At 68.4% G+C, this 49,796-nt stretch carries 49 protein-coding genes and 3 tRNA genes (1 of these 52 cut by a window edge); 32 read left to right on the top strand and 20 right to left on the bottom strand.

The genetic code is table 11. The features are described from left to right. Positions 1-111: 111 nt before the first annotated feature. The gene (gene serB, locus ACFOD9_RS11370; protein ID WP_379510235.1) at positions 112-855 is read right to left on the bottom strand and encodes a phosphoserine phosphatase SerB; all 744 of its coding nucleotides are present in this window, start codon (positions 853-855) and stop codon (positions 112-114) included. Positions 856-988: 133 nt separating this feature from the next. Here serB and miaA point away from each other — a divergent pair, with 133 nt between their 5' ends. From miaA to leuA, 6 genes are all read left to right on the top strand, one after another. Further along, complete coding sequence (gene miaA / locus ACFOD9_RS11365) at positions 989-1,948, top strand: tRNA (adenosine(37)-N6)-dimethylallyltransferase MiaA (RefSeq protein ID WP_379510229.1); 960 nt, start codon at positions 989-991, stop codon at positions 1,946-1,948. A 116-nt stretch (positions 1,949-2,064) separates the two neighbouring features. After that, entirely contained in the window at positions 2,065-3,813 is a 1,749-nt protein-coding gene (gene ilvB / locus ACFOD9_RS11360) for a biosynthetic-type acetolactate synthase large subunit (protein ID WP_379510228.1), read from the top strand. Between the two features lie 10 nt (positions 3,814-3,823). Then, a complete protein-coding gene (gene ilvN / locus ACFOD9_RS11355; protein WP_379510234.1) occupies positions 3,824-4,339 on the top strand; it encodes an acetolactate synthase small subunit in 516 nt (171 codons plus the stop codon). 139 nt (positions 4,340-4,478) lie between these two features. After that, complete coding sequence (ilvC, locus tag ACFOD9_RS11350) at positions 4,479-5,498, top strand: ketol-acid reductoisomerase (protein WP_379510227.1); 1,020 nt, start codon at positions 4,479-4,481, stop codon at positions 5,496-5,498. Positions 5,499-5,618: 120 nt separating this feature from the next. After that, a complete protein-coding gene (locus ACFOD9_RS11345; protein WP_379510226.1) occupies positions 5,619-6,728 on the top strand; it encodes a glycosyltransferase in 1,110 nt (369 codons plus the stop codon). 256 nt (positions 6,729-6,984) lie between these two features. Next, the gene (gene leuA, locus ACFOD9_RS11340) at positions 6,985-8,667 is read left to right on the top strand and encodes a 2-isopropylmalate synthase (RefSeq protein ID WP_379510225.1); all 1,683 of its coding nucleotides are present in this window, start codon (positions 6,985-6,987) and stop codon (positions 8,665-8,667) included. Positions 8,668-8,694: 27 nt separating this feature from the next. Here leuA and ACFOD9_RS11335 read toward each other — a convergent pair whose 3' ends face one another. Continuing rightward, entirely contained in the window at positions 8,695-9,135 is a 441-nt protein-coding gene (locus ACFOD9_RS11335) for an AHH domain-containing protein (protein WP_379510224.1), read from the bottom strand. Positions 9,136-9,141: 6 nt separating this feature from the next. On the opposite strand from ACFOD9_RS11335, the gene ACFOD9_RS11330 reads away from it, so the two are divergent. Then, complete coding sequence (locus ACFOD9_RS11330) at positions 9,142-9,288, top strand: hypothetical protein (protein ID WP_379510223.1); 147 nt, start codon at positions 9,142-9,144, stop codon at positions 9,286-9,288. A gap of 283 nt (positions 9,289-9,571) precedes the next feature. Here ACFOD9_RS11330 and ACFOD9_RS11325 read toward each other — a convergent pair whose 3' ends face one another. Together ACFOD9_RS11325 and ACFOD9_RS11320 are read right to left on the bottom strand one after the other, a co-directional pair. Next, positions 9,572-10,384: a hypothetical protein gene (locus ACFOD9_RS11325; protein WP_379510222.1), complete on the bottom strand. Its 813-nt coding sequence runs from the start codon at positions 10,382-10,384 to the stop codon at positions 9,572-9,574. 78 nt (positions 10,385-10,462) lie between these two features. Further along, on the bottom strand, positions 10,463-10,942 hold the full coding sequence (locus tag ACFOD9_RS11320; protein WP_379510221.1) for a flavodoxin family protein: 480 nt from the start codon (positions 10,940-10,942) through the stop codon (positions 10,463-10,465). 156 nt (positions 10,943-11,098) lie between these two features. On the opposite strand from ACFOD9_RS11320, the gene recJ reads away from it, so the two are divergent. The 3 genes from recJ (at position 11,099) to ACFOD9_RS11305 (ending at position 13,383) form a co-directional block, all read left to right on the top strand. Continuing rightward, entirely contained in the window at positions 11,099-12,901 is a 1,803-nt protein-coding gene (recJ, locus tag ACFOD9_RS11315) for a single-stranded-DNA-specific exonuclease RecJ (protein ID WP_379510220.1), read from the top strand. Positions 12,902-13,187: 286 nt separating this feature from the next. Next, a tRNA-Glu gene (locus tag ACFOD9_RS11310) sits at positions 13,188-13,262 on the top strand. A gap of 46 nt (positions 13,263-13,308) precedes the next feature. After that, a tRNA-Glu gene (locus ACFOD9_RS11305) sits at positions 13,309-13,383 on the top strand. 88 nt (positions 13,384-13,471) lie between these two features. Here the strand turns inward: ACFOD9_RS11305 and ACFOD9_RS11300 are convergent. The 4 genes from ACFOD9_RS11300 to ACFOD9_RS11285 form a co-directional block, all read right to left on the bottom strand. Further along, positions 13,472-13,729, bottom strand: a complete 258-nt coding sequence (locus tag ACFOD9_RS11300) for a hypothetical protein (protein ID WP_379510219.1) — start codon at positions 13,727-13,729, stop codon at positions 13,472-13,474. Between the two features lie 14 nt (positions 13,730-13,743). After that, positions 13,744-14,295 (bottom strand): hypothetical protein, encoded by a 552-nt coding sequence (locus ACFOD9_RS11295; RefSeq protein ID WP_379510218.1) that lies wholly within the window; start codon positions 14,293-14,295, stop codon positions 13,744-13,746. Between the two features lie 63 nt (positions 14,296-14,358). Further along, positions 14,359-14,604: an HGGxSTG domain-containing protein gene (locus ACFOD9_RS11290; protein WP_379510233.1), complete on the bottom strand. Its 246-nt coding sequence runs from the start codon at positions 14,602-14,604 to the stop codon at positions 14,359-14,361. 131 nt (positions 14,605-14,735) lie between these two features. Further along, complete coding sequence (locus ACFOD9_RS11285; RefSeq protein WP_379510217.1) at positions 14,736-16,493, bottom strand: VCBS domain-containing protein; 1,758 nt, start codon at positions 16,491-16,493, stop codon at positions 14,736-14,738. A gap of 177 nt (positions 16,494-16,670) precedes the next feature. Between ACFOD9_RS11285 and ACFOD9_RS11280 the strand changes: the two genes are divergently transcribed. From ACFOD9_RS11280 to ACFOD9_RS11230, 11 genes are all read left to right on the top strand, one after another. Beyond that, positions 16,671-17,858, top strand: coding sequence for a sensor histidine kinase (locus ACFOD9_RS11280; protein ID WP_379510216.1), 1,188 nt, complete (start codon positions 16,671-16,673; stop codon positions 17,856-17,858). A gap of 59 nt (positions 17,859-17,917) precedes the next feature. Beyond that, positions 17,918-18,964 (top strand): substrate-binding domain-containing protein, encoded by a 1,047-nt coding sequence (locus tag ACFOD9_RS11275; protein WP_379510215.1) that lies wholly within the window; start codon positions 17,918-17,920, stop codon positions 18,962-18,964. Positions 18,965-18,991: 27 nt separating this feature from the next. After that, complete coding sequence (gene pstC, locus ACFOD9_RS11270) at positions 18,992-20,377, top strand: phosphate ABC transporter permease subunit PstC (RefSeq protein ID WP_379510214.1); 1,386 nt, start codon at positions 18,992-18,994, stop codon at positions 20,375-20,377. Then, the gene (gene pstA / locus ACFOD9_RS11265) at positions 20,370-21,641 is read left to right on the top strand and encodes a phosphate ABC transporter permease PstA (protein ID WP_379510213.1); all 1,272 of its coding nucleotides are present in this window, start codon (positions 20,370-20,372) and stop codon (positions 21,639-21,641) included. The genes pstC and pstA overlap by 8 nt, the downstream gene beginning before the upstream one ends. Positions 21,642-21,648: 7 nt before the next feature. Beyond that, positions 21,649-22,434 (top strand): phosphate ABC transporter ATP-binding protein PstB, encoded by a 786-nt coding sequence (gene pstB / locus ACFOD9_RS11260; protein WP_379510212.1) that lies wholly within the window; start codon positions 21,649-21,651, stop codon positions 22,432-22,434. Positions 22,435-22,451: 17 nt separating this feature from the next. Continuing rightward, positions 22,452-23,135 (top strand): phosphate signaling complex protein PhoU, encoded by a 684-nt coding sequence (gene phoU, locus ACFOD9_RS11255; protein ID WP_379510211.1) that lies wholly within the window; start codon positions 22,452-22,454, stop codon positions 23,133-23,135. Positions 23,136-23,140: 5 nt separating this feature from the next. Next, entirely contained in the window at positions 23,141-23,830 is a 690-nt protein-coding gene (gene phoB / locus ACFOD9_RS11250; protein ID WP_379510210.1) for a phosphate regulon transcriptional regulator PhoB, read from the top strand. A 102-nt stretch (positions 23,831-23,932) separates the two neighbouring features. Beyond that, complete coding sequence (locus tag ACFOD9_RS11245; protein WP_379510209.1) at positions 23,933-24,949, top strand: efflux RND transporter periplasmic adaptor subunit; 1,017 nt, start codon at positions 23,933-23,935, stop codon at positions 24,947-24,949. Continuing rightward, positions 24,950-26,227: an ABC transporter permease gene (locus ACFOD9_RS11240; RefSeq protein WP_379510208.1), complete on the top strand. Its 1,278-nt coding sequence runs from the start codon at positions 24,950-24,952 to the stop codon at positions 26,225-26,227. It abuts the gene before it with no gap. Further along, the gene (locus ACFOD9_RS11235; RefSeq protein WP_379510207.1) at positions 26,224-26,928 is read left to right on the top strand and encodes an ABC transporter ATP-binding protein; all 705 of its coding nucleotides are present in this window, start codon (positions 26,224-26,226) and stop codon (positions 26,926-26,928) included. Before ACFOD9_RS11240 ends, ACFOD9_RS11235 begins: the two co-directional genes overlap by 4 nt. An 81-nt stretch (positions 26,929-27,009) precedes the next feature. After that, positions 27,010-27,492: a pyridoxamine 5'-phosphate oxidase family protein gene (locus tag ACFOD9_RS11230; protein ID WP_379510206.1), complete on the top strand. Its 483-nt coding sequence runs from the start codon at positions 27,010-27,012 to the stop codon at positions 27,490-27,492. Positions 27,493-27,534: 42 nt separating this feature from the next. On the opposite strand, the gene ACFOD9_RS11225 is transcribed toward ACFOD9_RS11230, so the two are convergent. After that, positions 27,535-29,154, bottom strand: coding sequence for an amino acid permease (locus ACFOD9_RS11225; protein WP_379510205.1), 1,620 nt, complete (start codon positions 29,152-29,154; stop codon positions 27,535-27,537). Positions 29,155-29,362: 208 nt separating this feature from the next. Between ACFOD9_RS11225 and panB the strand changes: the two genes are divergently transcribed. Together panB and ACFOD9_RS11215 are read left to right on the top strand one after the other, a co-directional pair. After that, positions 29,363-30,232, top strand: a complete 870-nt coding sequence (gene panB, locus ACFOD9_RS11220) for a 3-methyl-2-oxobutanoate hydroxymethyltransferase (RefSeq protein ID WP_379510204.1) — start codon at positions 29,363-29,365, stop codon at positions 30,230-30,232. Positions 30,233-30,290: 58 nt separating this feature from the next. Further along, on the top strand, positions 30,291-31,352 hold the full coding sequence (locus ACFOD9_RS11215; RefSeq protein ID WP_379510203.1) for a DUF475 domain-containing protein: 1,062 nt from the start codon (positions 30,291-30,293) through the stop codon (positions 31,350-31,352). Positions 31,353-31,505: 153 nt separating this feature from the next. Here the strand turns inward: ACFOD9_RS11215 and ACFOD9_RS11210 are convergent, their stop codons facing one another. From ACFOD9_RS11210 to efp, 7 genes are all read right to left on the bottom strand, one after another. Next, a complete protein-coding gene (locus tag ACFOD9_RS11210; RefSeq protein ID WP_379510202.1) occupies positions 31,506-33,065 on the bottom strand; it encodes a tetratricopeptide repeat protein in 1,560 nt (519 codons plus the stop codon). After that, positions 33,049-34,425: a PEP-CTERM-box response regulator transcription factor gene (gene prsR / locus ACFOD9_RS11205; RefSeq protein WP_379510201.1), complete on the bottom strand. Its 1,377-nt coding sequence runs from the start codon at positions 34,423-34,425 to the stop codon at positions 33,049-33,051. The genes ACFOD9_RS11210 and prsR overlap by 17 nt, the downstream gene beginning before the upstream one ends. Before the next feature lies 1 nt (position 34,426). Continuing rightward, on the bottom strand, positions 34,427-36,532 hold the full coding sequence (prsK, locus tag ACFOD9_RS11200; RefSeq protein ID WP_379510200.1) for an XrtA/PEP-CTERM system histidine kinase PrsK: 2,106 nt from the start codon (positions 36,530-36,532) through the stop codon (positions 34,427-34,429). A gap of 25 nt (positions 36,533-36,557) precedes the next feature. Then, positions 36,558-37,943, bottom strand: coding sequence for a TIGR03013 family XrtA/PEP-CTERM system glycosyltransferase (locus tag ACFOD9_RS11195; RefSeq protein ID WP_379510199.1), 1,386 nt, complete (start codon positions 37,941-37,943; stop codon positions 36,558-36,560). A gap of 244 nt (positions 37,944-38,187) precedes the next feature. Continuing rightward, positions 38,188-38,271: transfer RNA gene (locus ACFOD9_RS11190), tRNA-Leu, on the bottom strand. Positions 38,272-38,332: 61 nt separating this feature from the next. Continuing rightward, complete coding sequence (locus tag ACFOD9_RS11185) at positions 38,333-39,151, bottom strand: inositol monophosphatase family protein (protein WP_379510198.1); 819 nt, start codon at positions 39,149-39,151, stop codon at positions 38,333-38,335. A gap of 3 nt (positions 39,152-39,154) precedes the next feature. Further along, on the bottom strand, positions 39,155-39,721 hold the full coding sequence (gene efp, locus ACFOD9_RS11180; RefSeq protein WP_379510197.1) for an elongation factor P: 567 nt from the start codon (positions 39,719-39,721) through the stop codon (positions 39,155-39,157). Between the two features lie 139 nt (positions 39,722-39,860). On the opposite strand from efp, the gene ACFOD9_RS11175 reads away from it, so the two are divergent. Further along, positions 39,861-40,262: a hypothetical protein gene (locus tag ACFOD9_RS11175; protein ID WP_379510196.1), complete on the top strand. Its 402-nt coding sequence runs from the start codon at positions 39,861-39,863 to the stop codon at positions 40,260-40,262. 18 nt (positions 40,263-40,280) lie between these two features. Here the strand turns inward: ACFOD9_RS11175 and thiE are convergent, their stop codons facing one another. After that, on the bottom strand, positions 40,281-40,928 hold the full coding sequence (thiE, locus tag ACFOD9_RS11170) for a thiamine phosphate synthase (protein WP_379510195.1): 648 nt from the start codon (positions 40,926-40,928) through the stop codon (positions 40,281-40,283). Positions 40,929-40,993: 65 nt separating this feature from the next. On the opposite strand from thiE, the gene ACFOD9_RS11165 reads away from it, so the two are divergent. After that, positions 40,994-41,362: a hypothetical protein gene (locus ACFOD9_RS11165; protein WP_379510194.1), complete on the top strand. Its 369-nt coding sequence runs from the start codon at positions 40,994-40,996 to the stop codon at positions 41,360-41,362. Here ACFOD9_RS11165 and ACFOD9_RS11160 read toward each other — a convergent pair whose 3' ends face one another. After that, a complete protein-coding gene (locus tag ACFOD9_RS11160; RefSeq protein WP_379510193.1) occupies positions 41,363-41,809 on the bottom strand; it encodes an EVE domain-containing protein in 447 nt (148 codons plus the stop codon). 67 nt (positions 41,810-41,876) lie between these two features. On the opposite strand from ACFOD9_RS11160, the gene ACFOD9_RS11155 reads away from it, so the two are divergent. The 7 genes from ACFOD9_RS11155 to ACFOD9_RS11125 all read left to right on the top strand — a co-directional run bounded on the left by ACFOD9_RS11155 (position 41,877) and on the right by ACFOD9_RS11125 (position 49,114). After that, a complete protein-coding gene (locus ACFOD9_RS11155) occupies positions 41,877-42,815 on the top strand; it encodes an isopenicillin N synthase family dioxygenase (RefSeq protein ID WP_379510192.1) in 939 nt (312 codons plus the stop codon). Between the two features lie 151 nt (positions 42,816-42,966). Beyond that, positions 42,967-44,643, top strand: a complete 1,677-nt coding sequence (locus ACFOD9_RS11150) for a putative bifunctional diguanylate cyclase/phosphodiesterase (protein ID WP_379510191.1) — start codon at positions 42,967-42,969, stop codon at positions 44,641-44,643. A 106-nt stretch (positions 44,644-44,749) separates the two neighbouring features. Continuing rightward, positions 44,750-45,586 (top strand): diaminopimelate epimerase, encoded by an 837-nt coding sequence (gene dapF, locus ACFOD9_RS11145; RefSeq protein WP_379510190.1) that lies wholly within the window; start codon positions 44,750-44,752, stop codon positions 45,584-45,586. 4 nt (positions 45,587-45,590) lie between these two features. Further along, on the top strand, positions 45,591-46,763 hold the full coding sequence (locus tag ACFOD9_RS11140; protein ID WP_379510189.1) for a MiaB/RimO family radical SAM methylthiotransferase: 1,173 nt from the start codon (positions 45,591-45,593) through the stop codon (positions 46,761-46,763). Then, the gene (gene ftsY / locus ACFOD9_RS11135) at positions 46,760-47,686 is read left to right on the top strand and encodes a signal recognition particle-docking protein FtsY (RefSeq protein WP_379510188.1); all 927 of its coding nucleotides are present in this window, start codon (positions 46,760-46,762) and stop codon (positions 47,684-47,686) included. The genes ACFOD9_RS11140 and ftsY overlap by 4 nt, the downstream gene beginning before the upstream one ends. Continuing rightward, positions 47,686-48,357 (top strand): inner membrane-spanning protein YciB, encoded by a 672-nt coding sequence (locus tag ACFOD9_RS11130; protein ID WP_379510187.1) that lies wholly within the window; start codon positions 47,686-47,688, stop codon positions 48,355-48,357. Before ftsY ends, ACFOD9_RS11130 begins: the two co-directional genes overlap by 1 nt. A gap of 184 nt (positions 48,358-48,541) precedes the next feature. After that, complete coding sequence (locus tag ACFOD9_RS11125; protein ID WP_379510186.1) at positions 48,542-49,114, top strand: urate hydroxylase PuuD; 573 nt, start codon at positions 48,542-48,544, stop codon at positions 49,112-49,114. Between the two features lie 189 nt (positions 49,115-49,303). Here the strand turns inward: ACFOD9_RS11125 and ACFOD9_RS11120 are convergent, their stop codons facing one another. After that, positions 49,304-49,690 (bottom strand): ArsR/SmtB family transcription factor, encoded by a 387-nt coding sequence (locus ACFOD9_RS11120; RefSeq protein WP_449290023.1) that lies wholly within the window; start codon positions 49,688-49,690, stop codon positions 49,304-49,306. A gap of 91 nt (positions 49,691-49,781) precedes the next feature. Continuing rightward, positions 49,782-49,796, bottom strand: the final stretch of a protein-coding gene (locus tag ACFOD9_RS11115) for a hypothetical protein (RefSeq protein WP_379510184.1). The gene runs 516 nt beyond the window's last position; 15 of the gene's 531 nt are visible here — the last part of the coding sequence; its start codon lies beyond the right edge, outside the window; its stop codon occupies positions 49,782-49,784.

Genomic DNA, 49,796 nt, shown 5'->3' with positions numbered 1-49,796 from the left:
ATGTCCGCCATCTCCATCGCCGCAACCTGCTGCTACTGGTTGTGATCAATGAGTCCTGAGCCTAGAGTATGTTTACAATAATACATATGACCAAGCTGGATCAATCTCAACTCACTCCCAAACCCATTCGTCGCGCGGTACGCCCAGCAGGGTCAGCACGCTGGTGAGGTCGCCCCGGTCCACCCAGCCGTCGGCGGCGGCGCGGGCCTTGGGCTTGGCGTAATAGGCCAGGCCATAGGTTGCCGCCTCGATCATCGGAATGTCGTTGGCGCCATCGCCGGTGGCCAGGCTCACCGCGCCGGCGCCAAGCCGCGCCATTTCCTCCAGCAGCACCGCCCGCTTCACCGATGAGTCGGTGATCGCGCCGGAGAGCCCGCCGGTCAGCTTGCCGCCATGCACGGCCAGGCGGTTGGCCACCACCCGCTCGAAGCCCAGTTGTTCGGCCACGGGATCGGCGAACTGGTGGAAGCCGCCGGTTACCAGCACGGTGAAGCAGCCCCGCGCCTTGAGCGTTGCCACCAGCGTCCGCGCGCCGGGCATCGGGGCGATCCGTTCAGCGAGGCACCGGGCGATGGCCTCTTCGCCAAGGTCCTTGAGCAGGGCCACCCGCTCGGTCAGGGCCGAGGCGAAATCGAGTTCGCCCTGCATGGCCCGCTCGGTGATTTCGGCGATCTGGTCCTTGATCCCGGCAAAGTCGGCCAGCTCGTCGATGCATTCGGCCGCGATCATGGTCGAATCCATGTCGGAGACGAACAGGTGCGGCACGGCGATCGGCCGGTCGCTGATGAGGAGGTCGGAGGGCTGGAAGCATTCGTCCAGCACCGCACGCACCGCCGCCGGGCTGCCATGCGGCATCTGCAACTCGATCGCATCCTCGCCGCTGGTGATCGGCTCGGCCATGGCGATCGGGATGCCCTGGCCCTCCAGCAGCGCGCGGGCGCGATCGAGGTTATCCGCAATCGTCGAAGTGTCTGCTATCAGCCGCGCGATGAGCACCGAACATTCCCTCATGACAGGCGGCCACCTGCCGCCGGTCGCGCTCATCGCAGGGCCGACCGCCAGCGGCAAGAGCGATCTCGCGGTGCGCCTTGCGCTGACTCTCGCCGATCGGGGCCGGCGCGGCGTGGTGATCAATGCCGACAGCGCCCAGGTCTATGCCGATCTCGCCGTGCTCAGCGCCCGCCCCACCCCCGCCGAGATGCACGGCGTGGACCACCGGCTCTATGGCGCCTGGGATGGGGCGCAGACCTGCTCCGCCGCCGACTGGGCAACGGCCGCCAAGGCCGAGATCGCCGAGGCCCATGCGGCGGGCGCCGTGCCGATCCTGGTCGGCGGCACCGGGCTGTATCTTCGCACCCTGATCGACGGCATCGCCCCGGTCCCCCCGATCGATCCCGCCGTGCGCGCTCAGGTGCGCGCCCTGCCCGTGGCCGAGGCCCACGCCGCGCTGACCATCGAAGATCCCGAACGCGCCGCCCGCCTTCACCCGGCCGACACCACCCGCGTCGCCCGCGCGCTCGAGGTCGTGCGGTCCACCAGCCGCCCGCTGGCTCACTGGCAGGCCCGGCGCAGCGGCGGCATCGGCGAGGCCATCGCGCTCCACCCGGCGATCCTCCTGCCCGACCGGCAATGGCTTTACGAGCGCTGCGACCGGCGCTTTGCCGCGATGCTGACCGGCGGCGCCATCGAGGAAGTCCTGGCCCTGCTAGCCCGACACCTGCCGGCCGACTTGCCGGTAATGCGCGCGATCGGCGTGCCGGAACTGGCCGCATTCCTTTCCGGCAAGGCCACGCTGGTGGCCACGCAGGAGCGCGGCGCCCAAGCCACCCGCAACTACGTCAAGCGCCAGCTCACCTGGCTGCGCCACCAGTGCCCGCCGGAATGGCCGCGAATCGAGTCAGAACATTTCGATCCACGCCTCCTGTTTGAAGCATTATTGCGCGAATAGCGGGTTGACGCGCCATTTCATAACCCCTAGTGCCCCGCCCGAATGATGGTCCGCGCGCGGGTTGACAGGCCTGTGCGCGCGGCCGATGGGGCCGCCACGGCCCCGCAGCTAAGGAAATGAACGTGAGCCAAGAGCGCAGCGGCGCAGATATCCTGGTCGATAGCCTGGTCCGCCAGGGCGTCGAGGTGGTGTTCGGCTATCCCGGCGGCGCGGTGCTGCCGATCTATGATGCCCTGTTCGAGCACAGCGCGATCCGCCACGTCCTGGTTCGCCACGAAGCCGGCGCCGCGCACGCCGCCGAAGGCTATGCCCGCTCCACCGGCAAGCCCGGCGTGGTCCTCGTCACCTCTGGCCCGGGGGCGACCAACGCGGTCACCGGCATCGCCGATGCCTTCATGGATTCGATTCCGATGGTCGTCATCACCGGCCAGGTTCCCACCAGCGTCATCGGCACCGATGCCTTCCAGGAAGCCGATACGGTCGGCATCACCCGCCATTGCTGCAAGCACAACTACCTGGTCAAGGACCCGGCCGAACTCGCCGCCGTGCTTGATGAAGCCTTCCAGATCGCCACCACCGGCCGTCCCGGCCCGGTCGTCGTCGACATCCCCAAGAACGTCCAGATCGCCACCGCGCCGTGGTCCGAGGCCGCCCCCCAGCGCCGCAACCGCTACGCGCCGCGCACCCGCGCCAGCGCCGAGGAAATCGACCAGGCGATCGACCTGCTGGCCAATGCGAAGCAGCCGGTGCTCTACACTGGCGGCGGCGTGATCAATTCCGGCCCGCGTGCCACCGAGCTGCTGCGCCAGCTCCAGGCGCTGACCGGCGCTCCGCTCACCTCCACCCTGATGGGCCTGGGCGCCTTCCCGGCCGACCATGGCGACTGGCTGGGGATGCTGGGGATGCACGGCACCTACGAAGCCAACATGGCGATGAACAAGGCCGACCTGATCCTGTGCGTCGGCGCCCGCTTCGATGATCGCGTCACCGGCCGGCTCGATGCCTTCGCGCCCAATTCCATCAAGATCCACATCGATATCGACCGGTCCTCGATCAACAAGACCGTGGCGGTCGACCTGCCGATCGTCGGTGATTGCGCGCAGGTCCTCGAACAGCTGATCGAGGCCTGGGGCAAGCGCCCGGCCCAGGACCTCGCCGAGTGGAAGGCCCGGATCGACGGCTGGCGCGCCCGGCTGAGCCTGTCCTATCCGCGCACCACCAAGGCGATCGCCCCGCAATATGCGATCGAACGCCTGTTCGCGCTGACCCGCGATGTTGATCCGATCATCACCACCGAGGTCGGCCAGCACCAGATGTGGGCGGCCCAGCACTTCCACTTCTTCGGCCCCAACCGCTGGCTCACCTCCGGCTCCCTGGGCACCATGGGCTATGGCCTGCCGGCCGCGATCGGCGCGCAGATGGGCAATCCGGGCAAGCTGGTGATCGACATCGCCGGCGACGCCTCGATCCAGATGAACATCCAGGAAATGGGCACGGCCACCCAATATCGCCTGCCGGTCAAGGTGTTCGTGCTCAACAACGAATTCATGGGCATGGTCCGCCAGTGGCAGGAACTCACCTACGAGAGCCGCTACTCCAATTCCTATTCCGACAGCCTGCCCGATTTCGTGAAGCTGGCCGAAGCCTATGGCTGGAAGGGCATCCGCATCGAGAGCGAGGATCAGCTCGATGCCGGCATCCAGGCGATGATCGACCATCCCGGCCCGGTCTTCGTCGATTGCCTCGTCGCCAAGGAAGAGAACTGCCTGCCCATGATCCCCTCGGGCGCGGCCCACACCGAAATGCTGCTCTACGGGGATACCGTGGAAGGCACGATGGACGATGAAGCGAAGGCACTGGTGTAAGGGCGCGATGATGAAGATCACCAAGGAACACGAGGAACGCCACGTCCTCACCGTCATCGTCGACAACGAGGCCGGCATTCTCGCCAAGATCGCCGGCCTGTTCACCGCGCGCGGCTACAACATCGACAGCCTGACCGTGGCCGACATCACCGAAAACCACGCGGTGAGCCGGATCACCATCGTCACCCACGGCCCGCCCGCCCAGATCGACCAGATCCACGCCCAGCTCGAACGGCTGGTCCCGGTCCACAAGGTGATCGATCTCACCGAGGCCGGCCCCCACGTCGCGCGCGAACTGGCGCTGGTCAAGGTCTCCGGCACCGGCGATGCCCGGGTGGAAGCCTTGCGCCTGGCCGATATCTTCCGGGCCAAGCCGGTCGATACCACCACCTCCAGCTTCATCTTCGAGCTGACCGGCGCGCCCGACAAGATCGACACCTTCATCGGCCTGATGCGCGAGCTGGGGCTGGTCGAAGTGGGCCGCACCGGCGTCGTGGGTATGGCGCGCGGCACGCAAGGCGTCTGAATTTTACGTCATCCCGGGCTTGACCCGGGATCGCTGTCCGGCAAGGGGGCAGCGCATGAAGGATACCGGTCCCGGATCAAGTCCGGGACGACGACAACGACGATCCCGGTTCGCCGGGCTGACGACAAGGAACGAACCCATGAAGGTTTATTACGACGCCGATTGCGATCTGAACCTGATCACCGGCAAGAAGATCGCCATCCTCGGCTATGGCTCGCAGGGCCACGCTCACGCGCAGAACCTGCGCGACAGCGGCGTCAAGGACGTGGCCATCGCGCTGCGCCCGGGTTCGGCCAGCGCCAAGAAGGCCGAAGCCGCCGGCTTCAAGGTCCTCGCCAACGCCGATGCCGCCGCCTGGGCCGACATCCTGATGATCCTCGCGCCCGACGAACACCAGGCCGCGATCTACGCCGACGATCTGCACGCCAACATGAAGCCGGGCGCCGCGCTCGCCTTCGCCCATGGCCTCAACATCCACTTCGGCCTGATCGAGGCCCGCGCCGACATCGACGTGATCATGATCGCCCCCAAGGGTCCGGGCCACACCGTGCGCGGCGAATACGTGAAGGGCGGCGGCGTGCCCTGCCTCGTCGCCATCCACCAGGACGTGACCGGCAATGCCCACGACGTGGCCCTGGCCTATGCCTCGGGCGTCGGCGGCGGCCGTTCGGGCATCATCGAGACCAACTTCCGCGAGGAATGCGAAACCGACCTGTTCGGTGAGCAGGCGGTGCTGTGCGGCGGCGCCACCCACCTCGTCCAGGCGGGCTTCGAAGTGCTGGTGGAAGCCGGCTATGCCCCGGAAATGGCCTATTTCGAGTGCCTCCACGAGCTGAAGCTGATCGTCGACCTGATGTATGAAGGCGGCATCGCCAATATGCGTTACTCGATCTCGAACACCGCCGAATACGGCGACATCACCACCGGCCCGCGCATCATCACCGCCGAAACCAAGGCCGAGATGAAGCGCGTCCTCGCCGACATCCAGTCGGGCCGCTTCGTGAAGAACTTCGTGCTCGACAACCGCGCCGGCCAGCCTGAACTGAAGGCCGCCCGCGGCCTCGCCAAGCGCCACCCGATCGAGGAAACCGGCGCCAAGCTGCGCGCCATGATGCCCTGGATCGGCGCCAACAAGCTGGTCGACCAGACCAAGAACTGATCGGCCTTTCCGGCAAACGGACGGGCGGGGGTCGCAGGCGCGACTCCCGCCCGTTTCCATTCGGGCCACGGCGACGCAGGCTTTCGTGCGGGCTAATGCTCGGCTAAGGCCCAGGCTCAGATGACCGCCCGCCACATCCTGATCCCGATCCACGACTTCTCGGCCGGCGGCACCGAGATCATCGCCTTCCGTCTGGCCGAGGCCTGGCTTGCCCGGGGCCGGCGGGTCACGATCCTGGCCGGCGCGCGCGATGGCCCCATGGCCGCGCGGGTTCCCGCCGGCGCCGCGGTGGAAATGCTGGCCCCTCCCATCCCCCGCAGCCCCGTCTCGCGCCTGCGCCTGGGCGCGCCGATGGCCGAGGCCGCGCGGCGCCTTGCGCCCGATGTCGTGTTCCTGCCCGGCAACTTCCACTTCATCCTTGCCCGGGCACTGCGCGCCGCCATGCCCGGGATCCCGGTCGTCGCCAAGATCAGCAACCCGCTGATCCCGGCCCATGCCGCCGCGCCGGTCCGCGCCCTTGCCGCCTTCGTCCTGCGCCGGCTGACCTTCGGCATTTCCCACCTATGCGCCATGTCCGATGGCCTTGCCGGCGATTGCCGCGCCCTGCTTGGCGCCATCCCGGTCAGCACGATTCACGATCCCTTCCTCGATGACGATGCTCCGATCATTGCCCGCCCCGGCTCCTCGGCGGACGGACCGCTGCGCCTAGTCGGCATCGGCCGGCTCGAACCGCAGAAGGACTGGCCGCTGGCCATGGCCGCGGTGAAGGCGCTTTCCGCCCGGCGCCCGTGCTCGCTGGTGATCCACGGCGAAGGCGCCCTGCGGCCCCGGCTGGAAGCGGAAATCGCCCGGCTTGGCCTTGCCGGCCGCGTCACCCTCCCCGGATTCTGCGCCGACGTGAACGCCGCGCTCGATGCCGCCGACCTGCTGCTGGTCTCCTCGGCCTACGAAGGCGGCCCGGCCGTCGCGGTGGAAGCGCTGGCCCGCGGCGTGCCCTTCGCCGCCACCGATTGCTCCCACTTCCTGCGCGATCTCGTCGTCACGCCGGGCGTCGGCACCCTGGCGAAGGCCGCCGGCCCCCAGGCTTTGGCTGAGGCCGTGGCCGCCCAGGCCGCCCGGCCTTTCCCCGACGCCGCCGCGATCGAAAGCGCCGTCGCCCGCAGCCGCCTCACCCCGGCGGTCGAGGCCTGGCTCGCCGTGTTCGACCGGCTCGCCGGCGCAGGGGACTGAGCGGAATCGCCGTGCGGAAATGGCCGGAACAGGGCTTTTCGCGCCCTTCGCCCTTTACATCGCGCGCCGTCATGCCCATAGGCTGGAGCCATGATCCTGCGGCTTGACCTTACCCTGCGACTTACCCGCCCTTGGGCGTGAGCTGACGCGTCGGTCGGTCCGGCGCGTGCGGCGCCCAAGGGAGCCAGCACCGCCTCCACTGCAAACAGATTGCAACGGCACTGCAAGTTGCCTGCAAGCCACCCGAGTTCCGATCATGACCATGTTGAAAGACCCTTCGGTCAAGTACCGCCCCTTCCCCCAGATCCAGTTGCCCGATCGCCAGTGGCCCAGCCGTACGATCACCAGGGCACCGCGCTGGCTCTCGACCGACCTGCGCGATGGCAACCAGTCGCTGATCGATCCGATGGGGGCGGAAAAGAAGAACCGGTTCTTCGACCTGCTGCTCAAGGTCGGCCTCAAGGAGATCGAGGTCGGCTTCCCGGCCGCCGGGGCGACCGAGTATGATTTCATCCGCGCCCTGGTCGACAATGGCCGCATTCCCGAGGGCGTGAAGGTCCAGGTGCTGACCCAGGCCCGCCCGGACCTGATCGCCACCTCGTTCGAGAGCCTGGCCGGCGTCCATTCGGCCATCGTCCACGTCTACAACGCGGTCTCGCCGCTGTGGCGCCAGGTGGTGTTCGGGATGGAACAGCCGCAGATCAAGGAGATCGCGGCCAGCGCGGCCAGGATGCTGCGCGACAATGCCGCGCGCTTCCCGCAGACCGACTGGCATTTCGAATATTCGCCGGAAACCTTCTCCACCGCCGAACTCGATTTCAGCATCGAATGCTGCGAGGCGGTGATGCAGATCCTCCAGCCGACGCCCGAAAAGCCGATCATCCTCAACCTGCCGGCCACGGTGGAAGCGGCAACGCCCAACATCTATGCCGACCAGATCGAGTATTTCTGCCGCAACCTGCCCAATCGCGAGAGCGCGGTGATCTCGCTCCACACCCACAACGATCGCGGCACTGGCGTTGCCGCGGCGGAGCTGGGCCTGATGGCTGGCGCCGACCGCGTGGAAGGCTGCCTGTTCGGCAATGGCGAGCGCACGGGCAACTGCTGCCTCGTCACGGTCGGCCTCAATATGTACACGCAGGGCGTTGATCCGAAACTGGATTTCTCCGACATCGACGAAGTCATCCAGACGGTGGAATACTGTAACCAGCTGGCCGTGCCCGAACGCCACCCCTATGGCGGCGAACTGGTCTACACCGCCTTTTCCGGCAGCCATCAGGACGCAATCAAGAAGGGCTTCGCCGCGCAGGAAACCCGCAACGACCAGCTCTGGGCCGTGCCCTACCTGCCAATCGACCCGGCGGACCTGGGCCGCTCCTACGAGGCGGTGATCCGCGTCAACTCGCAGAGCGGCAAGGGCGGCTTTGCCTGGGTGATCGAGCAGGACCAGGGGCTCAAGCTGCCCAAGCGGATGCAGGCGCACTTCAGCCGCTACGTCCAGGACCTGGCCGACGAGCTGGGCCGCGAACTGCAGGCGAGCGACATCTGGGACGTGTTCCGCAAGACCTACCGGCTCGACGCACCCCAGCACTTCCAGCTGCTCGACTACAACGAGATGCGCTCCACCGATGGCAGCCGGGTCTTTGCCGGCAAGATCGGGGTGGACGGCAAGGCCCACACCGTTTCGGGCCGGGGCAATGGCCTGATCTCCTCGGTCGTGGCGACCCTGGCGGAAAGCTTCAACGTGCCGATCGAGATCCGCGACTATTCCGAGCACGCGCTGGGCAAGGGTGCGGATTCGCGGGCGGCGGCCTATGTCGAATGCGTGACCGCCGATGGCCGCACCGTCTGGGGCGTGGGGATCGATGAAGACGTGGCCACGGCCGGCGTCCGCGCGGTGCTCAGCGCGGCCAACGCGGCGGCGACCGCCCAGGGCTGAAAACCGGAGCGATCCGGGCGGACGGGATCACCAACCGCCCGGATCGACCGCCTCGGCCTCGGTCCACAGCAGATCGGCCATGGCATCAAGCTCGGCAAAGGCGCTGTCGGCCAGGGCCGGATCGCGCCCGTTCAGCACCACGCGGCGCGGCCCCGGCTGCAACAGGCGCCGGCGCAAGGCGTTCTGGAGCAGCCGCAACCGGAAGGCCACGGTGCCCAGCGCCGCCTCGTCGTCGCGCCTGCGCTCGCCCGCCCAGCCGCGCTCGATCAGGCCAACGCGGTCGATGACCATGCGGTTGTAGTGCCGGTGCGGCCCGCGATGCAGCGGCAGGCCGAGGATGCGCGCTGCCTTCTCGCTCGCAGGCAGCAACAGGCCGTTGCGGCGAAAATCATCAAACCCGATCGCCTCGCGCCCCAGCCGGTCGAACAGGCGCGACAGCCCGGGCACGCCGACCAGCTGACGCGGCAACAGGTGATGGCGCTGAAGCCCGGGATCATGCCCGCCAGCACCCGGGCGGTTGACCGCGCGGAACGGCAAGCTGGCCCGCCCGACACCGCCCCGCCCGGCAATGCCCTGCCCGGCAATGCCCTGCCCGAGACTGGCCTGATGATCGGCCCCTAGCACGACGGCGGCCCCGGACATGGCGCCGGGAACCGGGCCGACGCAAATTGCGCTGCCACGGCCAGGCGCTTTGCCGAATAGCCCGACAACGCAAGGTTCAGAACGACTTCCAGGTCGCGGAACCAGCGCGGGAGGCTGCGCGGAATGGTCCCCGGCCTTGTCCCCCACACAGGCGGCGACACCGATCCCGAAAGCGGCCTCGGGCGCGGCATCGGCCCGCCGGGACCAGCGCCCCGCGCCACGGCCAGGCTGACCACACGGAGACTGGCCCCGGTGCGCGGGGTTACCTGACGATGTGCAGGAGGCTCATGTCGGCGTTGAAGCTGCAATGCAGCACGTCTCCCGTGGGACCTTCATGGTCTCCGGGGCTGTAGGAACCATTTTGCACCAAATCGTGAATCAGCCGCACTGCCAGGCGCGCGGTATCGGCAGGCGATTCCCCGGGGCGGGCGGCCAGTTCCAGCTCATGGCCGAGGAAGAAGCCCAGCCCGATGCTTCGCATGGCCCCGGCCGGCGAGCGCGCCAGCGCGGTGAACCCCAGCGCCGGGAACGCCCCGCCTTCGAGCCAGGCGCCGGCCGTGGTGCGGAAATAATCAGGCGCCATGATCGTGCCAGCCGGTTCCCAGCCGATGCCGACCAGCCCGGGCAAGCTGGCGAGTTCGCAGCCCAGCGCCGCCATGGTCCGCACGATCGGCATGAGCGAACCGGCCGAGGCAAGATGCGGCCCGGTTCGCAGCACCACGCATTCCAGCCCGCGCGCATCGGCCAGGGGCAGGCCGAAGGCATGGCCAGGCGCGGCCACCTGGGCGCCGATGCCCGGCGCCAGGCCGCGCAGATCGAAGGTGAGGCCCAGTGCCAGCAGTTCGACCCAATAGGGGTGATCCTTGGGCTGGTGGCTGATCGAGAAGGACACCACCTTGCCCGATTCCGCCGCCAGCGCGCGAATGGCATCGGCATCCGGGCGCGCCGGACGGCCGGGCAGCCTTTCCGCATCCGTGCCACCTGCCGTGGGCGCGAAAAACAGCGTCAGACCCGCCTCACGGCGCACTGCAATGCCCTCCTGCCACGAGGCGAACCTTTCGCCAGCCCTGTCCATTGGCGAACCAATGGCACAAAATGGCCCCGCGTCGAGTCCTGTGGATAGGACCCGTACCGTTTTGAACCTATCTGCGGTTCAGAAGATGCCCAGGGCCAGACCGGCCGAAAGCGCCTCTCCCAAGCGCCTGGCCGCATCCAGCGCCGGGGCTGGTACTTTCTTGGCTGTCAATATCTCCTCCGGCGTCTGCGCGCCGAGATTGACGATCATCGGCTCGGCCACCCGTCGCAGCCGCCAGCCGGTGACGATTCGGTCGATCTGGGCCTGGGCTCCGCGCCCGTCCGAGCCGGCGGCGATGATCGTGGCATAGGGCCGCCCCTCCACCTGGCCGAGCAGAGGATAATAGCAGCGATCGAACATCTCCTTCATCGCGCCCGACATCGCGCCGAGGTTTTCCGGGCAGGCGAACAGGTAGCCGTGCGCGGCGAGAAGATCGGCGGCGCCGGCCTGTTCGGCCGGGATCGTCCGAACGGCCCCGGCAAGCGCCGCGCCCGCGCCCGCCGCTTCCGCCAGCTGCCGGCTGGCTCCGGTGCGACTGTGCCAGATGATCGCCAGCATTTCCGTGCTTCTCCGCCCCGCGTTTCTCTGCAACGCCGGCCAGCGCCGGCAGGACCGCGCCAACCGGATGCCCGGCCGGCGCAGGGCTATCAACACCCTGGCAAGGTGGGAACCCTTCTCTTGGGGCTGGCGATGGGTTAGCCGGGAGCCATGACCATGCGATCGCTTTCCGCCAGCCAGTTCGGGCAATCGCTTGGGGGCCGGCAATGGCTCTGGCGCGGCGGGAACATGGCGCTGGGCGATGATGCCCCCTTCGCCATGGGGGACGACCTGCTGGCCCAGCTTCTCCTCGCCCGCGGCGTCCCGCGCGAAGACCTGGATCGGCACCGCCGGCCCACCTTGCGCGATTTCCTGCCCGATCCCGCTGCCTTTCGCGACATGGTTCCGGCGGCGGAACGGCTGGCCCAGGCCGTGCTGGGCGGCGAGACGGTCACCATCTTCGGCGACTATGACGTGGATGGCGCCACCAGCGCCGCCCTGCTGCTGCGCCTGCTCGCTGCGCTGGGCCTGCCCGCGCGCTATTACATCCCCGACCGCCTGCTCGAAGGCTATGGCCCTTCCGCCGAGGCGCTGGTGCGGCTGGCGCGCGAGGGATCGAGCCTGATCGTGACGGTCGATTGCGGGGCCATGGCCCACGAGGCACTGGCCAGCGCCCACGAGGCCGGGGTCGACGTGATCGTGGTCGACCACCACAAGTGTCCGCCCGAGCTTCCCCGCGCCGCCGCCCTGGTCAATCCCAACCGGCTCGACGAGAGCGATGTGGGCCTCGCCCATGGCCATCTGGCGGCAGTGGGCGTGGCGTTCCTGCTGGCGGTGGAAACCGTGCGCCGCCTGCGCGCGGCCGGCCATTTCACCGCTGGACGCCCGGAGCCTGACCTGTTCGCCCTGCTCGACCTGGTGGCGCTGGGCACCGTGGCCGATGTCGCCGCGCTGCATGGGCTCAACCGCGCGCTGGTGGCCCAGGGGCTGAAGGTGATGGCGCGGCGCGAGAACGTGGGGATGTCGGCGCTGATCGATGCCAGCCGGCTCAATCGCGCGCCCACCTGCAGCGATCTCGGCTTTGCCCTTGGCCCGCGCATCAATGCCGGCGGCCGGGTGGGCGAATCGAGCCTGGGCGTGCGCCTGCTGACCACGCAGGACCCGGAGGAAGCCCGCACCATCGCCGCCCAGCTTTCCGCGCTCAACGAGGAGCGCCGGGCGATCGAGCAGGCGGTGCAGGAAGCGGCCGAGGCCCAGCTGCCCAGCCAGCACAACCGCGCGGTGGTCGTGCTGGCCGGCGAAGGCTGGCATCCCGGCGTGATCGGCATCGTGGCCGGCCGGATCAAGGAAAAGACCGGCAAGCCGACCCTGGTCATCGCGCTGGGCGACGACGAGGCCGGCTCCGGTGCGGCGCTGGGCAAGGGCTCGGGCCGATCGATCACCGGGGTGGACCTTGGCGCCGCCATCATCGCCGCGCGCGAGGCCGGGCTGCTGGTGGCGGGCGGCGGCCACGCCATGGCCGCCGGGCTGACGATCGCGGCCGACAAGATTGACGCCCTGGCCGATTGGCTCGACGCGCGGCTTGGCGCCGATGTCGCTGCCGCCTCGGCCGAGCGGGTGCTGCTGCTCGATCTCAGCCTCTCGCCGCGCGGCCTGACCCCGGAACTGGTCGAAGGGCTGGAAAGCGCCGGCCCCTTTGGCGTGGGCTGGCCGGCGCCGCGCGTGGCCGTGGGGCCGCTGCGGCTGGTCAAGGCCGACGTGGTGGGCACCAACCACGTGCGGCTGATCGTGCGCGGCGACGATGGCGCAAGCTTCAAGGCGGTCGCCTTCCGCCAGGCCGAGAGCGACCTGGGCCAGGCCCTGCTCCACGGTCCGCGCGACAAGCGGCTGTGGCTGGCGGGCCGGCCCAAGATCGACGACTGGGGCAGCCGCCCGGCGGCCGAACTGCACATCGAGGACGCCGCCTGGCTGGCTGGTTGAAGGCGGGTTTGGGTGTGATCGGGTGGGTGCGCGCAGGTGAAGGCCAACCGGTTGGTGCCCGGGCGCGCCGACACCTCGCCGCCGCCGGTTCCGCAAGGATGAGCGAACCCGCCGGAAAGGGCCGGCTTCGGGCAAGCGCGCCAGGCTGGCCGCACGAGAATTTCCGGGACGGCCGGGGCGCTTGCGCGGTGGCTGCCGATCTCTCTTCCCAATCGGCAATTCTGGGGCTTGACCCCGCCTTCCCTGCCCCGTAAAGGCCCGGCCTCGCCACGGCGCAAGCCGATATGGCCCCTTCGTCTAGCGGTTAGGACGCGGCCCTTTCACGGCTGAAACACGGGTTCGATTCCCGTAGGGGTCACCATCTTCCAGCGCCGCAAGGCCACCGGGGATGATCGGACGGCACAAGTGGCCCCTTCGTCTAGCGGTCAGGACGCGGCCCTCTCACGGCTGAAACACGGGTTCGATTCCCGTAGGGGTCACCACGCAAAATCAGTGGTTTAGTTGCCAATCAGGCCTGCCCGGCTGGCCATTTCGGCAATATCTCGGCAATAAGCGCGGATGGATCGGCGCTCAGGCCCGCACCCCTGCGCCGGAAATTCCGCCGATGCCGATTATGAAACCCAGGTCATACCAGCCGCCTGAATTCGGAAAGGCATAAATCCGAACCGTGGAGTCGAACAGGTGCGCGATCAGCGCGAATGGTGCGATCATTCCGTGCCATATCCCCGACAAAAACCCCGGAGGATCGTAGGCGGCGAGGTCTGCAAGCTGGTGAGCACAACCTGCAAGCACAACCAAAGCGCCTGCCGCCAAAATGTATCGGACCATAATCAAACCTGTCCTTAGGCCCGCCGCGTCGATGAGACGGCTATTGCAACAATGACCGCGCCAACGATGATCGCCTCATTCGTGGACATGTCTGCAATACTCTGGTTCGCCCACAAGCTGACTAGGACAATTGCCCCCACGGCAACGCCAGCCGCAACGAGCCATGCGCCGTATCGCATCACGCGCCCTAAGCCGGCCCCTACTTTCGCGAAAAGAGCATCGATCCGCCGGTCAATTGTGTCGCCCTCCACGGCGGATTGCGAGCCTGTGAGACCTGCCAACATAATCCAGCCGATAACCACGCCCCATACGAGGGCAGGCACAACCACAATCCAGCTACCGCTGAAGATGTAAACCGGCTCGCCGGGGAATATTTCGTGAAGCAGGGCGGAGGAAAAGACAGTCAGCGTCAGCCAGATCGGAGCCGACCACAACAGTCGGCAAACCAGCTTCCACGTTTTGGCGAGGAATTGGAGGTTCATACGCCGCAGGGCTTGCCCGATCAGATCACGATAGATCAGGGCCACCACAGCAATGGCTATCCACCATGCAAGTATTCCGTCCATACGCCGCCACCGTGATTCGTGCCTTATCTACCGAAGTAACGATTCCCGCAACGGAGGTCCGCATTAACGGACAGCGCACTCCCTGATTATGCGAGAAGCCGCCCGCCTGAGCGCCGCAGCTTCAACGGTCCGCCCGCCATGCCGAAAGACCCCGTTCCGCTCTCCTGAGGGCGCTCCAGAGCCGCTAGCGCCGCCGTGCAGCCTACACCTTGCCCTACCCCTTACGGCTGGACAGCGGCAGGACGTTCCCGCCCTCGTCCGGGCTTGGCAGAGCGGCGCACTTGTCAGCAGCGGTGATCGCCCGTCCATGGGGTTGCCGTTCATTTTCGGTTGCCCGTGAGGCAAATGTTCCGGTCAGCCACACACATCGAGATGATGCGCGGGGCTGACCGGCTTGCGGGCGGTGGCGGCGCGCCTTTGCGGGGGGCGCCGCCAGGCCGTCAGAGGATGAAATCGGCTGCGGTCAGGCCGACATTGCCGACCAGCTGGATCGACAGGTCGGCCAGGGCATCGCCGGTTGCATCCAGATGGACGAAGGTGGCGCCGAGGCTGCCGTCGGGATTGCTGGCGCCTGCGACATATTCGAACCACACGCCGTGCGCCGTCGCCACGGTGCCGCTCCAGGCGAAGGCCTGGTCGCCCGCGGTGCCGCTATCGGCATCGATGGCCGAGAGGTCGATCAGGTCTGCCTGCAACCCGCCGTGGACGAAATCCGTGATGACGTCGGCGCCATCGTCAAGCGAGAGGTATGCGATACGGTCGGCGCCGAGGCCGAGGCCGGAGGTGATGGTATCGTTGCCGCTGCCGCCGATGAGCAGATCGTGCATTTCCTTGCCGATCAGCCGATCGTCGCCGCTGCCGCCGTAGAGCGTATCGAAGCCGGCACCGCCATCGAGCAGATCATTGCCCGAGCCGCCGTAGAGCAGATCCTCGCCGTTGTTGCCGTAGATCGAATCGTTGCCGGCGCCGCCGTAGATCGTGGCGCTGGCATCGTGATCGACGATCCGGTTGTTGCCGGGATCGCCGAGATCGTCATGGTCGTTCGGATCGGGCAGGACATCGGAGTGGCCGTTGATGGCGATCGCCACGGTGACCGTCTGGCCATCGGCCGTGGCGACGGTGAACTGGTCGGTCAGGCTTTCGCCATCGTTGAGCGCATCGACCGCGGCATTGGCCTGATCGAGCACGTAGGTCCACTGGCCATCGGCGCCCACGGCGAAGGTGCCGTAGTGCGCCCCGCCGGAATGGCTGGCCGCCACCCACTGGTCAGCCGGCGAATCGATATCCGTGCTCTGGACATTGCCCTGGGCGGTTCCCGGCCCATCTTCCGTTACCGCCCCGCTGTTGCCGCCCGGCTGGATCACGGCAAGATCGTCGGTCCCCACCACGGTGATGGTGATGTCCTGGGTGGCGGTGGCGCCATGATCGTCAGTGACGGTGACGGTGAAGGTTTCGGTGTGGACTTCGCCCGCAGCGAGTTCCTGGTGGTGGGCATTGTCGAGCGTGTAGGTCCACTTGCCGGTGACCGGATCGACCGCGAAGCTGCCATAGGCGCCGGTGGCATTGCCGGAAAAGGCGGCGGTGGCGCCGTGATCGGCATCGCTGGCGGTGATCTGCCCGGTGGCCTGGAGCGCCGTGTCTTCCTGAACGGTGCCGGCCTGGACCGCGCTGGTGATCACCGGCGCATCGTTGGTGCCGGCGATGTTGACCGTGAGCCTGCCGACCGACAGCGTGCCGTTGGCCAGGCGGATCGTGTACTGGATGGTATCGGTAAACACTTCGCCCAGGGCCAGCGCGTTGATCTGGGGGGCGAGCGCGGAGGCATCGTATTTCACTTCGCCGCTGGCGGTGATCCAGAAGCGCGCGCCGGCATTGCTGGTTTCCACCGCGCCGACCGCATCCTGCCAGAGCAGGCCGGTGTTGTAGGCGGCGAAGGCCTTGTTGACGGCGACCGGCGCATTGTCATCCCCCTTGGTGCCATCATCCACCGACCAGACCCTGGCCTTCGCGCCGCCGCCGCTGGCCTTGAGGACATCGAAGGTGACGAGATAGGCGCCGGGTCCATCGCCTTCGGTGAGACTGCGGGTGAGATTGGCCGCTGCCGACGAATTGGAGAACGTGACGCCGGGATTGCGGCCCCCTGATTCGCCACTGTCCGATTCGCGATTCTCCGGTCGTTCCGCGTTTGCTGATGCCATGCCCCGCACTCCATTGCCTTTTTGGCGCGCCCGCCCCGGACTTTCCCGGAAGACGCCCCACCGTTCCGCCCGCGAGGTTACCAGCGCTCTCCCCCATCGCTGCGGGAACTGCCTCCCTTTCGGACCTATTACAGCGCGGCTGGTCAGCCCCCGGCCACGCGGCTAAGGCAGCGCGCGATGACGCGCAGGCCATCCCCTCCCTGGTCCGGCATGGCCCTGGCCGCCACGGGCGCCATAGGCCTGCTGCTGGCCGGCACCGGCTGGTGGCTGTCGCTGGCGGTGCTTGTCCTGTGGCTCGGCTCGCTGTGGCTGGTCCGCCCGGAGCCTGAGCCGGCGACCGTCCGGGTCGATACGGTCGAACTGCGCGAGGAAGCGCGGCAGGCCTCGATCGAACCGATCGGCGTGCCGCTGGTCATTCTCTCCGGCGAACGGATCACCAATGCCAACCGCGCCGCGCGCGCGCTGCTGGGCGGCCATATCCTGGGCCAGGACGCGCGGATCGCGCTGCGCCATCCCGAAGCCCTGCGGCTGCTGGCCATGGCCGATGGCGAGAGCCTGACGATCGCGGGCTTCGTGCGGGCGCGCAGCCTGTGGCAGCTCACCCGCCGCCAGATCGATGGCGACACCTGGCTGATCGAGATGGCCGACCGCACCGCCGAGGCCGACGTCAGCCGCGCCCACACCGATTTCGTCGCCAATGCCAGCCACGAGCTGCGGACCCCGCTGGCCGCGATCATCGGCTATGTCGAAACCCTGGCCGAGGACGGCCCGGCGGTGGACAAGCCGACCCGCCAGAAATTCCTCCAGACCGTGTTGCGCGAGGCGCGGCGGATGGAGGCGCTGGTGACCGACCTCATGTCGCTTTCCCAGATCGAGGCCGAGAAGCACGAGGCTCCGATCGAGCCGGTCGACCTGTCGGGGCTGGTGCGCCAGGTGGCCGGGGAACTGGCGGCCCTGGCCGGCAAGGAGCGGATCGTTATGACGGTCCCCGCCGACCCCGTGCCCCTGCCCGGCGATCGCGCCCAGCTGGAGCAGCTTGTCCGCAACCTCATCGACAATGCCCTGAAATATGGCGACCCCGGCGAGCCGGTGATCGTGGAACTGGGCGACGATACGGCTGCCGGCATTGTCCTCAGGGTCACCGATCGCGGCCCCGGCATCGCGCCCCAGCACCTGCCCCACCTCACCCGCCGGTTCTACCGCGCCGATCCCGGCCGCAGCCGCGCCTCGGGCGGAACGGGGCTGGGGCTGGCCATCGTCAAGCACATCGTCGAGCGGCATCGCGGCCGGCTCGACATCGCCAGCAAGCTGGGCCAGGGCACCACGGTCAGCGTAAATTTCCGCAAGGTCGGATCCGTGTCATGAAAGTGTCATCGAACTCCAACAGAGGCGGGCCAACGCCCTTTGGTACGGAGCAAATCGTGATGCCCAGGAATTCGTTCAAGCTTGCCGCCGCCACCGCGCTCTGCGCCCTGCTCGCCGCCTGCGGCGGTTCGCAGAGCGCCACCCGTGACCAGGTTCGCGCGGTCGGTTCGTCCACCGTCTATCCCTTCGCCAAGGCGGTGGCCGATGCCCTCGCCAAGGACAATTCCGCGATCAAATCGCCGATCATCGAATCGACCGGCACCGGCGCCGGCATGAAGCTGTTCTGCAAGGGCGTGGGCGCCGACTTCCCCGACGTGGAGAACGCTTCGCGCCGGATGAAGAAGTCCGAATACGAAGAATGCGCCAAGAACGGTGTCGACAAGATCATCGAGATCCAGGTCGGGCTTGACGGCGTGGCCTTCGCCGAGGCGGCCTCGGGGCCGTCGAAGTTCGCCCTCACCCCGGCGATCATCTACAAGGCGCTGGCCGCCAACCCGTTCGGCAAGCCGAACACCGCCAAGCTGTGGTCCGACATCGACCCGGCCCTGCCGCACGAGCCGATCCTCGTCTATGGCCCCCCCTCGACCTCGGGCACGCGTGACGCGCTCAAGGAGCTGATCCTGGCCAAGGGCTGCGACAGCGATGCGGCCATGGCCGCGCTGAAGGAGACCGACAAGGACAAGCACGACAAGATCTGCACCGAAGTGCGGACCGATGGCGCCTATGTCGACTCCGGCGAGAACGACAACCTGATCGTGCAGAAGCTGGAGGCCAACCAGGCCGCCGTGGGCATCTTCGGCTTCAGCTACCTGGAAGAAAACGCCGACAAGCTGCGCGGCCTGACGATCAATGGCGTGGTCCCGACCTACCAGTCGATCTCCGACTTCAGCTACCCCGGCGCCCGTCCGCTCTACATCTACGTGAAGGCCGCGCATCTTGACGCGATCAAGGGTCTGCGCGAATTCGTCGCCGAGTGGGCCAAGTCGTGGGGCAAGGGCGGCCTGCTGGCCAAGCAGGGCATGGTCGTCTCGCCCGAGGCGGTCCAGGCCACCAATGCCAAGGTCGCGGCCGAGTTCACCCTGCTCGACCCTTCGGCCCTCAAGTAAGCACAACCAGGTCAGGAACCGCATAGCGTGCCACCAGTCGTCCCCTTCGTGCTTGTCCTCGGACTGGCTCTCATCGGATGGCTGGTGGCGCGTACCCGCGCCCGGGCGCTGCGCGCAGCGGCCGGGCCGTTGGGGATGCATTCGCTGCCCGCACAGCACGCCTGGTTCGTGGCGCTGTGCGCGGGGGTTCCGGCCGCGATTTTCGCGCTGGCCTGGGTGGCGGTTGCGCCCGGCCTGGTGCTGGCGAGTGTGCTGCGCGACAAGGCTGCGGGCGCCCTGCCGGCCTTCGGGATGAAGCGCGAGGCGATCCTGGCCGAGGCGAGCGCGCTGGCTTCGGGCACCACCGACATGGCTTTCGACCCGCTGTCGCGCGCGCTGGTGCCAGCCTTCACCCAGGCCCAGCACCTGTACGGCACGATCGGCATCGCGGTGACCCTGCTGCTCGCGCTGGTGGGCGGCGGCCTGGCATTCCTTCGCATCCGGCCGGACTTCACGGCCCGTACCCAGGTTGAACGGATCGTGATGACCGGGATGCTCGGCGCATCAATGGTCGCGATCCTGACCACCTTCGGCATCCTTGTCTCGCTGATGTTCGAGACCTTCCGCTTCTTCCAGATCATCTCTCCCGTGCAGTTCCTGTTCGGCACCCATTGGTCGCCGGATCCGATGGCGACGGTGGGGGCATCGACCGGCGATGCCTATGGCGCGCTGCCACTGTTCTGGGGGACGATCTTCATCGGCGCGATCATCGCCATGATCGTGGCGATCCCGCTGGGTCTGATGAGCGCGATCTACCTCACCCAATATGCCTCGGCCGGACTGCGCCGCTGGATCAAGCCCCTGCTGGAAATTCTCGCCGGCGTGCCCACCGTGGTCTACGGCTACTTTGCCGCGCTGACCGTGGCCCCGATGATCCGGGATTTCGGCAAGGCCATCGGCATTGCCGGCGCCTCTTCGGAAAGCGCGCTGGCGGCTGGCCTGGTCATGGGGATCATGATCATCCCGTTCGTTTCCTCGATGGCTGACGATTCCATCGCCGCCGTCCCCCAGGCCATGCGCGATGGCAGCCTTGCCATGGGCGCGACCCGCTATGAAACGATCACCCGCGTGCTGGTTCCCGCCGCCCTCCCCGGCATCGTCGCCGGGGTGATGCTTGCGGTGAGCCGCGCCATCGGCGAGACCATGATCGTGGTCATGGCCGCCGGCGCCACCGCGCGGCTGACCGCCAATCCGTTCGAATCGATGACCACAGTGACCTTCCAGATCGTCGCCATGCTCACCGGCGAGGGCAGTTTCGACCACCCCGCCACGCTCGCCGCATTTGCGCTGGGCATGGTCCTGTTCCTGGTGACGCTGGGTCTCAATTTCATCGCCCTGCGCGTCGTCAAACGGTTCCGCGAAGCCTATGAGTGATCTCACCCTTCCCCGCGCGGCCCAGGCTGCTGCCAGCGACGCCGCGAACAAGGCCCGCCGGCTGAAGCGACGCTATGCCGCCGAGCGCCGGTTCCGCCTGCTCGGCCTTGCGGCCATCCTGTTTTCCGTGGCCATGCTGGTTTTCCTGCTGTTCGACATGGCCAGCAACGGCGTGGGCGGGTTCAAGCGCACCGAGCTGGCCGTCGAGATCGACTTTGCCAGCGGCGCGCTGACGGTGGACCCGGCGCAGTTGCGGGGCAGCGAGGCCGAGCGCGTGCTGGAAGGTGCGGGCCTGCCCGCCGTGGTGGCCTTTGCCGCGACTCAGGGCGACGGTCCGCAGGCCGCCACCGAAGTGGACACCGGCGCCTGGCGCGAAGTTGCACAGAGGCTGGTCCGCGATCCCGGCCTGCTCAGCCGCAAGGCGACCGTCTGGCTTCCCGTGTCCGACGACATGGCCGCGGCCCTGCGCGGCGAAGGCCCGCCGGAACTGCGCCCCCTGGCCGCCAGCCTGGCCGCCCAGGGCAAGCTGCAACGCAACTGGGACTGGGGCTTCCTCACCCGCGGCGATGCCACCCATGCCCAGGAAGTGGGCATCTGGGGCGCACTCAAGGGTTCGATCATGACCATGCTGGTCACGCTTGCCCTCGCTTTCCCGATCGGCGTGCTTTCGGCCGTCTATCTTGAGGAATATGCCCCCCGCAACCGGTGGACCGACCTGATCGAAGTCTCGATCAACAACCTCGCGGCGGTCCCCTCGATCATCTTCGGACTGCTCGGGCTGGCGGTCTTCCTCGGCCTGTTTCCCAACTGGCGCTCGGCCCCGCTGATCGGCGGGATGACGCTGGCCCTGATGACCATGCCGGTGATCGTGATCTCGGGGCGCAATGCGATCAAGGCCGTGCCGCCGTCGATCCGCGATGCGGCGCTCGGCATCGGCGCCAGCCGGGTGCAGGTGGTGTTCCACCATGTCCTGCCGCTCGCGCTCCCGGGCATTCTCACCGGCACGATCATCGGCATGGCCCGGGCGCTGGGCGAAACCGCGCCGCTGCTGATGATCGGGATGCGCGCCTTCGTCGCCACCCCGCCCGAAGGGCTGACCTCGCCCGCCTCGGTCCTGCCGGTGCAGATCTTCCTGTGGTCCGACGAGATCGACCGCGGCTTCGTCGAACGCACCAGCGCGGCGATCATTGTCCTCCTGCTGTTCCTCCTGGCGATGAACAGCCTCGCAATCTACCTCCGCAACCGCTTCGAGAAACGTTGGTGACAAGCCGGTGACCACTTACCACGAACTTGATCCCGTCGAGGCCAAGATCTCGGCCCAGGACGTCTCGGTCTTCTATGGCGACAAGCAGGCGCTCGACAGCGTCTCGATCGACATCGCGACCGAATATGTCACCGCCTTCATCGGCCCCTCGGGCTGCGGGAAGTCCACCTTCCTGCGAACACTCAACCGCATGAACGACACCATCGCCTCGGCGCGGGTGGAAGGCGCGATCAAGCTGGATGGCGAGGACATCTACCGTTCGGGCATGGACGTGGTGCAACTGCGTGCGCGGGTCGGCATGGTATTCCAGAAGCCCAACCCCTTCCCCAAGTCGATCTACGAGAATGTGGCCTATGGCCCGCGCATCCACGGCCTGGCCTCGGGCAAGACCGAACTCGACGGGATCGTGGAACGCTCGCTCAGGCGCGCCGGCCTGTGGGAGGAAGTGAAGGACCGCCTGGCCGACAGCGGCACCGCGCTTTCCGGCGGCCAGCAGCAGCGCCTGTGCATCGCCCGCGCCATCGCGGTCGATCCCGAGGTCATCCTGATGGACGAGCCGTGCTCCGCGCTCGATCCCATCGCGACCGCCAAGATCGAGGAGCTGATCAGCGAGCTGAAGGGCCGCTACGCCATCGTCATCGTGACCCATTCGATGCAGCAGGCCGCCCGCGTTTCGCAGCGCACCGCCTTCTTCCACCTCGGCAAGATGGTGGAATACGGCAAGACCTCCGACATCTTCACCAATCCCCGCGAAGAGCGGACCAAGGACTATATCACCGGCCGCTACGGCTGACGCGAGAAGGATGGCCCATGGCCCAGGAACATACCGTCAAGGCCTTCGACGAGGACATCACCCGCCTGCGCGGCCTGATCGCCGAGATGGGCGGCCTTGCCGAAGTGGCTCTGAACGAGGCGATCGAAGCCCTGATCAAGGGCAACGAGCAGCTCGCCAACGGGGTCATCGCCCGCGACAAGAAGATCGACGCGCTGGAGGCCGAGATCGACCGGCTGGCGGTGCGGATCATCGCCCTGCGCGCGCCGATGGCCGATGACCTGCGCGAGGTGATCGCCGCGCTCAAGATCGCCGGCGTGCTCGAACGCATCGGCGACTATGGCAAGAACATCGCCAAGAGCGCGATGCGCGTGGAAAACCGCCGCAAGTTCGAGCCACTCACCCTGATCCCGGCCATGGCCGAGATCGCCGGCGAAATGGTCCACGACGTGATGACCGCCTTTGCCGCCCGCGATCCGGTGCTCGCCCGCGAAGTGGTCCACGCCGATGAAAAGGTCGATGCCTTCTACGACAGCATCTTCCGCAACCTGGTCAGCCACATGATGGAAAACCCCGCCTCGATCACCAGCGCGGCCGAACTGCTGTTCGTCGCCCGCAACGTCGAGCGGATCGGCGACCATGCGACCAACGTGGCCGAGATGGTCTATTTCGCCGCCACCGGAACCTACCTGACCGACCGCGACGATCGTCAGGAGGGCTAGGCATCATGGCGGGGGCCAAATTGCTGCTGGTCGAGGACGACGCCGCGCTCGCCGAACTGGTCGAGTTCCGCTTCCGCGCCGAAGGCTACGAGGTCACCCGCACCGACGATGGCGACGAGGCCTTGCTGCTTGCCACCGAGGACGTGCCCGATGTCGTCATCCTTGACTGGATGATCGTGGGCACCAGCGGGATCGAGGTCTGCCGCCGCCTGCGCCGCGACAAGGCGACGGCCCACGTGCCGATCGTCATGCTCACCGCGCGCGGCGCCGAGGACGATCGGGTGCGTGGCCTCGAAACCGGCGCTGACGACTATGTGACCAAGCCGTTCTCCCCGCGCGAACTGGTGGCCCGGGTCAATGCGATCATGCGCCGGATCCGTCCGGCGCTGGCCGGCCAGGTGCTGGAAGTCGGCGACCTCACGCTCGATGCCGCCGCGCACCGCGCCACCCGGCGCGGGCAGGCTCTCTCGCTCGGCCCGACCGAATTCCGCCTGCTGCGCCATTTCATGGAGCATCCCGGCCGGGTCTTCTCGCGCGGGCAGTTGCTCGACGCGGTCTGGGGCAACGACAGCGACATCGAACTGCGGACGGTCGATGTCCACATCCGCCGCCTGCGTAAGGCGATCGAACAGGCGGCGGCGCCCGATCCGGTGCGGACCGTGCGCTCGGCGGGCTACGCGCTTGAACCGGTCTGATCCGGCCAGTCTGATCCGGGGATGACCGCGCCGCGCGCGGTTGCGGATTGTGCAATGGCCGGTTGGCACGCTACATACCGTCCGCATGGAGGGCCGCTGCGCGTGAAACTGTCCAGAACCGGGCTGCTCATCGGCGTCGTCGTGCTGGCCGGCCTTGGCGGGGCGGCCTGGTGGCGCACGGGGGCCATCGCGGTGACCCTGGTGCATCCCCATTACGGCGCGGCGACCGAGCTGGTCTATGGCACCGGCTTCGTGGAGGCGCAGCAACCGGTATCGGTCCAGGCGCGGATCACCGCCCCGGTGGCCAGGGTTCTGGTCGAGGAAGGCCAGCGCGTCACTCGCGGCCAGCCGCTGTTCCTGCTGGCGGACGACGAACAGCGCGCGCTCCTGGCCCAGGCCGCTGCCCAGCGCCGCGCCGCCGAGCAGACCGAATACCGCACCGTCACCCTGTTCCGCCAGGGCTGGGTCACCAGGGCCGCGCGTGACCAGGCCGTGGCCAATGCCGATGTCGCCCGCGCCGCCCAGGCCACCGCCGGTGCCCGGCAGGACCAGCTGGTGGTGCGCGCCGAGATCGATGGCGTGGTCACTCGCCGCGATGTCGAACCGGGCGAACTGGCCACCCCCACCCGCGTGCTGGCCCTGCTTGGCGATCCCGCGCGGGTGCGGATCAACGCCACCATCGACGAGCGCGACATTGCCCGCGTCGCCCCCGGCCAGCAGGCGCTGATGTCGACCGACGCCATGCCCGGCCGGGCCATCCCGGCCCGCGTCGCGGAAATCACCCCGGGCGGCGATCCGGCCCAGCGCGCCTTCCGCGTGCGGCTTTTGCCCGCATCGGCCGCCAACCTGCCGCTGGGCCTCTCGCTCGAAGTCAACATCGTCACCCGCCGCAAGGACCGCGCCCTGCTGGTTCCGGCCAGCGCGGTTTCGGCCGGCGCGGTCTGGGTGGTGCGCGATGGCCGCGCCCACCGCCAGGAGGTCCGCACCGGCATTGCCGGCGGCGAGGCGGTCGAAGTGCTCGCCGGCCTGTCCGCCACCGATAGCCTGGTCGACAAGCCGCCCGAAGGCCTGGCCGAAGGCCGCAAGGTCAAGGGCCAGGCCGCCAGGGGAGCACGCTGAGTGGCCCGAGGGCCATTCGCCGGCCGGCTGGGCCTGCTCGTCCACATCGCATCCCGCCACCTGTTGATGCGGCGCCGCCAGACCGCGGTGGCGGTCAGCGGTGTTGCGGTGGGCGTGGGCTTCTTCCTCGCCGTCTCGGCGCTGATGGTCGGCAGCCAGGCCGACTTCGTGAAGACGCTGATCGATACCGCGCCGCACATCATCATTTCCGACGAACGCCGCAGCCCGCCGCCCCAGCCCGGCGTGGCCGCCTTCGGTGGGGGTGCAGCGGGCGGTGCGGTTGTGCTGCATGGCTACAAGGTTCGCAGCGAAGTGCGCGGGATCAAGGATTGGCAGGCGATCCTGCGCGAGATCGACCGCATCCCCGGCGCGATCGGCAGTCCCAGCCTGTCGGGCGCGGTCACGCTGCGCGTTGGCGGGCGCGAGGAGGGCCTGGCCGTGGTCGGCATCGATCCCTTGATCGAAACCCGCGTGAGCACCATTTCCGACAAGCTGCGGGTGGGCCGGCTGATCGATCTCGAACGGGTCCAGGGCGGGGTGATCATCGGCGAGGACCAGGCCCAGCGCCTCGCCCTTGGCATGGGCGATATCGTCGCGGCCACCTCGGCACGCGGCGGCACCCGCAATCTCAAGATCGTGGGCCTGTTCAAGCGCGGGCAGATGCAGCTCGGCTCGGGCACCGGCTATATGCTGCTGCGCGAGGCCCAGTCGCTGCTTGGCCGGCCCTTCGTCATCAACCGCATCGGGGTGAAGCTGGTCGATCCCTACGATGCCGAAGCCGTGGCGAAACAGCTCGAACAGGGCCATGCCTACAAGGCGGAGTCCTGGCAGGAACGCTCGGCCGATTTCCTCGGCCTGCTGCTCACCCGCAATGTCATCATGTATACGGTCGTCTCGGCCATTCTGCTGGTCGCCAGCTTCGGCATTTACACCGCCGTCTCCAATTCCGTGGCCGACAAGCGCCGTGACATCGCGATCCTGCGCTCGATCGGCTTCTCGCAGGGCGATCTCCAACTCGTCTTCGTGTTCGAGGGTCTGGCCCTGGCCGTGGTCGGAGTCCTGTTGGGCTGGGGGCTGGGCTACCTGCTGATGGGCATTCTCGGCTCGCTCGAATTCCCGATCACCGGCGACACCCAGCGCCTGCCGATCGACCGCAGCAGCCGGCAATACCTGATCGCCGCCGCCGCCTCGCTCACCGCGGGGATCGTCGCGGCCTGGCTGCCGGCCCGCAGAAGCGCGCAGGTCGATCCGGTCGACATCCTGCGGGGCGCGATATGAGCGATCCGGTCCTCGTCGCCGACAGGATCGGCCGGGCCTTGCCGGGCGATCCGCCGGTCACCCTGGTGGCCGAGGCCAGCCTCGGAATCGAGCCGGGCAAGTTCACCGCCATCGTCGGCCCCTCGGGCTGCGGCAAGAGCTCGCTGCTTTACCTCCTCGGCCTGATCGACCGCCCCACCTCCGGGCGGCTCCTGCTCGATAGCCAGGACGTCACCCCGCTCTCGGGCGACGAGCGCGCCCGCATCCGGCTCGAACGGTTCGGCTTCGTCTTCCAGTTCCACTTCCTCCTGCCCGAATTCACCGCGCTGGAAAACGTGATGCTGCCGATCCGCCGCCTCGGCCGGCTCGCCCAGCCCCAGGCCGAGGCCCGCGCCCGCGACCTGCTGGCCGCCATGGGCCTGGCGGAAAAGGCCGACAAGCCGCCCGACAAGCTTTCCGGCGGCGAACGCCAGCGCGTTGCCATCGCCCGCGCGCTCGCCAACGATCCCGTGCTGGTGCTGGGCGACGAGCCCACCGGCAATCTCGACAGCGTGAACTCGGCCCGGGTGGTCGACCTGCTGCGCGACCTGGCGCACCAGCAAGGCCGCGCCGTGGTCTGCGTCACCCACGATCTCGAGATCGCCGCGCTGGCCGATATCCGCGTGTCGATGCTCGACGGGCGGATCAGCGAGATCCGCCGCCAGGACCCGCCTTCCGCCTGAGCCGCCTGGCGCCCGGGGAACCCGCGCCCGCCCGCCCCCGTTCTCCCGGTACGACCGGCGACAAACGGAAAGGACGGTTCCATGCGATACGAACAGGGCGACCCGGCGCAACTGCGCCACAGGTTCTGGGATGCGATGGCGGAATCGCCGTTCGTCATGCTCCAGCTCGACAGCGCGCCCGCAACGGCGGCGCCGATGACCGCCCAGCTTGACCGGCACGCGAGCCACGCGATCTGGTTCTTCACCTCGCGCGACAATCACTTCGCCAGCGGCGGCCCGGCCACGGCCACCTTCGTCGCCAAGGGCCACGATCTCTTCGCTCGCTTTTCCGGCACCCTGGTGGAGGAAACCGACCGCGCCCGGCTCGACAAGGAGTGGAACCCCACGGTCGCCGCCTGGTTCAAGGGCGGCAAGGACGATCCCGCCCTGCTGATGCTCCGCATGGACCTTGGCCCGGCGGCGATCTGGTCGGGCCGGATCGGCGCGCTGAACGCGGTTCGCATGGCCCTCGGACTCGACGTGACCGACCGGATCAAGGGCGACTACGCCGAGACCCGGATCTAGCGCGCGCCGCGGCCGGCGCCGGCCGGCCGCGGCGCAGGACCGTCAGGCGTCCTTGTAGCCGGGCGTGTGCGCGCCGGGCACCGGCGGGACCGGCTGCGGCGGCGCGTCCGGATCGTCCTCGTGCACCTCGACCAGCCCGCGGCCGACATGGCTGTGGTGGCGGCTGTAGGCGAAGTAGACCACCAGTCCGATCACCGCCCAGCCCGCGAACAGTTCGAGCGTATAGGCCGAGAGGCTGAAGAACAGGTAGAGGCAGCCGGCGATGGCCAGCGGCGCGACCAGCCCGATCGCCGGCGTGCGGAACGGCCGGTGGCGCGTGGGATCGGTGCGGCGCAGGACCATCACTGCGATCGCCACCATGGCGAAGGCGAACAGGGTGCCCGAATTGGAGATGTCGGCCAGGGCGCCCACCGGGAACAGCGCGGCGAACAGCGCCACGAAGACCCCGGTGATCATCGTGACCACGTGCGGCGTGTGATACTTCGGGTGAACCCGGCTCAGCCGTTCGGGCAGCAGCCCGTCGCGGCTCATCACGAAGAAGATGCGGGTCTGGCCGAACATCATCATCAGGATGACCGAGGGCAGCGCGAAGCCGGCGGCCAGGCCCACCAGGTTGCCCACCTGCTTCCACCCGATCTCGCGCAGGGTCCAGGCCAGCGCCTCCTTGGAACAGACCACGACTTCCTTCGCCTGGGCGGCGCAGGCGGCGGCCAGTTCGGTGCTGCCGGGCGAGATGCCCTTGCCCGAGGCATCCAGCAGCGGGGTCGCGCCCACCGAGCCGATCACGCCCGAGGCGACCAGCAGGTAGAACACCGTGCAGATGCCCAGGCTACCGATCAGCCCGATCGGCATATTGCGCTGCGGATTCTTGGTTTCCTCGGCCGCCGTGGACACCGCGTCGAAGCCCACATAGGCGAAGAAGATCGAGGCCGCCGCCGCCGAAACGCCACCAAAGCCCAGCGGCGCGAAGGGGTGGAAATGCTCGGAGTTCATCACCGGCAGGGCCAGCACGCAGAACAGGGTCAGCGCGGTCACCTTGACCAGCACCAGCACCGCGTTGAAGGCCGCGCTCTCCCTGGTGCCCAGCACCAGGAGCGCGGTGACCAGCAGCGAGATCAGGAAGGCCGGCAGGTTGATCATCCCGCCGGTGGCGATCGCGGTCTGGATCGCATCGGTATTGGCCGCGCCCGCCGCCAGCTTGATCTGGGCGATCAAGGCATCGGCATTGGTCAGGACGTGCGGAATCTCGATCCCGGCATAGCCCTTGAGCAGGCCCACGAAATAGCCCGACCAGCCCACCGCCACGGCGCCCGCCGCCACGGCATATTCCAGCACCAGCGCCCAGCCCACCAGCCAGGCCATCAGTTCGCCCATCACTGCGTAGGAATAGGTATAGGCCGAGCCGGAAACCGGGACCATCGCGGCCATTTCCGAATAGCACAGCGCCGCCACCGCGCAGACCAGGCCGGCGATGATGAAGCTGAGCAGCATCCCCGGCCCGGCCTTCTGCGCGGCTTCCGCCGTCAGCACGAAGATGCCGGTGCCGATCACCGCCCCCACGCCCAGCATGGTCAACTGGAAAGCCCCCAGCGAACGGTGGAGCGATTTCTTCTCGGCCGTGGCCAGGATCGCATCCAGCGGTTTCACGCGTCCGAATATCACCGCAAGCCACCCCTCATTACAGACCGGATCGCCGTCCGGCACGCATGGCCCGGACGCTAGCGCGGGCAAGCCGGCGCGCAAGGGGCCGCGGCGTTTTGTCCCCAATATCCCGGCCCAGGCCCCATCCGGGCACGATGGGCGGCGCAGTGCCCCGCCCTTTGCGCCCCCCTCCCTTTGCGATTACCCCGCCACCGGCTAGAAGCAGGTCATGTCGACCACCTTCCAGCTCGATACGAGCACCAGCCGCGCCCATCCCACGCCCGCGCCGATGAAGCGGCTGACCATCCCGGCCATCCGCAAGCGCAAGCAGGATGGGCACACCGCCGAGCCGGTGGTCATGCTCACCGCCTATACCGCGCGCCAGGCGCAACTGCTCGATCCGCACTGCGACATCCTGCTGGTCGGGGATTCGCTGGGCCAGGTGATCTATGGCCTGCCCTCCAGCGTGCCGGTCACGCTCGACATGATGATCGCCCATGGCGCCGCCGTGGTGCGCGGCTCGTATCACGCGGTGGTCGTGGTCGATATGCCCTTCGGCAGTTATGAGGCCTCGCCGCAGCAGGCCTTCGCCAGCGCTTCGCGGGTGCTCAAGGAAACCGGCGCGGCCGGAGTCAAGCTCGAAGGGGGCGAGGCCATGGCCGAGACGGTCGCCTTCCTCGTGGCGCGCGGCATCCCTGTGATCGGCCATGTCGGGCTGACGCCCCAGGCGGTCAACGTGCTGGGCGGCTACAACGCCCGGGGCCGTAGCGAGGCCGAGGCCGCGAAGATCGTCGCCGATGCCCGCGCGCTCGATGCCGCGGGCGCCTTCGCCGTGGTGGTCGAAGGCGTGGTCGAACCGATCGCCGTGGCCGTTACCGAGGCGATCGGCGCCATCAGCATCGGCATCGGCGGCTCGGCTCGCTGCGATGGGCAGGTGCTGGTCACCGAGGATATGCTGGGGATGTTCGAGCGGGTGCCGCGCTTCGTGAAGCGCTACGAAAACATCGCCGAAACCATCGCCAGCGCGGCGCAGCGCTATGCCGAGGAGGTGCGCGCGCGCACCTTCCCCGGGCCGGACCAGACCTACCAGCCGCGCTGACCGGGCGCGCACGCCAGGGCACGCCGCCCGCCGGCACACCAATCACAGGGGCTCACACTTGCTTTCCTTCTTTCGCGGTTCGATCCTGTTCACCATCGCCTGCTTTGCCCTGGGCGGCATCTATGCCTGGGGCGAGACCGGCTCGGTCGCGGCCACGGCCCAGGTGCTGTGGATCATCGCCGTCCTCTCGGTGCTCGAAGTGTCGCTCTCGTTCGACAATGCCGTGGTCAATGCCACGGTGCTGCAGGACATGGACCACGTGTGGCGCAGGCGCTTCCTCACCTGGGGCATGGTCATCGCGGTGTTCGGGATGCGGATCCTGTTTCCGCTGGCGATCGTGGCCATTGCCGCCGGCCTCGGCCCGGTCGAGGCGGTGAACCTCTCGCTACGCGATCCGGCCCGCTACGAGCAGATCGTCAGCAGCGCCCATGTCGGCATCGCCGGGTTCGGCGGCGCCTTCCTGGCCATGGTCGGCCTGTCGTTCTTCTTCGACAGCGAGAAGGAAGTGCACTGGATCCGCTGGGTCGAAGGCAAGCTCAGCGCCTTTTCCAACGTCAAGGCCGCCGAGATCGGCGTGCTGCTGCTGGCGCTCTATGGCGTCTCGCTGCTGCTCCCCGCGCACGAGGCGCTCACGTTCGTGATCGCCGGGATGCTGGGGACCGTGGCCTTCATCGCGGTGGAGGCCGTGGGCACCTTGCTGGAAATGCGCGATGCCGCGCAGCGTGCCGCGGGCGTCGCGGTCCGCTCGGGCCTGGCCGGCTTCCTCTATCTCAACGTGCTCGATGCCTCGTTCAGCTTCGATGGCGTGATCGGCGCCTTCGCCCTGTCGAACAACATGGTGATCATCGCGCTTGGCCTGTCGATCGGCGCGATGTTCGTGCGCTCGCTCACCATCATGCTGGTGGAAAAGGGCACGCTCAGCCAATACCGCTATCTCGAACACGGCGCCTTCTGGGCGATCCTCGCGCTGGCCGCGATCATGCTGGTTTCCGCGCGCTTCGCGGTCCCCGAAACGGTCACCGGCCTGATCGGCGCGGTGCTGATCGCCGCCTCGCTGGGCTGGTCGGTGCGCTACCGCCGCCGCCACCCCGAACCCGACTGGTCCGACCCGCAGGTGTGACATCCATGCGACAGTTGCGGGCCGCGATCACCAGCGGCCCACGAAGCGCTTGTTGTTGCAGGTGCGACCAGTTAATCCGGTCACCGGGAGTTCTCGGAGAGGAACGAGAAAGGGTGCCAACTTCGGTTGGCGCCCTTTCTTATTTGTGCGCTGCTATCGGTGTGCGGCCGCGCGCTGGAGCAGCCGGGCTTGCTGCGCGGCGAGCAGCGCAGCATCGTCGCGCCCGGCCCGGGCATTGGCGATTGCCAGATCGGCCATCAGGCGGGCATCGCGGCCATCGCCGGTGATCGCCAGCCAGTGCAGCACGTCGACGGCCAGCACCCAGTTGCCGTCCTGCGCGGCGAAGCCTGCGGCGAGGCGCAACGCGGTCCGGTTTCGCGGCGTGGTCGCCAGCACGCCGCTCACCAGCCGCCGCGCCGCGCCGCCCTGGCCCGAGCGCAGATAGGCCTCGACCAGCCGCAGCATGAGATCGTCCGACAGGCGCACCGCCGCCGCCCGGCGATAGCCCTCCACCGCCCCGGTCAGGTTCCCGCGCAGCAGGCGCACATCGCCCGCCAGCGCCTGGGCCGAAGCCGAGGCGGGCGCCGCTGCCGCGATCCGCTCGGCCACCGCGCCAGCGCCCGCAAGGTCACCTCCCGCCAGCAGCTTGCGAACATAGGGCACCGCCGCCCCGGCATCGCCCGGCGCATCGCCATAGCGCAGCGCGAGGACGCCAAGCGCGGTCGGCTCGGCGATGACCTGCGCCGACGTGGCCCCGCTGCCCAAAGCACCCGGCGGCCCGAAGTCCGCCGCGCGGTCGAGCAATGGCGCGGCAAGGTCGCGCCGCCCGCTATCCTCATAGGCCCGCGCCACCAGGATCAGCAGGTAGGCCGAGGTTCCGGGCGCGGCCACCTCGTCGGCGAAGCGCGCGATGACCAGCGCGGGGTTTCCGGTGCCGGCCATGGCTCGCGCCAGCAGGTCGCGCGCCACCGCATTGCGTGGCTGCCGGCGGGCCAGCAGGTCAAGCCGTTCGACCGCGAGGTTGGTATTGGCGGCCTCCAGCTCCAGCACGCCCGACAGCAGCAGGGCCGCCGGGGTCGCCAGCCCGTCCGGCCCGGCCCGGCCCAGCATCTGGCGGGCCAGCGGATAGTCGCCCGCGCGCGCCGCCAGCGTGGCCTGGACCAGCCAGGCCCGCGGATCGCGCGGCGCCAGCCTGATCATCTTGCGGGTTACCACCAGCGCCTCGCGCGCGCGGCCCAGTTCGCCCAGGGTCGCGGCATATTCGCCCAGCAGCGCCAGATCGTCGGGCCGCCGCTTGAGCCCGGCCTCCAGCCACGACAGTGCAGGCTTCAGGCCGAACCGGTCGCGCACCAGCAGCCCGCGCAGTTCCAGCGCGCGGACGTCGCCGGGATCGAGCCGCACCGCCTGGTCCGCCGCGTCCACCGCCGCCAGCTCCTGGCCCGAAACATAGCGCAGGCGGGCGATGTCCACCCACACCCGGCTATCACGCGGGGCGATCGCCAAGGCGCGCGCGAAGGCGGCATCGCTGGCGGCCAGCGCCTCGCGCAGCGCCGCCTCGCCGGCAATGCCGTCGCCGCGCGCCAGGGCGCCGCGCGCCGCGCGCAGGGCCGCATCGCCAGCCCCCTCCCCCGCCTGCCCCGGCACCGCCGCCAGCAGCGCCAGCGCAAGGCCGGCCAGCCAGCGGCGCAAGGGCCGGTCAGGCGTGGAGATCATACTGCTTGAGCAGGTCGTAAAGCGTCGGCCGGCTGATCCCGAGCAGCTTGGCCGTGCTCGAGATGTTGCCGTCGCTGCGGGCCAGCGCGTGGCGGATCGCCTTGCGGTCAGCCTGTTCGCGCGCCGACTTGAGGTTGAGCCCGCTGCCCGCCTCGCCCGGCTTGGGGCCAAGGTCGAGATCGGCCGCGCTGACCAGCTTGGCATCGGCCATGATCACCGCCCGCTTCACCCGGTTTTCCAGCTCGCGCACGTTGCCCGGCCAGCCCCAGCCATCGATCGCGGCCAGCGCGTCGGCGGCGAAGCCCTTGACCTGCGGGTTCATCTCGCGGGCGAACCGCGCAAGGAAGGCCTTGGCCAGCAGCACCGCGTCGCCCGGCCGCTCGGCCAGGCTCGGAATGCGAACCACGATCTCGGCGAGGCGATAGAACAGATCCTCGCGGAAGCGCCCCTCTGCGATCATCTGCTCGAGGTTCTGGTGTGTTGCACAGACGATCCGCGTGTCGACATCGATCGATCGGCGCGCGCCGATCCGCTCGATCACCCGCTCCTGCAGGAAGCGCAGCAACTTCACCTGCAACTGCAGCGGAATATCACCCACCTCGTCAAGGAACAGGGTGCCGCCATTGGCCTGCTCGATCTTGCCCTCGGTGGTCTTGACCGCGCCGGTGAAAGCGCCCTTCTCGTGCCCGAACAGCTCGCTTTCGAGCAGGTTTTCAGGGATCGCGGCGCAGTTGATCGCGATGAACGCGCCGCCCGCCCGGTCGCTCGCCTCGTGCAGTCCGCGCGCCAGCAATTCCTTGCCGGTGCCGCTGGCGCCCAGCAGCATGACCGAGACATTGGTGTTCGCCACCCGCTCGATCGTGCGGGCCACCTTGACCATCTCGGGCGCCGCCGTCAGCAGCCGGCCCAGCACGCGGTTGTCCTCGCCGGCGCGGCTGGCGAGCTGGCGGTTCTCCTGCTCGATCCGGTGCAATTGCAGCGCGCGCCGCACGATCAGGCCCAGCGCGTCGATATCGACCGGCTTCTGGTAGAAATCGTAGGCTCCATGTGAAATCGCGGTCAGCGCGCTCTCGCGCGCGCCGTGCCCGGTGGCCACGATCACCTTGGTATCGGGCTTGAGCGCCATGATCTCGTCGAGCAGGGCGAAGCCTTCGGTGGTGCCGTCGGGATCGGGCGGGAGGCCAAGGTCGAGCGTGACCACTGGCGGCTCTTCGCTACGCAGCACGACCAGGGCCTCGGCGCGGCTGCCGGCCACGTGTACCTCGAAGTCGGGGTAGGCCCACTTGAGCTGCGCCTGCAGCCCGGCGTCGTCCTCGACGATGAGCAGCTTGGGCAGGACCTTGGGGTTGATAAATGGCATTTCAGGCGACCTTCTTGTGTTCGTTCGTAACGACCGCGGCGCTGGTTCCCGCCAGCGGCAGCCGGATGATGAAACGCGAGCCAAGGCCTTCGCGGCTTTCCACGTCGAGCCGTCCGCCCATGCCGCGCACCAGCTCGCGCGCCTCGAAGGCACCGATGCCGAAGCCACCGGCCTTGGAGGAAACGAAAGGCTTGAACAGGCGGCTGCGGATGAATTCGGCGCTCATCCCGGTGCCGCTGTCGATCACCTCGATCCGCGCATGGATACCCTCGCGCACCACCATCAGCCGAACCGGCGCATCGGCCGCGCTGGCATCGATCGCGTTCTGGACGAGATGGACCAGCGATTGCTCCAGCGCCTCGTGATTGGCGGTCACCAGGCAGGCCTGCGCCTCGGCGCAGGTCACCGGATGGTGGCCCGCGAACTGCGCCGCCACGGCGCGCACCAGAGCGCCGGCATCCACCGTGCCAAGCTGCTCGCTGGTGCCCTTGCCATAGCGCGAAAGGCGGGCGATCAGCGCGTTCAGCTTCTCCGCCGAATTCCGCAGGGTCACGATCATGTCGGCGCGGAAGGCCGGATTCTCGGCGTGGTGCTCGGCATTGCGGGCCAGCAGGCCGATCTGGCTGGCCAGGTTCTTGATGTCGTGCATGACAAAGGCGATCCGGCGGTTGAACTCGTCGAACCGCGCCGCCTCGGCCAGGGCGTCCTGCCCGGCGTGCTCGGCCAGGTAGCTGGCGAGTTGCTGGCCGACCACGCGCAGCACGTCAAAGTCCTCCCAATCGAGCTTGCGTGCCACCGGCGGCCGGGCCAGCACCACCACGCCATGCAGCCGTTCGAAATGGAGCAGCGGAACCACCGCCCAGGCGCGGGTTTCGGCCACCAGCCAATCAGGCACGATCGCCTGTTCGCCCTGCCGGTCGATCCCGCTCCGCACCGCCTCGAGATCAACGATGTGGCCCTCGCGCTCGAAGAACGAGGCCGCGCCGCGACCAAGCGCGGGCGCCGGAACTTCGGCGGTGGGCCATTGCCAGCGCGCGGCCAGCACCAGGTCGCCTTGCTCGTCCGGGGTGAGCAGCAGCCCGGCGGGCGCATCGGTGATGTCGCAGAGTGACTGGATCGCGCGCTGGGCCAGCGGCACGGCCCCGCTCCCGCCCGAACCGCCAATGGTGCGGTTGAAGCGCAGCCATTCGGCGCGATAATCGTAGCGGTGCTGGAACAGGTGCTTGACCAGGGTCACCTTCAGCCAGCCGCGCAGGCGCCGCGACGGCAGGATCAGCAGGGCCGCCGCCGTGCCGGCGATCAGGAAGCCGAACTGGAACATCCGGGCGAACTCGCCGCCCACATAGGACAGCCACTGGCCCAGCAGGATCATGCCCACCAGGTAGAGCCCGATGCCCAGGAGCGAGGCGAATTCGAAAGCCACCGCGCGCGACGGGCTGAAGCGCAGCTCGGCCCGGCGCAGGGTCATGCCCGGGGTCAGCGTGGCCACGCAGATCGCCAGGATGATGCCGCGCAGCGAAGCCAGCTCCTCGGGCCAGCCCTTGGTCAGGTAGGCCACGGTGTAGAGATTGAGGTCGAACAGCCACAACAGGGCGATGGCCACGGTCGGCCAGCGCAGCACGGCCCGCGCCGCCTGGCTGGCGCCGCCATAGAGATTGTGTAGCAGGACGAGGCCGCCGATGGTCAGCATCAGGCGGAAGGTCACGGTCATGTGGAACAGGGTGTCGCGCGCGGGGCCGGTGAAGGCCAGGCCCGGCGCCAACAGGATCTGCAGCACCTGGAACAGCTCCAGCGCGGCCAACGAGATGATCACCGGACGCACCGGGCGCACCAGCTGGTGGCGGCCGTCGGTGCTGAACAGGCGATAGATCACGTAGAGCCACGAAAGGTTCCGCAGCGATTCGGCGATGGCTGCCGCCGGCCGGTCAAGCCCGGTCGCGGCCACGGTCAGCGCCCAGGCCGCGCTCGCCACCAGCGCGCCGATGAAGGCCAGGCCCGCCGGACCGACCAGGCTGCGCCGGCCCGCCAGCCAGGCCGCAAGGGTCGCCGCGGCGCAGGCTCCCAGCAGGTGCGAAGCCCCGCCGAACAGGCTCCAGCCCCCGCTCATCGCCGGCTCCTCATCGCGCGCGCCCTCATCGCGCGCCCTCCCGCCACAGCACCACGCGCAGGGTCTGGAGGATGATCAGCAGGTCCAGGAACGGGGTGTAGTTCTTGGCATAGTAGAGGTCGTATTCCAGCTTGTGGCGCGAATCCTCGATCGAGGCGCCATAGGGATAGTTGATCTGCGCCCAGCCGGTGATCCCCGGCTTCACCATGTGGCGCTCGGCGTAATAGGGCAGCTTGTCTTCCAGGTCGGCCACGAATTCGGGCCGCTCGGGCCGCGGGCCGACAAAACTCATCTCGCCCTTGAGCACCGACCAGGCCTGGGGCAGCTCGTCGATCCGCACCTTGCGGATGAAGCGGCCCACCCGGGTCACGCGCGGGTCGTCCTTGGTGGCCCACTGCGCGCCGCCGGCCACTTCGGCATCGGTCCGCATCGAGCGCAGCTTGATCACGTGGAACGGCTGGCCATAAAGCCCCACGCGCGCCTGCCGGAAGAAGGCCGGTCCCTTGCTGTCGATCTTCACCAGCACGGCGAAGATCAGGATCAGCGGCAGCGTGAACAGCAGCAGCAGGCAGCTTGCCGCCACGTCGAACAGGCGCTTGGCCACGCTCGACACCGCCCGGCCGGACGAAAACCCGTCGGAAAAAATCAGCCACGAAGGGTTGACCGTGTCGAGGTCGACCCGGCCGGTCTCGCGCTCGATGAAGCTGGAGAAATCGTTGACGTGAACCCCGGCGGTCTTGATCCGCAGGAGGTCGGACAGCGGCAGCGAATTGCGCCGCTCCTCCAGGGCCAGCACCACCTCGCTCACCCCCAGGTTCTCGACGAAGCGCTTGAGATTGTGGATCGCGCTGCGGTTGATCGCCTCGTCGATCACCGGCTTGGCATCGCTCATGCCGATATAGCCGACGATGGCAAAGCCCACTTCCGGCCGCTCGCCCAGCTGGCGCAGCCGGTCGGCCCGGTGGCCCGAGCCCAGCACCAGCACGCGGCGGCGGAAGGCATGGGCGCCCAGGATGCCGCCGACCAGCAGCCGGTTGGCCACCAGGAACAGCACCGATGCGGTCATCGCGTAAGCCAGGGTGGAGCGCCAGAAATGCCCGCCGCGCATCGACCAGTCGACAAACGAGATCGCGATCGTGCCCAGCGACAGCGCCACCAGCAGCCGCGCCCCGGCATAGCGCAGCGACCGCAGCGATTCCGAGCCATAGACCCCCACCGCGATCATCGCGGTGAGCATGATCACCGCGAAACCGGCCAGTTCCCACTGGCGGTTGAAGGTGCCCAGGTCCAGCCCGATCTGCCCGGCGCGTACCCGCCAGCCCATCTCGGCGGCCCCGGCCAGCAGGACGAAGTCGAACAGGCCCAGCAGGAGCACCGCGTGCGGGATATAGTGTTTGAACAGACGAACCATGTCCCACCGCACCAATATCCCGCCACAAAGGCAGGACCTATCGGGTCGGGACTAGGGCAAAGCCGTAAATTGTCGGTAAACCTGACAGGGGGGCAGGTGGTGGCAACGCTCCGCGAAATGGCGCATTTACGAGGTTCGCGCGGTGCGGCAGTCGGGAAAATTTACAGCACCGAAACGCCGGTGCGGCCCCCCGCCGCACTTGTGGCTCAAGCCCGGATCAAGGCCGGCCTCGCGCGATGACCGGTGGTGCCCCTGGCCAGACTCGAACTGGCACGGATTTCTCCAACCGATTTTGAGTCGGTCGCGTCTACCATTCCACCACAGGGGCACTGCATCAACCGGACGGGCGACGGCGGGAGCCTTAGCTGCCCGCGCGCCGCCCCGCAATCTTACTTGAGCGCGCCGGCCACCAGCTTGTGCAGGCGCGAATGCAGCGCATCATTGCCGGCCAGGACCTGGGCCGCGCAGATCGGATCGGAGATGCCCTTGAAATTGGTGACGAAGCCCCCGGCCTCGCGCACCAGCAGGCAGCCCGCCGCGCTGTCCCACGGCTTCAGGCCGCTTTCCCAGAACCCGTCATAGCGGCCCGCGGCCACCCAGGCGAGATCGAGCGCGGCCGAACCGAAGCGGCGGATCCCCGCCACCTGCGGGCCGATCGCCGCAAAGATCCGCGTCCATTCACCGAAATCGCCATGCCCGGCAAAGGGCATTCCGGTGGCGATCAGCGCCTCGTCGAGATGGCGGCGGCCCGAAACGCGCAGGCGCTTGTCCTGCAGCCAGGCGCCCCGGCTCTTCTCGGCCCAGAAGCTTTCGTCGGTGACTGGCTGGTAGACCAGCGCCGCGGTCACCTCGCCCCAGCCCTTCCCGTCGAGCCGCGGCTCCTGCACCGCGATCGAGATCGCGAAATGCGGGATGCCGTGGAGGAAGTTGCTGGTGCCATCGAGCGGATCGATGATGAAGCGCGGCTTGCCCTCGGCGCCCGGAATCGTGCCGCCTTCCTCAAGCTCGAAGCCCCAGTCCGGCCGCGCGGCGCGCAGCTCGTCCCACAGGGTTCGCTCGGCGGCCTGGTCGGCCTTGGAGACGAAGTCGGCCGGGCCTTTGCGGCTGACCTGGAGGTGCTCGATCTCGCCGAAATCGCGGCGAAGACGCTGCCCGGCCTTGCGGGCAGCCTTCTCCATCACGCGGATCAGGCCGGAAAGGACTGCCATGGCTTAGTTGGCCTTGCCCACGTACGACCGTTCGTAAACGTCGACGATGATCCGGGTGCCGCTTTCGATATGCGGCGGCACCATCACGCGCACGCCGTTGTCGAGGATGGCCGGCTTGTAGGACGAGCTTGCGGTCTGTCCCTTCACCACGGCATCGGCTTCCACGATCGTTGCTTCGACCTGCTCGGGCAGCTGCACCGAGATCGGGCGCTCGTCGTACATTTCGAGCAGCACGGTCATCCCGTCCTGCAGGAAGGCGTCGGCGCCGCCCAGGAGATCCTTGGGCAGGGTAATCTGGTCGTAGGTTTCGGTGTCCATGAACACCAGGTCATCGCCCTCGGCATAGAGGAACTGGAAGTCCTTGGTGTCCAGCCGAACGCGCTCGACCGTGTCGGCGGAGCGGAAGCGGACGTTGGTCTTGCGCCCGTCGATGAGGTTCTTCATCTCGACCTGCATGAAGGCGCCGCCCTTGCCCGGCTGGGTATGCTGGGTCTTGGCGACCTTCCAGATGCCCTTTTCGTATTCCAGGATATTGCCAGGACGGATGTCCACGCCGCTGATCTTTGCCATGCGCCAAGCCTTCAGATTGGGAAAGAGCTGGCCGCTGGTTGCCCAGACGGCCCGGAAGCGGCGCCCTTAGCGCGGGCCGGGCCTCGGGGCAAGCGCCGCCACGGTGGCGCGGCGCGCGGCGGGATGCTAGGCAGGCGCCATGGCTTTCCCGATCCCCTCCCGCGGCATTTCGCTGACCGGCGCTCTTGCCGGCATCTTGGCCGGCGCCCTGCTTGCCGGCACTCCCGCCGTCGCCGCGCCGGGCGGCGCGATCGGCACGCTCCCGCTTGGCACCTACCATTGCGAATTGCCCGGCGATGCCGAGGGCGCGGCCGGAGTGCCCCAGCCGGAGCGGGATTTCACCGTGATCCACGGCTCCAGCTATGCCATGCCCGCCGGAACCGGGGTCTACCTGCTGACCGGCGACCGGGTGGAATTCACCTCCGGCCCCTTGCGCGGCGCGGTCTTTTCGCGGTCGGGCCGCTCGTTCCTGCGCGAAGCCCTGGCCGATGGCCGCGAAGGCGCGCTGCGCTGCGTGCGGGCGCCCAATTCCGGGCGCTGACCGCCAGCCTGCCGGATCTCAGCCGATCCCCAGCACCTCGGCGAAGCGGCGGACCTGGGCGGCCTCGTCGCCGTTCCAGACCGAGCCGCAGGCGGCGATGAAATCGGCGCCGGCCTCGGCCAGGGGCTTGCAATTGTCGGGCGTGATCCCGCCGATGGCAACGCAGGGCAGCTCAAAGAAGGTCTGCCACCATTCGAGGATATCGGGAGTGGCGTGGTGCTTCACCGGCTTGGTGGTGGTGGGGAAGAAAGCGCCGAAGGCCACGTAGTCTGCCCCCGCCTCACCCGCTTCCATGGCGAAATGGCGGCTGTCGTGGCAGGTCACGCCGATCTGGGCCTCACGGCCCAGCCGTTCGCGGGCGTCCTTCACCTCGCCGTCGTCCTGGCCGAGATGGACCCCATCGGCGCCGAGGCGCTTGGCCAGGCTGATCGAATCGTTGACGATGAAGGCCACGTCGCGGTCGTTGCACAGGCGCTGCAACGGCTCTGCAAGGCGCGCGCACTCGTGCTCGTCCAGCCCCTTCACGCGAAACTGGAAGGCCGCGACCGGCCCCGCGTCGAGCGCGCGGGCCAGGCGGTCGGGAAAGAGCCCGCCCACCTCGAGCGGGGAGATGAGGTAAAGCTGCGTGGGCAGCCGCGCGATCTGGTAGGGTTCCTTGGCGGACATGGCCGCGCTCTAGCCCAGTGGCCGGCGTTCGGGAACCATTCATCGCGCGGGGCGATGATGAAGCCATGACCCGGCCTCCCGCCCTCGCCCTGCTGGTCGCGCTGCTCCTGCTCGGCGGCTGCATCTCGATCCGCACGGTGGACGACGGGATCGCCCGCGCGCGGATCGGGGAGAGGGTGGCGCAAGGCGGGGTGTCGATCGTGCCGCTGGCCCTGCTCGAGGACAGCCGCTGCCCGGCCGGCGTGACCTGCATCCAGGCCGGCACGGTGCGGATCGCGGCGGACATTGCCGGCGTGCGGACCGAACTGGCGCTGGGCCAGCCGGCCAGCGTGGCGGGCGCGAGCGTGAGCCTGGTCGAGGTCTACCCGCAGCATCGCAAGGACATCACCTACTATCCCGACGAATACCGCTTCGGCTTCCGCGTGACCCGCTGACTATTCGCCAGCCATGTCCAGCACCATGGCCCACTCGTCGGGCTGGAGCTCGGCCACCGACAGGCGCCCGAGGCGGACCAACTCCATTTCGGCGAGCGAAGGCTCGGCCTTGATCTGCGCCAGGGTCACCGGCCGGGCCAGCTTGCGAACCGGCTTGACCTTGACCGCCGCCCACCGGCCTTCCGGATCGGTCGGATCGGCAAGGCCGCCCTGGCTGATCGTGACCACGCCGACGATCTCCTTGCCGATATTGGAATGGTAGAAGAAGGCCTGCTCGCCCACCTGCATGGCCCGCAGGTTGTTGGCGGCGCGGTGATTGCGAACCCCGTCCCAGGTCCCTTCGCCCTCGGCCACAAGATCGTCCCACGAATAGGCATCCGGCTCCGACTTCATCAGCCACAGGCGGCCCGACGGAACCTGCTTGCCCGGCTTGTTGCGATTGGTCATGTCAGCTCCCGCGCTTCCCGCTATGGCCGGGCGCATTAGCTGCAACTGGCGCGGACGCAAGACAGGCATGGACCTCGATACCCTTCCGGTGATTTCCCTGGGCGACGATCCCGGCACCCTCTCCGCGCGGCTTGGCGGCTCGTTCCGCCAGTTCGGCTTCGCCATGGTGCGCGACCACGGGATCGACGCCGGCCTGATCGCCGAGGCCTGGCGGCTGACCGCGCAGCTGTTCGCCCTGCCGGAAGCGGAAAAACTGGGCTGGTTCCAGCCCGGCCAGGCCGGCGCGCGCGGCTATACCCCCTTCGGGCGCGAGATCGCCAAGGGCGCCCAGCACAGCGACCTCAAGGAATTCTGGCACGTGGGCCGCGACCTGCCTGAAGGCCATCCCCTGCTTGGCCCATCGATGCCGCACAATGTCTGGCCCACCCGGCCAGAAGGCTTTCGCGAAACCTTCGCGGCGCTTTACGGCGAATTCGACCGGCTGGGCGCGCGCCTCCTCGGCCAGATCGCGGTCCACCTGGGCCTTGCCGCCGACTGGTTCGACGCGGCCGTCGCCGAGGGCAATTCGGTGCTGCGACTGCTCCACTACCCGCCGGTGCCCGACCAGCCCGGCGGCGCCATCCGCGCCGGCGCGCACGAGGACATCAACCTCATCACCCTGCTGCTTGGCGCCGAGGAGGCAGGCCTCGAACTGCTGACCCGGGATGGCCGGTGGATCGCGGTCACCCCGCCGCCCGGCGCGCTGGTGATCAACATCGGCGATATGCTCCAGCGGCTGACCAACCACGTGCTCCCCTCGACCACGCACCGGGTCCGCAACCCGGTGGCCGCGCGGGCCGATCGCAGCCGCTATTCGATGCCTTTCTTCGTCCACCTGCGAAGCGATTTTCCGCTGGTCACCCTGCCCGGGTGCATTTCGGCCGGAAATCCCGATCGCTATCCCGCCACCATCACCGCGGACGACTATCTCCAGGAGCGCCTGCGCGAGATCGGGCTGAAAGCCTAGCTCCTCCTCCCCCAAGCCCCTCGCCCGATTACCGGCCCGGATGCTTTGCGGCTGAATTCCTTGGGGCATTTCCGGCCGTTTACCAAAATTCAATCGTGTTCGCTCACAGTTGGCTCCGGGCAATAACGGGGGACGCCTTTTGGTCGCGGAATTGGACAGGATTGCGCCTGGGGAAGCACCGGCCGGCAAGGCCAGCGCCAACGACGACAGCGTAAATCGCGCCGGGCGCGACGTGCTGGCGCTGGGCATCGGCATGGCCGCGATCATCATGTTCGTGGGCACCGGCGGCAACATCATGCCGCAGGTCGTCCGTTCGCTGGCCGGGGTCGGCCTGCCCCCCGACCGGCTGCTGTCGAACGCGCTGATCCTCAACATCGCCCTGATCATCTTCGGCCTGCGCCGCTACCGCGATCTCACCGACGAGGTGCGCGAACGCCGCCGCGCCGAGCACAAGGCCCGCGAACTGGCCGAGACCGACCCCTTGACCGGCCTGCTCAACCGCCGCTCGATCGCGCCGGCCACCGACCTGCTCATGAAGGCCTGCTCCCAGAGCGGCGAGCAGGTGGCCTTCGTGATGATCGACATCGACAATTTCAAGCTGATCAACGACGCACGCGGCCACAGCACGGGGGATGCGATCCTCCAGCAATGCGCCCGCCGGATCGAGGCGCTCCTGCCCGACCGCGCCCTGGCCGCACGGCTGGGCGGCGATGAATTCGCCTGCGTCGTGCCGTTCCACGCCAGCCGCCCGGAACGGATCGACGACCTGGCCGGCCTGATCACCAGCGAGGTCGCCCGTCCGGTCGAGCTGGACGGGCTTCATGTCGAAGTGACCGTTTCGGTCGGCATCGCCCGCTCCGATGCCACGGCCGATCCTGTCTACCCGGTCGACGCCCAGCAATTGCTGCACATGGCCGACGTGGCGATGTACCAGGCCAAGCGCGGCGGCAAGAACCGCTACTTCTGGTTCGAGCGCCCGATGGAACATGAGCTGCGCTTCCGCAGCGAACTCGAACAGGCCATGCGCGCCGGCATTCCGGCGGGCGAATTCGTGCCGTTCTACGAACAGCAGATCGACCTGCTCACCGGCCGGATCGTCGGCTTCGAGATGCTCGCCCGGTGGCAATCGCCCACCTTCGGGCTGGTCGGCCCGGAAGTGTTCATCCCGATCGCCGAGGAAATCGGCGTGATCGCCGAATTGTCCGAGCGCCTGATCCGCGAGGCGCTCAGCGATGCGCGCGAATGGAACCCGGAGATCCGCCTCGCGGTGAACATCTCGCCGATCCAGCTGCGCGATCCGTGGTTTGCCCAAAAGCTGCTCAAGCTGCTGGTCGAGGCCAATTTCCCGCCGAGCCGGCTGGAAATCGAGATCACCGAATCGGCTCTGCACGACAATGTCGGGCTGGTCCGCACGCTGATCACCAGCCTCAAGAACCAGGGCGTCTCGGTGAGCCTCGATGATTTCGGTTCGGGCTATTCCTCGCTCGCCCAGCTTCGCAGCCTGCCGTTCGACCGCCTCAAGATCGACCGCTCCTTCGTCACCGCCATGCCCGACAGCCGCGACAGCGCGACCATCGTCCAGGCCATTTCCTCGCTGGGCGAAGGGCTGGGCCTGCCGATCACGGCCGAGGGCGTGGAAAACGCCGCGGTGGTGGCCGAATTGCAGCGGCTGGGCCAGTTCAACGCCCAGGGCTATCTCTATGGCCGCCCCGAACCGGCCGACAAGACCCGCGAGCGCCTGGCCGGCCTCGGGATGCTGAACGGGACCGATGCGCCGACGCCGGACGCCGAAGCCGGTGCCGAGGGGCCGCTATCGGACGTGGCCTGAACGGGCGCCTGAGCGGGGTCATTGCCCCCGACGCCGCCCGGCCTGCCTCCCCCGGCCTCGCCCCCGGCCCTTGCCGCGATCCGGCCAAGCGCCTAGATCGCGGGCCATGACTTCGACCCCGCGCGTTCCCTTCGTCAAGATGCATGGCCTCGGCAACGACTTCGTCGTACTCGACGGGCGCGAGAGCGGCGTGCCGGCGGTCGACGCGCGCCTCGCCGCCGCGCTTGCCGATCGCCATCGCGGGATCGGCTGCGACCAGCTGGTCCTGCTGGAACCCTCGGCCACGGCCGACCTCAGGATGCGGATCTTCAATGCCGATGGCAGCGAGGTGGAGGCCTGCGGCAATGCCACCCGCGCGGTGGGCCTGCTGCTGGGCCGGCCGGCCCGGATCGAGACCCTGGGCGGCCTGATCGAGGCCCGGCCCGATGGCGGCGGCATTGCGGTCGACATGGGCCGGCCCCGCTTCGGCTGGGACGAGATCCCGCTTGGCTATGCGATGGACACGCTGCACCTGCCGGTGGGCTGGGAAGAGCTGGACGATCCGGTCGCGGTCAATGTCGGCAATCCGCACGTGATCTTCTTCGTGCCCGATTGCGATGCGGTGGACCTGGCGCGGCTGGGACCGCTGATCGAAAACGATCCGCTGTTTCCCGAGCGGGTCAACGTCAATGTCGCCACGATCGAGAGCCGCGCGGCCATTCGCCTCAGGGTGTGGGAACGCGGCGCCGGGCTGACGCTGGCCTGCGGCACCGGCGCCTGCGCCACGGCGATCGGCGCGATGCGGCGCGGCCTGGTGGAGCGCAGGGTGCGGGTCACCCTCCCCGGCGGGCCGCTGGAGATTGCCTGGACCGACGATGACCGGATCGTGATGACCGGCCCGGCCACCGAGGCCTATCGCGGCAGCTTCGATCCCGCCGCCTTCGGCCTGGCCCCGGCGGGGTGAGCCGGTGGCGGTCGAGGTCGTTTCGCTGGGGTGCCGGCTGAATCTTTCGGAAAGCGAAAGCCTGCGCGGCCTGCTGGCCGGCGCCGACGACCTGGTGGTGATCAATTCCTGCGCGGTGACCGGCGAGGCCGTGCGCCAGACCCGCCAGGCGATCCGCCGGGCACGGCGGGCACGACCCCATGCCCGCCTGCTGGTGACCGGCTGCGCCGCCGAGGTGGAACGCGGCGCGCTTTCGGCCATGCCCGAGGTGGACGGGCTGGTGGCCAATTCGGCCAAGCTCGATCCGCGCGCCTGGAACGTGGCCGCCAGCGCCGCCATCCCCGTGAGCGGCCACACCCGCGCCTATGTCGCCGTGCAGAACGGCTGCGACCATGCCTGCACCTTCTGCGTGATCCCCCAGGGGCGCGGGGCCAGCCGCTCGCTCGCCGTGGCCGAAGTGCTGCGCGTGGTGGAGCGTCACCTCGGCCACGGCGCGCGCGAGGTGGTGCTGACCGGGGTGGACCTCACCTCATGGGGCCACGACCTGCCGGGCGCGCCGCGGCTGGGCGCGCTGGTCGAGGCGATCCTGAACGCATTTCCCGGCCTGGAGCGGCTCCGCCTGTCCTCGGTCGACGGGATCGAGATCGATCCGCTGCTCCATGCCCTGATCGCCGGTGAGGCGCGGGTCATGCCGCACCTGCACCTCTCCCTGCAGCATGGCCACGACCTCATCCTCAAGCGGATGAAGCGGCGCCATGTGCGGGCCGATGCCGCAAGCCTGGTGGCCGGCCTGCGCGCCGCCCGGCCCGATCTTGCCATCGGCGCCGACCTCATCGCCGGCTTCCCCACCGAGGACGAGGCCATGCACCAGGCCAGTCTTGCCGCGATCGGCGAACTGGGCGTGGTCCATGGCCACGTGTTCCCCTATTCGGCCCGCGCCGGCACGCCGGCGGCGCGGATGCCGCAGGTCGATGCCGCCACCATCCGCCGCCGCGCCGCGCAATTGCGCGCCGAAGTGGCCGCGTTGCGCGAACGCTGGCTGCGGTCGCTGATCGGCCAGCCGCTCTGCGTGCTTGCCGAACGCGACGGGACCGGCCATGCGCCGAATTTCGCCCGGGTGCGTCTGGCGCCCGGCACCGTGCCCGGAGAGATCGTGACCATCGTTCCCACCTGTATCGAGGAAGGCCTGCTGGCATGAATGAGGATGCAAGCTGGTCGGACCGCCTGCTGGGCGGCCTGCGCCGCACCTCCGAGCGGCTGGGCGAGAACCTGTCGGGCATCGTTTCGGCCACCCGGCTGACCGAGGCCCAGCTTGACGAGCTGGAGGACGCGCTGATCCTCTCCGACCTCGGCCCGCGCGCCGCCGCCCGCATCCGCGAGCGGCTGGCGAACGAGCGGTTCGAGCGCGGGGCCGACGAACGGGCGATCAAGGAAGCCGTGGCCGCCGAAATCGCCGCGATCCTGCGCCCGGTGGCCAGGCCGCTGGACATCGTCGCCTTCCCGCGCCCGCAGGTGATCCTGGTGATCGGGGTCAACGGTTCGGGCAAGACCACCACCATCGCCAAGCTGGGCCACCTGTTCCAGGAGCAGGACTATTCGGTGATGTTCGCCGCCGGCGATACCTTCCGCGCCGCCGCCATCGGCCAGCTCGGCATCTGGGCGGACCGGATCGGGGTGCCGATCGTCAAGGGGCCGGAAGGCGGCGATCCGGCCTCGGTCGTGTTCGACGCGGTCAAGCGCGCCACCGACGAAGGCATCGACGCGCTGATCGTCGATACCGCCGGGCGCCTGCACAACCGCCGCGAGCTGATGGACGAACTGGCCAAGGTCCGCCGCGTGCTGGGCCGGCTCAACCCGGAAGCCCCGCACGACGTGGTGCTGGTGCTCGATGCCACCAATGGCCAGAACGCGCTCCAGCAGATCGAGATCTTCCGGCAAGTGGCAGGGGTGACCGGCCTGATCATGACCAAGCTTGACGGCACCGCGCGCGGCGGGGTGCTGGTCGCCGCGGCCGAGCAATATGGCCTGCCGATCCACGCCATCGGCGTGGGCGAGAAGATGGACGACCTCCGGCCCTTCGACCCGGACCTGGTGGCGCGCGTGATCGCGGGGGTGGCGTGATGGCCGAGCCTGCCGCACCGCCGCCGGCGAAGCAGAAATCCGGCTGGCTGAACCTGGTGGTCGACTATGGCCCGATCCTGGTCTTCTTCCTGGTCTACAAGCACTTTGCCCCCAAGGGCGGGCAAGCCGCGCTGGGCGAGGTGACCGCGGTGATCTCGGGCACCCTGGCGTTCATGGCCGCGGCCGTGGTGGCGCTGGGCTTCAGCCTGTGGAAATTCCGCCGGGTCTCGCCGATGCTGTGGCTGTCGACCGTGCTGATCGTGGTCTTCGGCGGGCTGACCGTGCTGCTCCAGGATGCCTTCTACATCCAGATCAAGCCGACCGCGATCTACCTGCTGTTCGGCGCGGCCCTGATCGGCGGCTGGCTGAAGGGCCGCGCCCTGCTGAAGATCCTGCTCGAAGCCGCCTTCGAGGGGCTGGACGATGCCGGCTGGATGATCCTTTCGCGCAACTGGGGGTTCTTCTTCCTGGTTCTGGCCGCGCTGAACGAGGTGCTGCGCCACTTCTACAACGTGGCGAACCACAATTTCGGCACCTGGATCGCGCTGAAGGCCTGGGTGTTCATGCCGCTCTCGTTCCTGTTCACCTTCGTCCATATGCCGATGCTGCTGCGCCACGGCCTGGCCGCGAGCGCCGAGGACGAAGTGGTGACCCACCCGCCACACGAATGAGCCGGTCGGCCGGCCAGCCTGCGCGACTGATCTTGCCAACTCGCGCGACTGATCGCGCCGCGCCCCCGGCTCGTCGCACAAAGCGGGGTGACATCCTGCGAGCAACGCGCAATAAGCGCGCCATGCCTACCCGCAGCGGGCGGGCAGGAAATCCAACGCAAACAAGGCAAAAAGGGGGAACGCAATGGCCAAGTTCTTCGGTAACCTGCACCTCGTGCTGCTCGTCGGGCTGGTGCTCGCCGTGGTGGTGATGATGAAATTCGCGGGCTCGGCCCCGGTCGACGCCAACTCCGTGCTGCGCTGGGCACACGTGTTCTTCGGGATCGTGTGGATCGGCCTGCTCTACTACCTGAACTTCGTCCAGGTGCCGACCATGCCCAGCGTGCCGGCCGAACTGAAGAAGGGCGTGACCGGCTACATTGCGCCCAAGGTGTTCTTCTTCTTCCGCTACGGCGCGCTGTTCACGGTGCTGACCGGGCTCAGCATCGCCTTCGTGGATGGCTACGGCCACCAGGCGCTGACCTTCTCGGGCGAAGGCAACGTGAACCTCATCGGCCTCGGAATGTGGCTGGCGCTGATCATGGCCTTCAACGTGTGGTTCCTCATCTGGCCGGCCCAGAAGAAGATCCTCGGCCTGGTGGAAGCCACCGACGAGGCCAAGGCCAAGGCCGCGCCGATCGCGCTTTATGCCAGCCGCACCAACGTGCTGCTTTCGCTGCCGATGCTCTATTGCATGGCCAGCGCGAACCTCGGCTGAGCAGGGGCTGATCGCGTGCCGGGCTTCGGCCCGGTACCGGCCCGACACCAGGCATGAAAAAGGGGCGGCGCCTTGCGGCACCGCCCCTTTCCCTTTGCGACCCTTTGAAGGGTTCGTTATCCCGTCCGCCAGAATGCCTCGACCCGGTCGGCACTCCCACGGACGGGGCTTCGCGCTTTCGCGCGAAAGTCAGTTCGGCTCCGCCCCCGCGACGGCCGGCTCAAGCCCTGGGCCGGCAACCGGCCCAAGGCAGATGGCCGGAAGTTCGAGCGCATTCTCGCCGCAACATCCCGGCACTTCGCCGCAGCCTTCCCCGCCGCTGCAATTCTCCACCAGGTAGCTCACCAGGCGCCCCATCGCCGCATAGTCCGCCGCGTAGCGGATCGAGCGACCATGGCGGCTCTGCGTGGCCAGCCCGGCCTGGACCAGCTGGGCCAGGTGGAAGCTCGCCGACGAGGCCCCGATACCGAGCGCCTCGACGATCTCCCCCGCCGCCATGCCACCCCGTCCGGCCTGGACCAGCAGGCGAAAGGCCGCGAGGCGGTGTTCCTGCGCCAGGGCCGACAGGGTCCGCACCGCCGCTTCCCTTTCCACACGCCCTCCGAATTCAACAATTCGCAAATTATAGAATAATAATATACACGCGCAAGCGCCGTCTGCAATCGGTTCAAGAACTTATCCA

Origin of the sequence: Novosphingobium bradum (assembly GCF_042646485.1) — a bacterium.
Taxonomy (GTDB): Bacteria; Pseudomonadota; Alphaproteobacteria; order Sphingomonadales; family Sphingomonadaceae; genus Novosphingobium; species Novosphingobium bradum.
This window is presented reverse-complemented; position numbering and strand designations above follow the sequence as displayed.

Coding starts and splice junctions, on each gene's coding strand:
- serB (WP_379510235.1), bottom strand. CDS start 855: ATGCCGCATGGCAGCCCGGCGGCGGTGCGTGCGGTGCTGGACGAATGC.
- miaA (WP_379510229.1), top strand. CDS start 989: ATGAGCACCGAACATTCCCTCATGACAGGCGGCCACCTGCCGCCGGTC.
- ilvB (WP_379510228.1), top strand. CDS start 2,065: ATGAACGTGAGCCAAGAGCGCAGCGGCGCAGATATCCTGGTCGATAGC.
- ilvN (WP_379510234.1), top strand. CDS start 3,824: ATGAAGATCACCAAGGAACACGAGGAACGCCACGTCCTCACCGTCATC.
- ilvC (WP_379510227.1), top strand. CDS start 4,479: ATGAAGGTTTATTACGACGCCGATTGCGATCTGAACCTGATCACCGGC.
- ACFOD9_RS11345 (WP_379510226.1), top strand. CDS start 5,619: ATGACCGCCCGCCACATCCTGATCCCGATCCACGACTTCTCGGCCGGC.
- leuA (WP_379510225.1), top strand. CDS start 6,985: ATGACCATGTTGAAAGACCCTTCGGTCAAGTACCGCCCCTTCCCCCAG.
- ACFOD9_RS11330 (WP_379510223.1), top strand. CDS start 9,142: ATGGCGCTGAAGCCCGGGATCATGCCCGCCAGCACCCGGGCGGTTGAC.
- ACFOD9_RS11325 (WP_379510222.1), bottom strand. CDS start 10,384: ATGGACAGGGCTGGCGAAAGGTTCGCCTCGTGGCAGGAGGGCATTGCA.
- ACFOD9_RS11320 (WP_379510221.1), bottom strand. CDS start 10,942: ATGCTGGCGATCATCTGGCACAGTCGCACCGGAGCCAGCCGGCAGCTG.
- recJ (WP_379510220.1), top strand. CDS start 11,099: ATGCGATCGCTTTCCGCCAGCCAGTTCGGGCAATCGCTTGGGGGCCGG.
- ACFOD9_RS11300 (WP_379510219.1), bottom strand. CDS start 13,729: ATGGTCCGATACATTTTGGCGGCAGGCGCTTTGGTTGTGCTTGCAGGT.
- ACFOD9_RS11295 (WP_379510218.1), bottom strand. CDS start 14,295: ATGGACGGAATACTTGCATGGTGGATAGCCATTGCTGTGGTGGCCCTG.
- ACFOD9_RS11290 (WP_379510233.1), bottom strand. CDS start 14,604: ATGGACGGGCGATCACCGCTGCTGACAAGTGCGCCGCTCTGCCAAGCC.
- ACFOD9_RS11285 (WP_379510217.1), bottom strand. CDS start 16,493: ATGGCATCAGCAAACGCGGAACGACCGGAGAATCGCGAATCGGACAGT.
- ACFOD9_RS11280 (WP_379510216.1), top strand. CDS start 16,671: ATGACGCGCAGGCCATCCCCTCCCTGGTCCGGCATGGCCCTGGCCGCC.
- ACFOD9_RS11275 (WP_379510215.1), top strand. CDS start 17,918: ATGCCCAGGAATTCGTTCAAGCTTGCCGCCGCCACCGCGCTCTGCGCC.
- pstA (WP_379510213.1), top strand. CDS start 20,370: ATGAGTGATCTCACCCTTCCCCGCGCGGCCCAGGCTGCTGCCAGCGAC.
- phoU (WP_379510211.1), top strand. CDS start 22,452: ATGGCCCAGGAACATACCGTCAAGGCCTTCGACGAGGACATCACCCGC.
- phoB (WP_379510210.1), top strand. CDS start 23,141: ATGGCGGGGGCCAAATTGCTGCTGGTCGAGGACGACGCCGCGCTCGCC.
- ACFOD9_RS11235 (WP_379510207.1), top strand. CDS start 26,224: ATGAGCGATCCGGTCCTCGTCGCCGACAGGATCGGCCGGGCCTTGCCG.
- ACFOD9_RS11230 (WP_379510206.1), top strand. CDS start 27,010: ATGCGATACGAACAGGGCGACCCGGCGCAACTGCGCCACAGGTTCTGG.
- panB (WP_379510204.1), top strand. CDS start 29,363: ATGTCGACCACCTTCCAGCTCGATACGAGCACCAGCCGCGCCCATCCC.
- ACFOD9_RS11210 (WP_379510202.1), bottom strand. CDS start 33,065: ATGATCTCCACGCCTGACCGGCCCTTGCGCCGCTGGCTGGCCGGCCTT.
- prsR (WP_379510201.1), bottom strand. CDS start 34,425: ATGCCATTTATCAACCCCAAGGTCCTGCCCAAGCTGCTCATCGTCGAG.
- prsK (WP_379510200.1), bottom strand. CDS start 36,532: ATGAGCGGGGGCTGGAGCCTGTTCGGCGGGGCTTCGCACCTGCTGGGA.
- ACFOD9_RS11195 (WP_379510199.1), bottom strand. CDS start 37,943: ATGGTTCGTCTGTTCAAACACTATATCCCGCACGCGGTGCTCCTGCTG.
- ACFOD9_RS11185 (WP_379510198.1), bottom strand. CDS start 39,151: ATGGCAGTCCTTTCCGGCCTGATCCGCGTGATGGAGAAGGCTGCCCGC.
- efp (WP_379510197.1), bottom strand. CDS start 39,721: ATGGCAAAGATCAGCGGCGTGGACATCCGTCCTGGCAATATCCTGGAA.
- ACFOD9_RS11175 (WP_379510196.1), top strand. CDS start 39,861: ATGGCTTTCCCGATCCCCTCCCGCGGCATTTCGCTGACCGGCGCTCTT.
- thiE (WP_379510195.1), bottom strand. CDS start 40,928: ATGTCCGCCAAGGAACCCTACCAGATCGCGCGGCTGCCCACGCAGCTT.
- ACFOD9_RS11165 (WP_379510194.1), top strand. CDS start 40,994: ATGACCCGGCCTCCCGCCCTCGCCCTGCTGGTCGCGCTGCTCCTGCTC.
- ACFOD9_RS11160 (WP_379510193.1), bottom strand. CDS start 41,809: ATGACCAATCGCAACAAGCCGGGCAAGCAGGTTCCGTCGGGCCGCCTG.
- ACFOD9_RS11155 (WP_379510192.1), top strand. CDS start 41,877: ATGGACCTCGATACCCTTCCGGTGATTTCCCTGGGCGACGATCCCGGC.
- dapF (WP_379510190.1), top strand. CDS start 44,750: ATGACTTCGACCCCGCGCGTTCCCTTCGTCAAGATGCATGGCCTCGGC.
- ftsY (WP_379510188.1), top strand. CDS start 46,760: ATGAATGAGGATGCAAGCTGGTCGGACCGCCTGCTGGGCGGCCTGCGC.
- ACFOD9_RS11130 (WP_379510187.1), top strand. CDS start 47,686: ATGGCCGAGCCTGCCGCACCGCCGCCGGCGAAGCAGAAATCCGGCTGG.
- ACFOD9_RS11125 (WP_379510186.1), top strand. CDS start 48,542: ATGGCCAAGTTCTTCGGTAACCTGCACCTCGTGCTGCTCGTCGGGCTG.